Here is a 57,671-nt window from a genome sequence, read left to right as displayed (position 1 = left end):
CCGCCGGAATGAACGCCTGTCCGCCAAACCCTGGATTGACCGTCATCAACAAGACGAGATCGACATCACCGATCACATGGCGGATCATCTCGACCGGTGTATGCGGATTGAGCACCACCCCGGCTTTGACGCCTTGTTCTTTGATAAAATGAATCGTCCGATGCAAATGCACGCACGCCTCAACATGGACGGAAATCACATCCGCGCCCGCTTTCGCAAACGCCGGAATGTATCGGTCCGGGTCGGCGATCATCAAATGGACGTCAAGCGGCAGCTTCGTCACCGGTCGAATGGCGGCCACGACCGGCGGACCGAACGTCAAATTCGGCACGAAATGCCCGTCCATGATATCGACATGAATCCAATCCGCCCCGCCTTCCTCGACCGAACGAATTTCCTCAGCCAGGCGGGCGAAATCGGCTGATAAAATCGATGGCGCAATTCGAATCATGTTCAATACCTCGGCTTTCGTTCTTTCATTTCGGCAACAAAACTAACGTAGTGGTCATAGCGGTACGATGGAATCTCCCCGGCCTCGACCGCCTCACGCACAGCGCATTTCGGCTCGGCGATATGAAGGCAGCCGCGGAACTTGCACCCTTCCCCGTACATCCGGAATTCCGGAAAATAATGCGGCAATTCATCAAGCTCGATCTGGTCGAACTCAAGCGCGCCAAACCCTGGGGTGTCGGCGACAAGTCCACCGGCGACCTCAAGCAGTTCGACATGGCGGGTCGTATGCTTGCCGCGCCCTAAATGGGTGGAAATGTCGCCCGTTTTCAACCGCAAATCCGGACGGAGCGCGTTTAATAAGGACGATTTGCCGACGCCGGACTGCCCGGCGACGACGGAGACGCGGCCGCGAAGGCGCAACGCCAGTTCATCGAGGCCGCCCTTGGTCACGGCTGACGTTTCAATCACGTCGTAGCCGATGCGCCGGTAATCATGCACGTAGCGGGCGATCTCTTCTTTCGATTCGCCATCTAACAAATCGATTTTGCTGATGACAATGATCGGCGCGATGCGTTTCGATTCAACCAAGACAAGAAAGCGGTCGAGCAGCTTGGCGCTGAAGTCCGGGCTTACAGCCGAAAAGACTAAAATCGCCTGTTCGACGTTGGCAATCGGCGGCCGCACAAGCTCATTTTGCCGCTCGCCAATCTCCAAAATATAGCCTTCCGTTTCGCTCGTCGCCTGAAAAACGACGCGGTCGCCGACGAGCGGCGTCACGTTTTTCTTGCGGAACACACCGCGCCCGCGGCATTGGAACACGCGGCCTTCGGACAAGACGTAATAAAATCCGCTTAATGCTTTAATGATTTGTCCTTCCGCCATAGCCTCACCCCTTTTTTTCGTTATGTTCTGGGTACGGGATCGATCCTTCCTCTTTGACGACATTGTTGACAATGACGCGGTAATAAGCGGTCTCCCCATATGGAATTTCAAACTCGACCATCTCGGTCGCTGGCGCCGTCAGCCGGTATGTTTTGTATGGCGTTGACATATTGTGGTTGGCATCTTGGATGTAAAGCTGAGCTTCAACCATTTGCCCCGGCATCGCCGGTTCATACGGGATCATAATCTCTTTCACTACCGTTTTGGACGGCTTCGGCTCGGGCCCGCGGGAAATGACGACCGTGATGGTTTCCCCTTTTTTTACCTGCTCGTTCGCCGCTGGAGTTTGCGAAATGACAAGCCCTTCTGGCACCTCGTCCGAATACTCGTACTTCACGTCAATGCGCAACCCTTGATCCGCGCCGTAGTCGCGCACGCTTTTTTCCGTATAGCCAGTCAAATCTTTAACGGTGACCTTCTCCGGCCCGAGGCTGACGGTAAAGATAACTTCCGTTTCATCAGGCGCCACTCGATCGCCGGCGTACGGGTATTGATCCAAAATCGTCCCTTCCGGCTTGTCGCTGTGGCGGCCATTGCGCGTAATGCGGGTGAATCCTTCAGCGCGCAGCTCCTCCTCCGCCGCAGCAATATCATCGCCAATGAAGCTTGGAAATTCGATTTTCTTTTTTCCAATGCTTTTATAAATGATGACGCCGGCCCCTTTCTTCACCGTCATGCCGGCTTCCGGATCGGTGCGCACGACTTTTCCTTCTTCGATTTGATCATCTTCCACATCAATCGTATCTTTGATTTCCAAACCGAGCGACGACAGCTGTTCAACAGCGTCATCATAGTTTTTGTTGACCACGTTCGGCATCGTCACTTCTTTTGGAAAAATGAGGTCCGGAATCCATGTGACCGCGCTGACGCCGGCAGCTCCAATGAACAGCAAGGCAGCCACAAGCCAGGCAATCCATACCCGTTTCCGCTTTGGTTTCGGTTCGCCCGTCGTATGAACCGGTTCGCTCGTTTTTTCCTCGTACACAAGCGTCTCTTGCTCCAACGCCGCGCTTTCCGCATGTTTGATCATCGGAATGGCTTTCGTCGCTTCCTCATCGTCATCGGGTATGGTAAATTTCGGCTCGTTGCGCCGCCTTGGATCCAGCGCTGTCCGAATGTCCTCGTTCATTTCGCGCGCGGATTGGTAGCGGTAAAACGGGTCTTTCGCCGTCGCTTTTAAAATAATATTTTCGACGCTTTGCGGAATGTCGGGGTTCCACGCCTTGGGCGACGGCGTTTCCGCCTGCAAATGCTTCAGCACGATCGAAACGGCCGATTCGCCGGAAAACGGCAGCCGACCGGTGACAAGTTCAAACATGACGATGCCAAGCGAATAAATGTCCGACTTTTCGGTGGCAATGCCGCCGCGCGCCTGCTCCGGCGACAAATAATGGACCGAACCGAGCACCGAGTTGGTCTGCGTGATCGTCGTGCCGCTCATCGCCACAGCGATGCCGAAGTCGGTCACTTTCACATTGCCGTGCTCATCAAGCAAAATGTTTTGCGGTTTAATGTCGCGATGGATGATGCCGTTCTCATGGGCATGGGCGATCGCTGATGTCAGCTGGTCCATAATGCCAAGCGCCCGTTCGACCGGAAGCGGAGCGTGCTGCTGGATGTATTGCTTCAGCGTCGCGCCGCGCACATATTCCATGACGATGTAATAGACGCCTTCCTCTTCGCCGACGTCATAAATGGAGACGATATGTTCATGGTTTAAGCTCGTCGCCGCTTGCGCCTCGCGGCGGAACCGTTTGATGAACTGATCATCATTGGCAAAATCAAGGCGGAGCACTTTCACGGCGACATCGCGCTCCAAAATGATGTCGCGGGCCAAATAGACATTCGCCATGCCGCCGCCGCCGATAAGGCTGATGATTTTATAGCGGTCATTCAATCGCTTTCCAATGAGCACGCCGATCACCCACCTTCACGTTCCGCTGAAACATCGATGACCGCCAGCGAAATGTTGTCTTCTCCGCCCCGCCCGTTGGCGAGCTCAATAAGCGCCTCCGCCTTCTCTTCCAGCGTGCCGGCACCCGTCAAAATATGTATCATGTCCGCTTCCGGCACTTTATTGGACAACCCGTCCGAACATAACAACAACATGTCGCCCTCGTCGAGCGCCACTGTTTTCACGTCGATTTTCACCGCCGGTTCCGTGCCGAGCGCCCGCAACAGCACGTTTTTGCGCGGATGATGCTCAGCCGCTTCTTTCGAAAGCTGCCCGCTTTTGACGAGCTCATTGACCAACGAATGGTCGTCGGTCAGCTGCTGAATTCCGCTTTTGTTGAGCACGTAGCAGCGGCTGTCGCCGATATGGGCAACCGTCGCAAACGAATTAGCGCAAACGGCGGCGACGACCGTCGTCCCCATTCCTTGACATTCCGGGTGGGAAAGGGCATGGCGAAACAGTTGTTCGTTCGCCGACGCAATTTGCGTCTTGAGCCATTGCTCCGCCTCAGCCGGTGAAGCAAGGCCACTCTCTTTCTCCCATCGCTCCTGCAAATACGCCACCGCCATGGAACTGGCTACATCACCGGCGCGATGACCGCCCATCCCGTCAGCGACAACCGCTAAATATTGGCCGCTTTGATTGACAAATACGCCGCCATTGTCTTCGTTATGTTCGCGAATTTGGCCGATGTCAGTTCGGAAAACGGCTCGCATCCGATTCACCTCGTCTCCTCTTTTCGCTCCTTCGCGCGAAGCTGTCCGCAGGCGGCATCGATGTCGTGTCCATGTTCGCGGCGAATGGTGACATTGATCCCATGTTTTTTCAACGCCCGTTCAAAGGCGAAAATTTGGCTGCGCGGCGTGCGCACATAGTTGCGCTCCGGCACGTAGTTAACCGGAATCAAATTCACATGGCATTTCAGCCCTTTAATCAGCTCGGCCAACTGCTCGGCGTGCTCAAGCTGGTCGTTCACCCCGCCGAACAATCCGTACTCGAACGTCACGCGCCGGCCGGTTTTTTCAATGTAATACCGAACCGCCTCCATGAGCTTCGGCAGCGGGTACGCTTTATTGATCGGCATGAGTTTCGTCCGCAGCTCATTCGTCGGTGCATGCAACGAAATGGCGAAGTTGATTTGCATTCCTTCATCGGCAAACTGGTAAATTTTTGGGATGATGCCGCTGGTGGAAACGGTGATATGGCGGGCGCCAATGTTCAACCCTTTTGGGTGATTGACGATGCGCAAAAACTTGATGAGCGCATCGTAGTTGTCGAACGGCTCGCCGATGCCCATGACGACGATGCTGCTGACGCGTTCATTCGTGTCATCGAGCGCCTTTTGCACTTGCACGACTTGGGCGACGATCTCGCCCGCCTCTAAATGACGCTTCAGTCCGCCGAGCGTCGAAGCGCAAAACGTGCAGCCGATGCGGCAGCCGACTTGCGTCGTGACGCACACCGAATTGCCGTAGTTATGACGCATGAGCACCGTCTCAATCGAATAGCCGTCATGGAGCTCAAACAAAAATTTGATCGTTCCGTCTTTAGAAGTTTGTTTGACCACGGTTTTCAACGTCGTGATCGAAAACGATGACGCTAGCTGTTCGCGCAGCCGCTTCGGCAAATTCGTCATGTCGGCAAAATCGGTGACGCGGTTTTGATACAGCCACTCGTAAATTTGTGTGGCCCGAAACGGCTTTTCGCCTTGAGCGACAAGCCATTCCTTCAATTCGTCTAGCGTGAGCGAATAAATCGATGGCAACGGAGGCTGCGTTTCGCCGACAGAGCGGCGGGCAGCCGGACGAACCATTTCCATGCTTTTACACCCTCTTTCGCAGTCGGGCGATAAAAAACCCGTCAGAGTCAAAATGATGCGGCAAAAGCTGCAACATGCCGCCTTTCACATGCGGCCGCACCGGTTTCGGCATCCGCTCGGCAAGGCTGGCGTCGAGGAAAAAGTCCGGATGATCCGCTAAAAAGCGGGCGATGGCTTCTTCATTTTCCTCGCGCTCCACCGTGCATGTGCTGTAGACAAGCGTACCGCCTTTTTTCAAAAGCGGGGCGGCCGCCCGCAAAATGGCTTGCTGAATCTCGACAAGCGCGGCGATGGCGTCTTTCCCTTTCGTATATTTGATCTCCGGTTTGCGGCGAATGACGCCGAATCCAGTGCACGGCGCATCGACCAAAACGCGGTCAAACGATTCCGGGGCAAACCGCTCGCCGAGCCGGCGGCTGTCAAGGGCGAGCGTCGCAACGTTGTCAAGCCCGAGCCGCTTGGCCTGCTGTTCGATCAGCATTACCTTATGTTCGTGGATATCAACAGCAACGACCTCGCCGCGCCCGCCCATCCGTTCGGCGATATGGGTCGTTTTCCCGCCCGGCGCCGCGCAGCAGTCAAGCACCCGCTCGCCGGGGGCTGGGTCAAGCGCTCGAGCGACAAGCATTGAGCTTTCATCTTGAATCGTCAGCCAACCGGCGCGAAACGTCTCCGTATGAGCCAAATTCCCTTTTTCCGCCCGGATGGCCTCCGGAGCGACATGGCCAGGGATTGCCTGCATCCCTTCAGCGCGCAGCCGCTCAAGCGCTTCTTCGACAGTCGCACGCAGCCGGTTGACGCGGGCCGTTGATTGCGGCGGGCGCAAATTCGTCTCGCACATGCGCGCCGCTTCTTCATAACCATATTGCTGGATCCAGCGCCGAACGAGCCACTCGGGATGGCTGGTGGCAAGGGCGAGCCGCTTGCCCGCGTCATCAACCGCCTCGATCGACGGCAGCCCCTCGCGGCCGATGGCCCGCAATACGCCGTTGACAAGTGAAGCAATGCCGCGATGGCCGCGCCGTTTGGCGATTTCAACCGCTTCAAAGACGGCGGCGCGGTCGGGAACACGATCCAAATACACCATTTGATACAGCGTCAACCGAAGAAGCACGCGCACCCACGGCTCAAGCCGGCGCGCCTTGCGCAAAAACGGCGCCAAATAATAATCGAGCGTGTCGCGCCGTTGCACCGTGCCGTAGACAATCTCGGTCAACAGCGCCGCATCGCGCCCGTCAAGGCGTCCTTTTTGAATGGCTTCGTTTAATTGCAAATGACTGTACGCTCCTTTTTGTTCAATGGCTAACAGCGTATCTAAAGCAAGTTCACGTACGTCCATGATCCTCTCCTAGCTTCATGCCGACCGAAAGACGGCTGCCGGCGCCGCGCAAAAATTCGCCCGCCGCCATCCGTTTTTTTCCGGCCGGCTGCAATTCGGTGATGCGAATGGCTGTCTCATTGCCGGTGGCCACGACAATGCCGTTTTCCTCAAGCGCCAAAATCGTGCCCGGCGGCGCCGAACGGGGCGCCGGCACTTTTTCACCCCACCAAACCTTCCAAATGTGCCCATCCTGCGTTGTATACGTGACCGGCCACGGATGGAAGGCGCGAATATGGTTGTAAATGGCTTCGCCGGGCTGCGTCCAATTGATCCGCTCCTGCTCGCGGCGAATGTTCGGCGCATACGTCGCTTTCTCCTCATCTTGCGGAACGGGCGTAATGTTTCCTTCCAATAAAAGTGGAAGCGTTTCTGATAGTAGTTTAGCCCCGGCGGCGCTCAATTTATCATGGAGCGTGCCGACCGTATCCGTTTCGGCAATCGGCACTTCGACTTGCGCTAACATGTCGCCGGCGTCCAACCGCTCCACCATATACATGATCGTGACACCCGTTTTCGTTTTCCCTTGCCAAATGGCGTAATGGATCGGCGCCCCGCCGCGCAGCTCGGGCAGAAGCGAGGCATGGACATTGATGCAGCCGTATTTTGGTGCATCAAGCAGCGCTTTCGGCAAAATTTGCCCAAACGCCGCCGTGACAATCAAATCGGGCGCAAACGCCAACACTTGTTCGTATTGCTCCGGCTCGCGAATTTTTGTCGGCTGCAGCACCGGGATGCCGCGGCGCTCCGCTTCCACTTTCACCGGGGGCGGAACGGGCTCGCGCTTCCGCCCTTTTGGCTTATCCGGCTGGGTGACGACCGCTGCAACGCGGTAGCCGTCATGAAGAAGCTGGCGCAAAATCGGCACGGCAAAGTCAGGTGTTCCCATAAACACAATGTTCGTCATTGGCATCTATCCTTCCAATTCTTCAAGATCGCAATACCGAATCACTTTCGACGTAAACAGCACACCGTGCAAATGGTCGATTTCATGTTGCAACGCGCGCGCCAAAAAACCGGTCGCGGAAAGCGTAAACGGGCGGCCGCGCCGGTTTTGCGCCCGCACTTTCACAAATTTCGCGCGCGGCACTTCGCCAAACAAGCCGGGAAAGCTCAAACAGCCTTCCACATCCACTTGTTCGCCGCGCGCCTCGATCACGACCGGGTTGATGAGCTCGATCCGACCGTGTTCATCACCGACATCGATGACGGCGATCTGCTTGGCGACGCCGATTTGCGGGGCAGCTAGGCCCACCCCGTCAGCGGCAAGCATCGTTTCATACATATCGTCAAGCAGCCGCCCGAGCCGACGGTCAAACGCCGTCACCGGCGCGCACGGCTGTTCCAAAATCGGGTCAGGATACGTGACAATCGACAAAACAGACAACGTCATTCCCCCAAGTTCACATCATCATGTATGGGTTTGTATCAATGGTGACCATCACTCCGCCATGGGCGGCATCGGCTTGGTAGCGGTCGATGACCGCCTTGAGCGCCGCGGTCAAATTCGGCTCCCGTTTGTATTTTATCATGCATTGGTAACGATATCTATCGTGAAGACGGGCGATTGGCGAGGCAACGGGGCCGAGAACGACCGCTTCGTGCGACAAATGCTTGCGCAAATAGGCGGCGATTTTCTCCGCCGCTTTGGCTGCAGCCGGCGCTTCCTGGTGGGCGACCGTGATGAGCGTCAAGTAGTAGTACGGCGGATAGCCGTGCGCTTTGCGCAGCGCCATCTCCCGCTGGTAAAAGGCGCGGTAGTCGTGGCGGGCGGCCAGTTCAATGCTGTAGTGCTCAGGCGTATACGTCTGAATGATCACTTCGCCGGGCAGCTCGTGCCGTCCGGCGCGCCCGCTCACTTGCGTCAACAGCTGGAACGTTTTTTCCGCGGCGCGAAAATCGGGCAAATGAAGCATCGTGTCGGCCGCGAGCACACCAACAAGCGTGACATCCGGAAAATCAAGCCCTTTGGCGATCATTTGCGTGCCGAGCAAAATATCGGCTTCCTTGGCGGCAAAACGGGAAAGCAGCTCTTCATGCGCCCCTTTGCGGCCGGTCGTATCGACATCCATGCGGATGACGCGCGCTTTCGGCAGCAACCTCGTCAGTTCTTCTTCCACTTTTTGCGTGCCGGTCCCGAAAAAGCGGATATGTTCGCTGCCGCATGACGGACAGCGAGGGGCAAGCGGCTCTTCATGCCCGCAATAGTGGCATTTCATCCGTTCCCCGGCACGATGGTACGTCAGCGAAATGTCGCAGTGCGGACAGCGGATGACATAGCCGCAGCTGCGGCACATGACAAACGTCGAATAACCGCGTCGATTCAACAGCAACACTGCCTGCTCGCCGCGCTCAAGCCGGCGGCGCAATTCGTCAAGCAATCGGCGTGAAAACATCGAACGGTTGCCGCTTCGCAGCTCCTCGCGCATATCGACGACATGAACGTCCGGCAGGCCGCGGTCGCTGATGCGCTCCGGCAGCTCGAGCAGCTCGTACACCCCTTTGGCGGCGCGGGCGAACGTCTCAAGCGAGGGGGTGGCGCTGCCAAGCACGACCGGGCAGCTGTGGCGGCGAGCGCGGTAAATGGCGACATCGCGCGCATGATAGCGCGGCATTTCTTCTTGCTTGTAGCTCGTCTCATGCTCCTCATCGATGATGATCATTCCCAAGTTTTCAAACGGGGCAAACACCGCCGATCGCGCCCCGACGACAAGCTGCACTTCTTTCCGGTGAATTTTCCGCCATTCGTCATATTTTTCGCCGACCGACAGCCCGCTGTGAAGCACCGCTACTTTCGAGCCGAACCGGCTTTTGAAGCGCTCGACCATTTGCGGCGTCAGCGAAATTTCCGGCACGAGAACGATCGCTTCCTTTCCTTGGCGCAACGCTTCATCAATCGCCTGCATATACACTTCCGTCTTCCCGCTGCCGGTGACGCCATACAGCAAAAACGTGCGATGCTCCCCGGCGCGCACCGAAGCGGCGATCTTCGCCAATGCCGCCTCTTGCGCCCGAGTGAGCGCCGGCGGCTCACTCGGCTGAAACGTGCGATGCTCGTACGGGTCGCGGTACACCTCGACATCGTTCAGCACCACAAATCCTTTGTCGACGAGCGCTTTCAGCGGCGCTGAGGAGACGCCAAGCACCGCTTGCAGCTCGGCAACCGGCGCCGCTTCCTCTTTTTCCAGCAAAAAGGAAAGCACCTCTTTTTGCCTTGCCGGCAGCGACCCGAGCTCCTGTTTCGCTTGTTCCGATGGAATGGCCAAAGCGGCGTGCTTCACCGTTTTCTTGCCCGCTTTTTCTTTCACCTTGTAGACCGCCTCGAGCACACCTTGCTGCACCGCTTTTTGCGCCGCCCGCCATAAACCGGCCGCCTCAACCTCTTTCCAAGGCGCTTCCGTCCGCCCGGCAAACAGCGGCTTTACCTCATCCGGCAACCTCCCTCTCTTCTCTTCATCCGTCAAGCGGAGCGTTTTTTCATATTTCGCCCGCATCGCCGCCGGCAGCATCGCCTGGTACGCCGAAATGGCAAAACAAAGCGTCGTTTCCGTTAAATAGCGGCCAAGATCAAGCAGCTCTTCGTTTAACACCGGCACGACATCAATCACATGCTCAATCGGTTTCAGTTGTTTGATGTCGGAATGGTCTTTCACATCAACGACAAACCCTTGCAAACGCCGCGCCCCAAACGGCACCGTCACCCGCATGCCCGGCTGGATGACGCCTTGCCAGCGCTCCGGAATCCAATAATCGAACGGGCGGTCCGTCTGCCGGGACGGGACATCGACAATCACGGATGCTACTTTCATCGAATCGCCTCGATATACGCGTGAATTTCTTTTAAAATTTCCTCGGCCGCCTCGCGTTTCGTCATGAGCGGCAGCGGCCGAACGACGCCGTCGCGGCGGAAGATGGTGATGATGTTCGTATCGCCGGCAAACCCTGCCCCTTCTTCGGTGACATTGTTGGCGACGACCATATCCAACCGCTTTTCTTCAAGTTTTTTTAACGCATACTGCTCGAGGTTGTCCGTCTCAGCGGCAAATCCAACCAAAATCTGTCCCGTTTTCCGCTCGCCAAGCGCTTTCAAGATGTCCACCGTCCGCTCCATCTCGACGACATAACCGCCCGGCTGCTTTTTAATTTTGGAAGCCGCGACATATTTCGGCCGATAATCGGCGACCGCCGCCGCCTTGATCACGATGTCCGTTTCCGCAAACCGAGACAAAACCGCTTCATACATCTCTTCCGCCGATTCAACCGCCACCGTCTCGACGCCATCGGGTGAAGAAAGCGCCGTCGGTCCGGAGACAAGCGTCACCGAAGCGCCGAAGCGGGCCGCCGCTTCGGCGATGGCGTAGCCCATTTTGCCGCTCGAATAGTTGGAGAAATAACGGACTGGATCAAGCCTCTCCCGCGTCGGCCCAGCGGTGACAAGCACACGCTTCCCGCGAAACAGCGGCGGATCACCGGCAAAAAAGCGCTCGATATGGGCGATGATGTTCTCCGGCTCCTCGAGCCGCCCTTTGCCGATGTAGCCGCACGCCAAATAGCCTTCCGACGGCTCGATGAACCGGTAGCCGAACTTACAGAGCCGCTCCATGTTCGCCTGGACGGCCGGATGCTCGTACATATGAACGTTCATCGCCGGAGCAATCCAGACGGGCGCTTTCGTCGCCAAAATCGTCGTCGTCACCATATTGTCGGCGATGCCGGCGGCCAGCTTCGCCATCGTATTGGCCGTCGCCGGTGCGACCAAAACGAGATCCGCCCAGTCCGCCAAATCGATATGGGCGATGACAGCCGGATCGTTTTCGGCAAACGTATCGACATACACTTCCTGGCGCGACAATGCTTGAAACGTGAGCGGTGTAATGAACTGGCACGCCCCTTCTGTCATGATCACTTTTACTTCAGCGCCGCGCTGGACGAGCTGGCTGGTGAGCGCCGCCGCCTTGTACGCCGCCACCCCCCCGGTCACACAAAGCAAAATATGTTTTCCCTTGATCATGTTGGCCACCCCCCGACATTGAAAAAAATAACAACCTAAAGCTAGGTTGTTATTTTTCCTCCTCCACTAATTCGACCTTGTCACCGGCAATTTCCTCGAGCGCCTGGCCGACAAATTTTTTCGACACCGGCTTTTTCACCATCAGCTCCGCACCGTCCTGCAGCTCGCGCGCCCGTTTGGCCACCACCGTGACGAGCTTGTATTTCGAATCGACTTTTTGCATCAGCAAATCGATGGAAGGATACAGCATCGTCATTCCACCCCCAACATCCGTTTATATCGCTCGGCGACGCGTTCGCGCCGGCAATGTTCGGCGATGACGATCGCCTTGATCCGCTCGCAGGCGAGCTCCACTTCATCATTTTCCACGACATAGTCGTACTCGTCCATCATTTCAAGCTCCTCTTTCGCCGCCCGCAACCGATTTTCAATCAGCTCTTTCGACTCGGTGCCGCGTCCCATGATCCGCTTTTCAAGCTCCGTGAGGCTTGGCGGAGCAAGGAAAATGAAGAGCGCCTCTGGAAACGCCCGCCGTACTTTCATCGCTCCCTGCACTTCGATCTCTAAAAACACATCTTTCCCTTCGGCAAGCGTCTTCTCCACGTAGTCGATCGGCGTGCCATAGTAGTTGCCGACGTATTCCGCCCACTCGAGCAGCTTGTTTTCCCGAATCATTTGTTCAAACTGCTCGCGCGTGCGGAAGAAGTAGTCGACGCCTTCCACTTCGCCTTCGCGCGGCTTGCGCGTCGTGACCGACACCGAATAATGAAGATTGATGTCCGGCTGCGAAAACAGCGCCTTGCGCACCGTTCCTTTGCCAACGCCAGACGGACCCGACATGACGATCAACAACCCACGTTCGTTCTTCAACGCCCAAAACCCTACCCTTCCTCGGAGAAATCGTCGCTTCCATATAAGCGGTTCGCCACCGTTTCCGGCTGCACGGACGACAAAATGACGTGATCGCTGTCCATGATGATGACGGCGCGCGTCCTCCGCCCGTGCGTCGCGTCAACGAGCTTGCCGCTTTCGCGCGCATCTTGAATGATTCGTTTGATCGGCGCCGAATCAGGGCTGACAATCGTAATGATGCGGGCGGCTGACACCATGTTTCCGTACCCGATATTGATAAATTTCATCATCATGACACGCCCACCTGCCATATCCGATATTGTTGCCGCCAACAAGTCGTTTTAAACCGTTATTCCACGTTTTGCACTTGCTCGCGCATTTTCTCAAGCACGCTTTTCATCTCAACGACTTGCGCGGCAATCAGGCTGTCGTTTGCCTTGGCGCCGATCGTGTTGACTTCCCGGTTCAACTCTTGCACCAAAAAGTCCAGTTTCCTCCCGATCGGTTCGTCCATTTCTAAGGCGTCTGCCATTTGCGCCAAATGGCTGCGGATGCGTTTCAATTCCTCATGAATGTCCGCCTTTTCGGCAAACACCGCCACTTCTGTGAGCAGGCGCGCCTCATCGACCGGAGCGGGCGCCCATTCGCGCAGGCGGCGCGCAAGCCGCTCGCGGTATTGTTCAATCACAAGCGGCGCCCGCTGTTCAATAGCTTCCACCCCGGCTTCGACTTCATGAAGACGGGCGCGCAAATCCGCGGCAAGCGCCTCCCCTTCGCGCCGGCGCATGGCAACAAGTGCCTTTGCCGCTTCATCGACAGCGGCCAAAAGCAGCGGCTCGACCTCCTCGTTCGCTCCTTCCTCTTCCACAACTTCGACCGCCCCATCAAGCCGAAGCAGCTCGGCCGCCGTCACGCTGCCGTCAACGGCAAATCGCTTTGCTGCCTCCTGCAACCCGGCCCAATATTGGCCGAGCAAATCCCAATCAATATGTACGTTCCGCTTTACAAGTCCTTCGCCGGCGATCGTGACGAACACTTCCACTTTTCCGCGCCGCACGTACGGCAAAATTGCTTTCTTTATTTTATCCTCAAACACGAGCCATTGTCTAGGGAGGCGAATGGAAATTTCGCAAAACCGGTGGTTGACCGATTTCATTTCCACCGCCACCATCAAACGATCCGTTTTTTTCGTGCTTGCGCCAAAACCAGTCATGCTGTAAACCATATCATCACATCCGTTGTTGCCTTGATGAAAAAGAAAAGGTCATAGAGCGTTGCTCTATCACCTTTTTTATTATAACATATCCATCCTTTTATTTTCTCGTAAAAAGCGAGCCAGCAAACAAAAATGTCGGCAGGGCGGACAAGCCAATGATGAGCAGCCAATCGACCGCTGCGAGCGGCTTCGTATGGAACACTGCGGCAAGCGGTGGGTAATAGATGACGACAACGAGCAAAAGCAGCGACACGATCACCGCCGCGACAAGGTATATGTTCCCGAACGGACTGCGGTCAAAAACCGAACGATCGCAGCGGCAGTCGAACACATGGATCAATTGGGCCAACACAAGCGTCGCAAACGCCGCCGTCTGGGCGTAAACGAGATCCTCGCCGCTCCGTTCATAGGCGGTCAGAAACGCAGCCAGCGTAACAACGCCGATCAAAAAGCCGCGGCTTACGATTTTCCAGCCGAGCCCGCGGGCGAACACCCCTTCATCGGGACGGCGCGGCGGCCGCTTCATCACGTTTTCTTCTGGTTGGTCGAGCCCGAGCGCCATGGCTGGCAAACCGTCGGTGACAAGATTGACCCATAAAATTTGAATCGGCACGAGCGGCAGCGGCAAGGCAAGCAGCATCGCAAACAACATGACGAGAATTTCCCCGACGTTCGAGGCGAGCAAGTAGCGGATAAACTTGCGAATGTTTTCGTAAATGTTGCGCCCCTCTTCGATCGCGGCCTCAATCGTCGCAAAGTTGTCATCCAACAAAACGAGCGACGCCGCCTCTTTCGCCACTTCCGTCCCCGACCGGCCCATCGCGACGCCGATATCCGCCGCTTTCAACGCCGGCGCGTCGTTCACCCCGTCGCCGGTCATGGCGACAATATGACCGCGGCGCTTAAAGGCGTTGACAATTTTCAGCTTATGCTCCGGGGAGACGCGGGCAAACACGTAAATATTATCGACCTCGCGTTCGAGCTCATCGACCGACAGCTTCGACAACGTCGCCCCATCCATCACTTTTCCGCCAGGCGGCAGCACGCCAAGCTGTTTGGCGATGGCGGTGGCTGTCAACACATGGTCGCCGGTGATCATCACCGTTTTCATGCCTGCCTCTTTGCATCGCGCCACTGCTTGCTTCACCTCAGGGCGCGGCGGATCGATCATGCCGGCGACGCCGAGAAACCGAAGCTTTGTCTCCGCATCCTTCTCCGACTCGATCCGTTCCGTTTCCGCAAGCGGCCGATACGCGACGGCGATCGTGCGCAAGGCGGAAGACGCCATGTGGCGAATCGCCTTCTCGATCGTTTCTTTCCACGCCGGGGTCAGCATCTGCTCGCGGCCGTTCCATTCAAGGCGGTCCGCCCGCTCAAGCAGCACATCGGGCGCCCCTTTCGTCACGACAAACCGACGGCCGTTTCGGTCGCGGACGATCACCGTCATCATTTTCCGCTCGGAATCAAACGGAAACTCCCGCTCGATCGCATACTCACCTAGCAGACTTCGTTTTGTAATCCCCGCCTTCGCTGCCGCGACCAGCAGCGCTCCTTCCGTCGGATCGCCGTCGATGTAGCGCCGGCCGTTTTCCTCTTTCAACTCCGAACTATTGCAAAGCACCCCCATTGTCAATAGGCGAGCGAGCTCGGGAACGCGGTTCGGATCAACCGTCCGGCCGCGTTCAGAAAACTCGCCATCCGTTTCAAGACCAACGCCGCTTACCGCAAATGTCCGCCCGCCTGCCCATACTTGCGTGACGGTCATCATGTTTTCCGTCATCGTCCCCGTTTTGTCGGAACAAATGACCGAAGCGCAGCCGAGCGTTTCCACCGCCGGAAGCTTGCGGACGATGGCGTTCCGTTTGATCATCCGCTGCACGCCAAGCGCCAAGACGACCGTCACAATGGCCGGCAAGCCTTCCGGAATCGCCGCCACTGCCAGCGATACGCCAGCCAAAAACATTTCGTACAGATCGTGCCCTTGCATAACCCCAACCGCCACCACGGCAGCCGTCAGCGCCAAGGCGACGACAAGCAAAATTTTCCCAAGCTGCTCGAGTCGGCGCTGGAGCGGGGTTGCCCCCGCATCCGCCTCTTCGAGCATCGTCGCGATTTGTCCCATCGCTGTTTTCATCCCAGTGGCGATGACAATCCCGACCCCATTCCCTCTTGTCACGAGCGTCCCCATAAACGCCATATTGTGCAAATCGCCGAGCGACGCCTGTTTCGTATGAAGCGGGGCGGCGGATTTGGCCACCGGCACTGATTCGCCCGTCAAGGCTGATTCCTCGATTTCCAGCCCGGCCGCCTCAATCAAGCGGACGTCGGCCCCAACCCGGTCGCCGCTTGCAAGCCTCACCACATCGCCGACAACAAGCTCGCGCGTGGGGACTTTCACCCACTCCCCGCCGCGCAACACAACCGCTTGCGGAGCGGACAGCCGTTTTAAGGCGGCAAGCGACTTTTCCGCCCGCCGCTCCTGGATAAACCCCAGGATGGCGTTCATGATCACGATGACAACAATCGCCGCCGCATCCACATACTCGCCTAAAAACGCGGAAATCACCGTCGCCGCAAGCAGCACCAACACCATAAAATCTTGAAACTGGCGGAAAAAGGCGCCGATGGCCGACTCCTTCTTCCCTTCCGCCAGCTCGTTGTACCCGAACTGCCGCAGCCGTTTTTCCGCCTCCGCCGCCGTAAGTCCGGTCTTGACATTCGTCTTCGTCTCGTGCGCGACATCGCTTGCCGCGAGCGTATGCCATTGCATCTGTCTCCCTCCGTCCTTTCATTTTTTCGCACGCCGTTCCTGCTTCTCTATGCTTATTCATACATGTCCCAAAAAATGATAGTCCCCGCCATGATGTTTCGCGACACAAACATAAGGAGTCGTGGACCCTTTGCCACGCCATCCCCCCATAAGGGAAAAAATCGTGTCAAAAAAGCGGGCCTCCCCATTTTATGCAACATGTTCGTCGGGCATCTTCGTCCGTCTTCAGATCATATTCAAAGAAATGTTCAAAACGGCGGGTCGTATGGTAAGATCGAAATAGCAAACAACCAAAATAGAAAGGTGTTTTCCATGTCCTTTGACGGAGTGTTTACGTACGCCATTGTCAGCGAACTCGAAGAGACGCTTGCGGGCGGGCGGATCACGAAAATCCACCAGCCGTCGGCGTATGAGATCGTCATGCTCGTGCGCGCCCGCGGCCATAATCATAAAGTGATGCTGTCGGCGCATCCGACGTACGCCCGCGTCCATTTGACAAACGAAACGTACAACAACCCATCCGAGCCGCCGATGTTTTGCATGCGGCTGCGCAAACAGTTGGAAGGAAGCATCATCGAGTCGGTCCGTCAAGTCGATTTCGACCGCATCATCGTCATGGACACAAAAGGCCGCGATGAACTCGGCGATCTGCAGACGAAGCGGCTCATCATTGAAGTGATGGGCCGCCATAGCAACATCATCCTCGTTGATGCATCGACCAACACGATCATCGACAGCCTGAAGCATTTGCCGCCGTCGGTCAACCGCTACCGGACGGTGCTTCCCGGGCATCCGTACGTCGCCCCGCCGACGCACGGCAAGCTGAATCCGCTTGAAGCGACGGAAGAAACGGTGCTGAAAAAACTTGATTTTCACGCCGGCAAGCTCGCCCATCAGCTTGTTTCCGCCTTCAGCGGCCTTTCGCCGCTATTTGCCAATGAGGCGGTGTTCCGCGCTGGGCTCGCCAACCGGGCGACGCTGCCAAAAAGCTTTCTTTCGCTCATCGATGACGTGCGCGGCCGCCGCTTTGCCCCGATGATGTACACGAACGGGGAAAAAGAATGGTTTTACGTGTTGCCGCTTAAGCACTTACAAATCGAAGGCCAACCGTTTGCGAGCGCAAGCGAGCTACTCGACCGCTTTTATTTCGGCAAGGCCGAGCGCGACCGCGTCAAGCAGCAAGCCCATGACATCGAGCGGCTCATGGCGAACGAAAAGGCGAAAAACGAGAAAAAGCTCCTAAAGCTCGAACAGACGCTCGAAGAAGCAAAGAAAGCCGACGTTTATCGACTGTACGGCGAACTGCTCACCGCCCATTTGTACGCCATAAAGCGCGGCATGACGGAAATCGAGGTCGCAAACTACTACGACGAAAACGGAGGCACGGTCACCATTCCGCTCGACCCGCAAAAATCGCCGTCCGAGAACGCGCAACAGTACTTTCAAAAATACCAAAAAGCGAAAAACTCGCTCGCCGTCGTACAAGAACAAATCGAGCGGACAAAAGAAGACATCGCCTATTGCGACACGATTTTAAGCCAGCTCGAAACCGCCTCGCCGAAAGACATCGAGGAAATCCGCGACGAGCTCATCGAACAAGGCTACTTGCGCCCGCGCGCCGCGAAAGGAGCAAAAAAGCGGAAAACCACCGTCCCTGAGCTCGACCGCTACGTCGCAAGCGACGGCACGGAAATACTCGTTGGCAAAAACAACAAACAAAACGATTATCTCACAACAAAGCTGGCCCATAAGGACGATGTTTGGCTGCATGTGAAAAACATTCCCGGCTCGCACGTCGTCATCCGGAACAAGCAGCCGTCTGACGAGACGCTCTTGGAAGCGGCGAATCTCGCCGCCTACTTCAGCAAAGCCCGCCACTCCGGATCCGTGCCTGTCGACTACACGCGCATCCGCTATGTAAAAAAACCGAGCGGCGCCAAGCCGGGATTTGTCATTTACGAACACGAGCAAACGCTCTACGTCACACCGGATGAAGAACTCGTCCGCATCATGAAACAGCGGCAAAAACAACAAGCGGCGAAACCATCGTAAACCCGCCCCAATGACCGCCCAACACGGCATCGGGCGATTCGCGCGAACTCCCGCAAACCGAAACAGTCTAGTGCCGCATAAAAGACAGCGGGCTGTCTGTAAGACCAGCTGCATTGGCCTTACGGACAGCCCGCTTTGCAAACTTGTCGAGTCAACCACAAGCCGCCATCGCGAATGCAATTTGTTATCTTCAATCATCGTTGCCGTTTTGGATATGGTATAATAATGAAAAAAGCGAGGGAGATCCGATGAATCCAGAACCATCCAAACTGTATACGTATGCCGATTATATTCAATGGGATGGGCGTTGGGAGCTTATTGATGGAAAAGCTTACAACATGAGCCCTTCACCAACGTGGGAGCATCAGTTTACCGTTATGGAACTATCGTTCGCATTTCGTTCGTACTTTCAAAATAAAGATTGCTACGTTGCCATTGCTCCGTTTGATGTTCGTCTCTCCGAAAACGATGACTACACATATGCAAAACATGTCGTTCAACCCGATATTTCTGTCATTTGCAATCGAAACAACTTAACACCAAACGGCTGTTTAGGCGCACCAACACTCATTGTCGAGGTTCTTTCTCCGTCTACAGCATTAAAAGATCGAAATGAAAAATTTAAACTATACGAACAATTTGGTGTAAAAGAATATTGGATTGTTGACCCTTTGTATAAAACGATTGAAGTATTTGGGTTAGAAGATGGATTTTTTAAAAAAAGAGAAGCGTTTGGGGAAAATGAAACCATCATCTCTTTTCTATTTACCGATTTTTCTCTCGAGGCGAGGCGATTATTTTTTCAATAAAAATATCCGTATGACTTACACGTCAATGCTCTCATCCATGCCCAATCCCTGCAGAATCCTTCGCTGATCAGGGGTGGTCTCCCTAGCCTGCGTTGGATTTGCCCATCCGGCAGTTCCAACAGAACGATTCTCACATACCAAAACCATTGAAAAATCGCTTGTCCGGTTGGTCGGGTCCGTTTCCGGCCGCCGTACCGACCGAAACGCTTTCCACGAGGCCGCGGTCATCATACGTAAAAGTAGCGCCGGCTCCGTTTCCTGTCGTGAAGTTTTGATTTTATTTCCGTTGGCATCATAGTCATTCGTGGTCACATCATGGAGCGGACCGACGGTTTTGATGAGTTTGCCGGTCGCATCATAAGAGTAGGTAAACTCTTGTGACTGGCCATCGCTTGTACGAATGACTTTCGAAGTCATATTGTCATTCGCGTCATATTCATAGTTGACGGAAGTGCCGTTTGCTAACAACAGCTGTTTGAAGCGATCCGATAAATCATTGTTCCACTCCAATTCGCTGTGGTTCCTTCAAAGCTGCTATTTACAACTGGGGTGTAGGTGGAAGAAACCTGTGATTGGCTGCTTCATTAAAGATACACTGAATTTTATGGCCATTCGGAACAGACAAAGTTCGACATGGTTTTTCATTTTCTTGTAGAAGCTTGCATGAGTAAAAGATTTGTCGTCAAAATGGAGAAAGAATCCTAGTACTTCGGTGAAATTTCATCAAAAAGGGGCTTTTGCGTCAGCCCCTTTTCCCTTGCGTTGATGTTAGTTCCCCCACTCCTCCGGATTCTCCCGCCATTTTCGCAATGTCGCCAGATCGTGTTCGCTGACGGCGCCAAGGCGGACGGCCGTTTCGATGAGGGTGTTGTAGTCCGTAAGCGTGTAGGCAGGCAAATTCTCTGCGGCAAACGCCTGTTTCGCTTTTTCGAGCCCGTATGTGAAAATGGCGGCGACGCCCAGCACCTCGCAGCCTGCCTCTTTCAAGGCGCGGACGGCCGCAAGCGAGCTGCCGCCCGTCGAGATCAAGTCTTCGATGACGACGACGCGCTGGCCCGGTTCGGCTTGGCCTTCGATTTGTTTTCCTTTGCCGTGTGCTTTCGCCTGGCTGCGGACGTAGCACATCGGCAGCTCAAGCCGCTCGCTCACCCAGGCGGCGTGCGGGATGCCGGCGGTCGCCGTGCCGGCGATGAGGTCCGCTTTAGGGAAATGGGTGCGGATGAGTTCGGCGAGGCCGTCGGCGATCAGGCGGCGCACGCCGGGGTAAGCGAGCGTCAGGCGGTTGTCGCAATAAATCGGCGATTTCAAGCCCGAGGACCAGGTAAACGGTTCGTTCGGCTGCAGGGCGACCGCCCCGATTTCAAGCAATTTGGCGGCGATGTCGTGTTTCATTCTCTCTCTCCTCCGTTCCATTCGTGCTGCAGGCGGGCATACGTCCTGAGCGGATCGGCGGCGCGGGTGAGGCTGCGGCCGATGACGATGTAGTCAGAACCAAGCGCACGCGCTTTCCTTGGGGTGACGACGCGCACTTGGTCGTGCGCCGCATCATCAGCAAAGCGGATACCCGGGGTGACGGCAAGGAACGAGGCGCCGCACCGTTCTTTGATGAGCGGCGCTTCGTTCGCTGAACAGACGACGCCGTCAAGGCCGCTTTCGTTCGCCAAGGCGGCGTAATGGGCGACTGTTTCCACAAGCGGGCGGGAAATCCACAGCTCCTCATGAAGCATTCGCTCGTCCGTGCTTGTCAGCTGGGTGACAGCGATGCAGCGCGGCCGCATTCTTCCGCTTGGCGTGCCGGCGTCAAGCCCCTCGATCGCCGCTTCCATCATGCGCCGGCCGCCGGCGGCGTGGACGTTCACCAAATCGGCGCCGACACGGGCGAGCCCTTTCATCGCCTGTTTCACCGTATTCGGAATGTCGTGCAGTTTTAAGTCTAAAAAGACGGCATGTCCTTGTTCTTTGAGAAACGCGACGATGGCTGGACCTTCCTGATAGTACAGCTCCATGCCGACTTTGACGAACAGCGGCGTTCCGGCAAACGGCCGCAAAAACCGCTCCACCTCTTGTTTTGATGGGAAATCAAGCGCGACAATGAACGGCGTGTGCACCGGTCTTCCAGCTCCTTCCTATGCATTCGGAAATGTGGCCGATCCCGAGGTCGTCCAACAGCGCCGGCAGGTCGGCGATGATCGTCGGGCAGACGAACGGATCGACGAAGTTGGCCGTGCCGACCGCAACCGCGCTCGCGCCGGCGTAGAAAAACTCGAGCACGTCTTCCGCCGTTTGAATGCCGCCCATGCCGATGATCGGAATCGACACCGCCTGGCTCACTTCATAAATCATGCGAATGGCGATTGGTTTGACCGCCGGGCCGGATAAGCCCCCGGTGCCGTTGGCCAAAATCGGCCGGCCTGTTTTCACGTCGATGCGCATGCCAACGAGCGTGTTGATCATCGTCAAGCCATCGGCGCCCGCTTGTTCAATGGCCTTCGCCATCGCGACGATGTCGGTGACGTTCGGAGACAGCTTCACGTAAACCGGCACGGCGGACACTTCTTTGACAAGCCGCGTCAGTTCCGCGGCCACGTCCGGCACGGTGCCGAACGCAATCCCGCCTTTTTTCACGTTTGGGCAGGAAATGTTGAGCTCTAACGCATGGACATTGGGCGCTTTGGAAATCGCTTCGGCTACCTCGACGTACTCTTCCACCGTCGAGCCAGCGATGTTGGCGATGATCGGTACGTCAAACTGTTCAAGCCACGGCAGTTCTTCTTCGAGCACTTTGTCAAGGCCGGGGTTTTGCAGGCCGATGGCGTTTAACATCCCGCCCGGCGTTTCTGCCACCCTTGGTGTCGGGTTGCCAAAGCGCGGCTCTTTTGTCGTCGCCTTGATCATAATGGCGCCTAACACGCTTAAATCGTAAAACCGGGCGTACTCGCGGCCAAATCCAAAACAGCCGGACGCCGGCATGATCGGGTTTTTGAGCGAAAGACCCGGCAGTTCGACCGCAAGCCGGTTCATAGCACCACCTCCCCGGCCCGAAACACCGGGCCGTCGCTGCATACTTTTTTATACGCCGTCTCGCTCCCTGGCACATGGCAGACGCAGGCGAAACACGCCCCGACGCCGCAGCCCATCCGCTCCTCGAGCGACAAGTACACCGGCCGGTTCGGAAACCGTTCCGCAAGCGCCCGAAGCATCGGCTTCGGACCGCAGGCGTACAAGACGTCAAACTCGAGCGAGCGCGCTTCGATCACATCGGTGACGCGCCCGGCCGTTCCGTGCGAGCCGTCATCGGTCGCGACATGCGTCTCGCCGAACGCGGCAAATTCCTCTTCGTAAAAGACCGCCGCTTTCGTTTGAAACCCGAGCACGCTCACCACTTTGACGCCGCGCTTTGTGAGCTGTTTCGCCAGTTCATAGAGCGGCGGGACGCCGATGCCGCCGCCGACTAGCAGCGCCCGGCTGCCCGCCGGCGCGGCCTCGAGCGGAAAGCCGTTGCCGAGCGGGCCGAGCACATCGACCGTGTCGCCCGGCTGTTTTTGCGCCAACAGCGCCGTGCCTTTCCCTTCCTGGCGGTAAATGATCGTGCATTGCCCCTGCTTGTGGTCGATATGGCAAAGGCTGAGCGGGCGGCGCAGGAGCGGATCGGCGGATGCGGCCACTTTCACATGAACGAACTGGCCCGGTTGGCGCATCTCTTGCACGAGGCGGCCTGAAAGCGTCAATTCATACGTCCGCTCGGCGATCAACCGCTGGCTTGCGACCGTCATTCGTTCGCGGCCGATCATGACCGCACCAGCCCTTCCGTCATCGCCGTCGTTGAAAACGTCATCGATTCGAGCACTTGCAGCATCGCCCGGGCCGTATCGAGCGACGTCAAGCACGGGATGCCGTTTTCGACCGCTTCGCGGCGGATGCGGAAGCCGTCGCTTTCCGGCTGCTTTCCTTTCGTCAGCGTATTGATGACGACTTGCGCCCTCCCTTGGCGGATGACATCCAAAATGTTCGGTGACGCCGAGTGGATTTTATTGACGACCGTCACCGGAATGCCGGCCGCTTTCAACGTTTCCGCCGTGCCGTTCGTCGCCAACAGCTGGTAGCCGATGTCGGCAAAGCGGCGCGCCAGCTCGACCGCTTCTTCTTTGTCTTTGTCGGCCACCGTCAACAGCACCGCCCCATGCGGCTGGATCTGGATGCCCGAGGCGACAAGCCCCTTATAGAGCGCTTTTTCAAACGTCACGTCCTTGCCGATCACTTCGCCGGTCGATTTCATTTCCGGGCCGAGCGAAATGTCGACGTTGCGCAATTTCGCAAACGAGAACACCGGCACTTTCACGTACACGCCAGGGCGCACCGGGCAGACGCCCGTCTCATAGCCCATCTCGGCGAGCTTCGTCCCTAAAATGGCTTTCGTGGCGAGATTCGCCATCGGCACGCCGGTGATTTTGCTTAAAAACGGCACCGTGCGGCTTGAGCGCGGGTTCACTTCCAAGACGTAGACATCGCTTCCCGAGACGACAAACTGAATGTTCAACAGCCCGACAATATGCAGCCCGCGCGCCAGTCGGATCGTGTAATCCGCGATCTTGTCGATCACTTCCGCGCTTAATGTCTGGGGCGGGTAGACGGCAATCGAATCGCCGGAATGGACGCCGGCCCGCTCGATATGTTCCATGATCCCGGGGATGACGACCGTCTCGCCGTCGGCGATGGCATCGACTTCGACTTCCTTGCCAGTGATGTAGCGGTCGACAAGCACTGGGTGCTGTGGATTGACGCGCACGGCATGTTCCATGTAATGAAGCAGCTCGCCGCGATTGTACACGATTTCCATCGCCCGGCCGCCGAGCACGTACGAAGGACGGACGAGCACCGGGTAGCCGATTTCTTCGGCGATGGCGACCGCTTCTTCGACCGAAACGGCGGTTTTGCCGGCCGGTTTGGGAATGCCGAGTTCCGAGAGCGCCTGTTCAAATTTGTCGCGGTCTTCGGCGCGGTCCAAATCCTCAAGCGTTGTCCCAAGCAAGCGGACGCCGCGCGCCTCGAGTTCCGCCGCCAAGTTGATGGCCGTCTGACCGCCGAATTGGACGATGACGCCGATCGGCTGCTCGAGGTCGATGACATGCATCACGTCTTCGGCCGTCAGCGGCTCGAAATACAGTTTGTCCGACGTGCTGAAGTCGGTCGAGACCGTTTCCGGGTTGTTGTTGATGATGATCGCCTCATAGCCGGCCTGCTTAATGGCCCAGACGCAATGGACGGTCGCATAGTCAAATTCGATCCCTTGGCCGATGCGGATCGGGCCGGAGCCAAGCACGATGACGCTCGGTTTTTCCGTCACGATCGATTCGTTTTCTTCCTCGTACGTGCTGTAGTAGTACGGCGTTTCCGACGTGAATTCGGCTGCGCACGTATCGACCATTTTGTACACCGGCATGATGCCTCGTTGGCGGCGCAGCGCGTAAATGTCGCGCTCCGTTTTGTTCCATAACGCCGCTATCGCCGCATCGGAGAAGCCGAGCCCCTTCGCTTTTTTTAACACGTCAAGGTCGCCCGGGTGGTTTTTCAAGACCGTTTCCATCTCAATAATGTTTTGAATCTTATGCAGGAAAAAGCGGTCGATTTGGCTCCATTCATGCAGCGTCTCCACCGTCACCCCGCGGCGGAGCGCCTCGGCGATGTAAAAGAGCCGTTCATCGCCCGCCTTGCGGATCCGTTTTTCCATCACGTCGTCGGCGGCCGTTTTCGCCTCGTTCAATTCCAGATGATGCACCCCGATCTCGAGCGAACGAACGGCTTTTAACAGTGATTCTTCGAACGTCCGGCCGATCGCCATCACTTCGCCGGTCGCTTTCATTTGCGTGCCCAACCGGCGGTTCGCCGATTCAAATTTGTCAAACGGAAAGCGCGGAATTTTCGTCACCACATAGTCGAGCGCCGGCTCGAAGCAGGCGTACGTTTTCCCGGTGACCGGGTTGATCATTTCGTCAAGCGTCAGCCCGACGGCGATTTTCGCCGCCAGTTTCGCGATCGGATACCCCGTCGCTTTTGACGCCAGCGCCGACGAGCGGCTGACGCGCGGGTTCACTTCAATGACGTAATAGCGGAAGCTGTCCGGGTCGAGCGCGAGCTGGACGTTGCAACCGCCTTCGATGCCAAGGGCGCGGATGATTTTCAAGGACGCGTTCCGCAAAAGCTGATATTCGCGGTCGCTTAACGTCTGGCTCGGGGCGACGACGATTGAGTCACCCGTATGAATGCCGACCGGGTCGATGTTTTCCATGTTGCAGACGACGATCGCGTTGTCGTTGGCGTCGCGCATCACTTCATATTCAATCTCCTTGTAGCCGGCGATGCTCCGCTCGAGCAAGCATTGGTGCACCGGGCTCATCTTCAAGCCGGTTGACACAATCTCGACAAGCTCTTCTTCGTTCGTGCAAATGCCGCCGCCCGTGCCGCCGAGCGTGAACGCGGGGCGGACGATGACCGGATAGCCGATTTGTTCGACAAACGCATACGCCTCTTCCAGGCTGTGAATAATCGCGCTTTCCGGCACCGGCTCGCCAAGCTCGTTCATGAGGGCGCGGAACTGTTCGCGGTCTTCCGCCTTTTCGATCGCCTCGAGCTTCGTGCCGAGAATTTCCACGCCGCACTCTTCAAGCACGCCGGCCTTGGCGAGCTCAACCGCCAAGTTGAGGCCCGTTTGGCCGCCAAGCGTCGGCAAAATCGCGTCCGGCCGCTCTTTGCGGATGATGCGGGCGACAAAATCGAGCGTCAGCGGCTCCATATAGACTTTATCGGCGATTTCCGTATCGGTCATGATCGTCGCCGGGTTTGAGTTCACCAGAATGACTTTGTATCCTTCTTCTTTTAGGGCTAAGCACGCTTGCGTCCCTGCGTAGTCGAACTCGGCCGCCTGGCCGATGACGATCGGCCCCGAGCCGATGACTAAAATCGTTTCAATGTCGCGGCGCTTAGGCATGGATGACTTCTCCTTTCTTGTTGAACTCGCGGATGAGCGCCAAAAACTCGTCAAACAGCGGATTGGCATCTTCTGGCCCCGGCGACGCTTCCGGATGATACTGCACCGTAAACGCCGGAACGTCCAAATGACGGAGCCCTTCGACCGTGCCGTCATTTAAGGCGATATGCGTCACCTCAAGCCGGGTGCCAGAAAGCGACTCGTGCGTGACGGTATAGCCATGGTTTTGCGACGTGATGGCGACTTTGCCGGTGCGCAAGTCTTTGACCGGATGGTTCGAGCCGCGATGGCCGAATTTCATTTTCTCGGTATTCGCGCCGCACGCCAACGCGAACAGCTGATGGCCGAGGCAGATGCCAAAGAGCGGCACTTTGCCGAGAATCCCGCGGATCATCTCGATCGCTTCCGGCACGTCTTTCGGGTCGCCCGGTCCATTGGAAAGCATGACCCCATCCGGATGCCAGCCGAGCACCTCTTCAGCGGTGGCGTTGTACGGCAAGACGATCACATCGCAATTTCGCTTGTTCAGTTCGCGCAAAATGCCGTGTTTCATCCCGAAATCAATCAAGACGATGCGCTCACCGCGCCCCGGGCTTGGGTAGGCGCTTTTCGTTGAGACGCGCCGCACTTGGTCGCGCGGCCACTCCATCGCCCGCAGCTTGGCTGCTGCTTCCACCGGATCGACATCTAGCCCACAGATCATCCCTTTTAACGTTCCGTATTGGCGGATAAGGCGCGTCAGTTTGCGCGTGTCGATGCCGGAAAGGCCAGGGATGCCTTTTTCTTTCAAATACTCGTCCAACGTCAGTTCTCCGCGCCAGTTGGACGGCTTCACGCACGCTTCTTTGACGATGAACCCGTGCACATGCGGGCGGATCGCTTCAAAGTCGTCGCGGTTGATGCCGTAGTTGCCGATCAATGGATATGTCATCGTCACGATTTGCCCGCAATACGATGGATCGGTCAAAATTTCTTGGTATCCGGTCATGCCGGTGTTAAAGACGACTTCCCCGGTCGTCTCTTTCAAGCTGCCAAACGCTTCGCCGACAAAAAACGAACCATCTTCTAAAATCAGCTGCCGTTTCATCTTTACGCCCTTCCTTTCTCCCATACGAGTGTACCGCCGACAAACGTCATCACCGGCCAGCCTTGGCACACCCAGCCGGCAAACGGCGTATTTTTCCCTTTGGACGCAAACGTCTCGGGATCAATCGCTTCTTCTGTTTCCAAATCAATGACCGCAATATCCGCCGGCGCCCCGACGGCAAGCCGCCCGGCCTTGAGGCCGAAACATTGCGCCGGCTTGATCGTCAGCCAATCGACAAGCTGCTTTAATGTAAACACGCCTGTTTTGACGAAATGGGTATATAAGAGCGGAAACGCCGTTTCGAGCCCAACGATGCCAAACGGCGCCGCCTCGATGCCTTTCGCTTTTTCCGCAGCCGTATGCGGCGCGTGGTCCGTGGCGATAAAGTCGATCGTGCCGTCGAGCAGTCCTTCAATTAATGCGTCACGGTCCTCTCGGCTGCGCAGCGGCGGGTTCATTTTGTAGTTCGCATCAAGCCCCGGAATGTCTTCATCGCACAAGAGCAGATGGTGCGGCGTCACTTCGGCGGTGACGCGGATGCCGGCCCGCTTCGCGTCGCGGACGACGCGCACCGATTCTTTCGTGCTGATATGGCAGACGTGATAATGGCATCCGGCTGCCTCGGCAAGCAAGACGTCGCGGGCGATGTGCACCGCCTCGCAGACGGATGGAATGCCGCGAAGTCCATAGCGCCGGGCGAACTCGCCGTCATGCACCGCTCCGCCGTTTGTCAGCGTGTCGTCCTCGCAATGGGCGACGATCGGCATATCGAGCGCCGCCGCCTGTTTCATCGCTTCAAACATCATCCCGGCCGACTGGACGCCGACGCCGTCATCCGTGAATGCGAACGCTCCCGCTTCTTTGAGCGCCGCAAAATCGGTCAGCTCCTCCCCTTTTTGCCCAATCGTGATCGCCGCATACGGAAGCACGTTGACGCGCGCCGTTTCGCGGATGCGGGCTTGCAGCCGTTCCATCTGTTCTTCCCGGTCCGGCACCGGATTTGTGTTCGGCATGGCAGCAACCGTCGTAAATCCGCCTTTCGCCGCGGCGAGCGTGCCCGTTTCAATCGTTTCTTTCGCCTCGCCGCCTGGTTCGCGCAAATGAACGTGCAAGTCGATCAAGCCGGGAGCGATGAGACGACCGCCGACGTCGATCACGTCCTCCCCATCCGCTTCGAGCGGCTGTTCATACAGGATCGCCGCAATGGTTCCGTGTTCCATTTTGAGATGTGTCCGCACCAATTTCCCATCTTCATTGAACGACATGCCATTTTTCAGCCATACGTCCATGCTCCATTCTCCCTTCCATTGCCCGTTTTAAGACCGCCATCCGCACGTAGACGCCGTTTTCCATTTGTTTAAAAATGCGCGATGCCTTCGCTTCGACGAGTTCGCTGGCGATTTCGACCCCGCGGTTGACCGGCGCTGGATGCAAAATGACAGCCCCTGGTTTCATCCGCCGCGCCCGCTCAAGCGTCAGCCCGTACCGCGCATGGTACTCTTCTTTCGTCAGCCCCATCGTTTCCGCATGGCGTTCATGTTGGATGCGCAACAGCATCACGACATCGGCGCAGGCGATGGCCTCATCGAGTTCGACGTACGTCCCGTGCGGATTCGTTTCGTCTTTCCACTCTTCCGGTCCGGAAAACAGGACGTTCGCGCCCAATCGTGTCAACACTTCCGCATTGGAGCGAGCGACGCGGCTGTGGCGGATGTCGCCGATGATCGCCACCGTCAAGCCAGTGAAGGCGCCAAACTCTTGGCGGATCGTCAATAAATCCAAGAGCGACTGGGTCGGATGGTGCCCGCAGCCGTCACCGGCGTTGATGATCGGAATGCCGACCGCATGGCGGAGCGCTTCGAAATACGCATCTTCGTGATGGCGGATGACAACCGCATCGACGCCGATCGCCTCAAGCGTCCGTACGGTATCGTACAGCGTCTCCCCTTTTTGCACGCTTGACCGTTCCGGGTCAAACGGGATGACATGAAGCCCAAGCTTCCGTTCCGCCATCTCGAAGCTGCATTTCGTGCGCGTGCTCGGTTCGAAAAACAAGTTGGCGACGTACATCGGCGCCGCCGGGCGCCAGATGCGCCCGCTGCGGAACGCTTCCGCTTCATCGAGCAAACGGTGGATTTCATCAAGCGGCAGTTCACTTAATGCGAAAAGATGGGTCATCGGTCTCGCTCCTTTTCGTTTTTTCGCGAAAAAAAACACCTTGCCGGCCAGGCAAGGTGTGACGATCGGCGCATGGCAGAGCCGAAGAAGGTGCACTCCGGCCCTGGATGCGCCTGTTTTCACACCTTTTTAAGCCTCGCGGGACTTAATTAAAAGGTGCTTTCTCCTATTAGGCGACATGGTCGCTCTGGTTTTCTTCAAATAGGTTTTCCGCGGCTTGCGGACGCCCCGGCAAAATCAAGTTGAGGAGGACGCCGACAATGGCCGAGAGCGCCATCCCGGTAATTTGGAAGCTGTCGCTGATTTTCAGCACCGCTCCGCCGATGCCGATGACCAAGATGACCGAGGCGATGACTAAATTGCGCGTCTGGCCGAAATCGACGCGGCTGTCGATCAACATGCGCAGTCCGGACGAGGCGATGATGCCAAACAGCAAGATCGACACACCGCCCATGACCGGCGTCGGAATCGAGCTGATCAGCGCCGTGATTTTGCCGACGAAGCCGAAAGCGATCGCGATGACCGCCGCGCCGGCCAGCACGTAGACACTGTAGACGCGGGTGATCGCGAGCACGCCGATGTTTTCCCCGTACGTCGTTTTCGGCGGACCGCCAAGCAAGGCGGAGATCATCGTCGCCGTTCCGTCCCCTAAAATCGAGCGGTGCAGCCCCGGTTTTTGAATGAGGTCGCGGCCGACGACTTTGCTTAACACAAGCTGGTGGCCGATATGCTCGGACAAGGTGACGATCGCCACCGGCACCATGAGCATCACGATCTCCCATGTGACGCGCACCGGATAATCGGCAAACGGGATCAAGAAATCCGGCCATTCGAACCATTTCGCCGCCGCCACTTTCGACAAATCGACGAGCCCGACCGCCAACGCGTAGAGATAGCCGACGACAATGCCGACAAGCACCGGAATCAAGCTCAACATGCCGCGCGCGAGCACGGAGCAGACGATCGTGGCCGCGAGCGTCACGAGCGCCACCGAGAAATGGAGCAAGCTGTATTTGCCGTCCGGGCCGTTCATCGCCATCCCGACCGCCGTCCCGGCCAAGCCGAGGCCGATGACGATGATGACCGGGCCGACCACAACCGGCGGCAACAGTTTCATCACCCAGCGGTAGCCGGCTTTTTTAATGATGAGGGCGACAACCCCGTACACCAATCCGGCGAGGAAGCTGCCGATCATGGCCGCTCCCGGGCCGCCAGCCGTTTTCGCCGCGATGATCGGCGCAATGTAGGCGAACGACGAGCCAAGATACGCCGGCACTTGCCATTTCGTAATGAGCAAAAACGCCAATGTTCCGAGCCCGCTTGTCAGCAAGGCGATCGACGGATCTAAGCCGACTAAGTACGGCACTAAAATCGTCGCCCCGAACATGGCGAATAAATGCTGAAGGCTTAAGGTGATCCATTGCCCAACAGTCGGGCGGTCTTGAATGTCCAACACCGGTTTGTTCATCTTTCGTCACTCCTTTGATCAAATGAGCGAGGCTTGCTTTCTAGTGTGCACAAAAAAATCCCTCTTTGCCCGCGAAGACGCAAAGAGGGTGCAGAAACAGCCGAAACGATTCCGCCCCTTTTGCAGCCTCACGGGACTGCGCTTAAAAGGGTGCTTCGCTATTTTTCATGAATGGAGACTTGATCGATGCCGTCCACTTCGGAAAGCTCGACGACAATCAGCTCCGAACGGGAGGTCGGCACGTTTTTGCCGACGAAATCAGCGCGGATCGGGAGTTCCCGATGGCCGCGGTCGACAAGCACGGCGAGCTGGATGCGCGACGGGCGGCCCAAATCCATGACCGCATCCATCGCCGCCCGCACCGTCCGGCCGGTAAACAGCACATCATCGACTAAAATGACATTCCGCTCGCTCACCGGAAACGGCACGTTCGTTCCTTTCACAAGCGGTTCATGGTCGTCCGTCTTCACCGTCAAATCGTCGCGGTACAACGTAATGTCCAACTCGCCGACGGGAACGGACGCCCCTTCGATGTGCTCGATCCGCTCCGCCAAGCGGCGCGCCAAGTAAATGCCGCGCGTTTTAATTCCGACAAGCACGCAGCCGTCAATGCCTTTGTTCCTCTCGATGATTTCGTGGGCGATGCGCGTCAAGGCGCGGCGAATCGCCTGTTCATCCATCACGACCGCCTTTTGCATTCCGTCCACCTCCTAAAAGCGCATGCACGCCGCGGCCAGCGTGTTTCCGCAGGCGGCGCGCCAACCAGGCCGTTCCCGCCTGTTTTCATAAAAAAATCCCCCGCCTGTGAAGCGGGGGATGGCGCGCTTATCGCCAAACAAGATGGGCATACATCGCCCTTCTTTGTCATTCCGACCCCTTTTCAGCCTCACAGGACTGAACTTAAAGGTTCCTGTTCACCTGTTTTCATTGTAAAGGGGGCGTGTTCGTTTGTCAATCGTTTTTTCGCAGCCAGTCAAGCAGCTCGGCAAACTCCGGCGGCAACGGCGCTTCGAATTCCAAATACTCGCCGCTTCTTGGATGACGGAAGCCGAGCACCCCGGCGTGCAGCGCCTGGCCGTCGATGGCGAGCGTTTTTTTCGGCCCGTATTGCGGGTCGCCAGCGAGCGGGTAGCCGATGTATTTCATATGGACGCGAATTTGGTGCGTCCGCCCCGTTTCCAGCTGGCACTCCACATACGTATAATGGCGAAACCGCTCGAGCACGCGGAAATGGGTGACCGCTTCCTTCCCGTTTTCTTCGGTGACCGCCATTTTCTTTCGATCGCGCTTGTCGCGGCCGATCGGGGCATCGATCGTGCCATAATCGTGCGGAATGACGCCGTGGACGATCGCCTTGTAGCGGCGCGTCACCGTTTTGTTCACTAGCTGCTCGACGAGCGAGCGGTGGGCGGCGTCGTTTTTCGCCACCATCAACAGTCCTGATGTGTCTTTGTCAATGCGATGGACGATGCCGGGGCGAAGCACGCCGTTGATCCCGGACAAGTCGCGGCAATGGGCGAGAAGCGCATTCACAAGCGTGCCGCGCATATGCCCGGGCGCCGGGTGGACGACCATGCCGCGCGGTTTGTTGACGACAAGGACATCCTCATCCTCATAATAAATGTCAAGCGGAATCGGCTCCGGCTCGACCTCGAGCGGCTCCGGCTCCGGCGGTGAAACGGCGACCGCGTCGCCTGCCTCGCATTTGTAGTTCGCCTTGACCGTCTTGCCATTGACGGTCACAAGCCCGCTTTTGATCCATTGCTGCACTTGCGAACGCGACCATTCCTCATTGAGCGCCGCGATCACTTTATCAATTCGTTCGCCGTCATATTCGTCTTCGATGTGAAACGTGATCGTGTCCATCTACTCATTCCCTTTCTCTGGTGTCGCGAAAAAAAACATATGGACAAACAGCAAGATGACGCCGACCGTCAACGCCGAATCGGCGACATTGAACACCGGAAAACTGTACGTGCCAATATACGTATGGATAAAGTCAACCACTTCTTTCCGGAACACACGGTCGATAAAGTTGCCGACCGCCCCGCCGAGCATCAGCCCAAGCCCTACGCCCGCCAAACGCTCGGAAGGGTTCAAACGGCGGATATAGATGATGATACCTGCCACAACAACGACTGTAATCAAATAAAAGAGCCAAAACTGCCCTTCGAGCATCCCCCACGCCGCGCCGCGGTTGCGGTGCGACGTAATGTAAAGCACATTGTCAATGATCGGGATGCTTTCCCCAAGCCGCATATAGCGGACGACAAGCCATTTCGTCCATTGGTCGAGGATGACGACCGCCGCTGCAATCCAATAGTATGCCACCGTGCCAAGTCCCCCTGTCCTTCTCATTCATCCTTTTTGCATTGTAGCATAATTCGCCATGGCAAACAAATGAAGCGGCAAGGCCGCCCCAAGGCAGCCTTGCCGCTTTTTGTTACGCGGAATAATGTTCGTTCACAATGTGCGCGCAGCGCGGACAAAGCGTTGGATGCGACGGATCGGCGCCGACTTCTTTCGTCACCGTCCAGCACCGCTCGCACGTCTCGCCTTCCGCCGGGCGGACGAGGACGGCTACGTGTTCGAGCCGCTCGGCTTCGGCCGGTGCGGCGTCATACGGCTCATCGGCAACGGAAAACGCGGAAACGATGAGAAGCTGGCGCAAGTCGGCATCAAGCGACGCCAACAGCTTCCGCGCCTCGTCTTTCGGGTAGACCGTGACGCTCGCGGTCAGCGATTTGCCGATCACTTTTTCGTTGCGCGCGTTCTCGAGCGCTTTTAACATGTCATCGCGCACGTCCATAAACGCATCCCATTTCGAAAGCAGCGCTTCTTCGCCGTCGATCGCGATCGGCTCTGGCATATCGGTGAGCTGGATGCTTTCGACGTTTTCTCTTCGATTCGGGATATGCTCCCACACTTCATCGGCGGTATGCGGCAAAATCGGCGCGATGAGCTTCGCCAACGCGACGACCGTTTCATACAGCACCGTCTGCACGGCGCGGCGGGCGCGCGAGTCGGCCGCTTCGATGTACAAAATGTCTTTCGCCATATCCAAGTAAAACGCGCTCAGCTCGACGGTGCAGAAATGGTTCATCTCATGGTAAACCGCGGCGAAATCGTAGCGGTCATAGGCCTTTTTCACTTTGGCGATCAGCTTGTTCAACTTCGCCAGCATATAGCGGTCGACTTCGCCAAGCTCCCCAATCGGCACGGCGTTTTGGTTCGGATCGAAATCGAACAAGTTGCCGAGCATAAACCGGAACGTGTTGCGGATTTTCCGGTACACTTCCGACACTTGTTTTAAAATATGGTCGGAGATGCGCACGTCCGCTTGGTAGTCAACCGAAGCGACCCAAAGGCGCAAAATGTCGGCGCCAAACTGTTCCATCACTTTCGCCGGCACGACGACGTTGCCGAGCGACTTGCTCATTTTCCGCCCTTCGCCGTCCAAGACAAAGCCGTGGCTCAACACGCCTTTATACGGCGCTTTGCCGGTGACGGCAACGGCGGTGGACAGCGATGAGTTGAACCAGCCGCGGTATTGGTCGGAGCCTTCCAAGTACAAATCAGCCGGACGCACGAGATCGTCGCGTTCGACCAACACGGCTTGGTGCGACGAACCGGAGTCAAACCAGACATCCATAATGTCCGTTTCTTTCGTAAAGATGCCGTTCGGGCTCGACGGATGGGTGAATCCTTCCGGCAGCAAGTCTTTCGCCTCGCGTTCAAACCAGACGTTCGACCCGTATTGGCGGAACAGGTTCGACACATGCTCAATCGTCTCATCGGTGATGATCGGTTCACCGTTTTCGCCGTAAAAGACCGGAATCGGCACCCCCCAGGCGCGTTGGCGGGAAATGCACCAGTCGCCGCGGTCGCGCACCATGTTGTGGATGCGGATTTCCCCCCACTCCGGAATCCATTTCGTTTCCTTAATCGCTTGAAGCAGCTCGTTGCGGATTTTATCGATCGATGCAAACCATTGCGTTGTCGCCCGGAAAATCGTCGGCTGCTTTGTCCGCCAGTCGTGCGGATACGAGTGGGTGATAAACCCAAGCTTCAACAAAGCGCCGACTTCCTCAAGCTTCTGTGTAATCGCCTTGTTGGCGTCTTCGTAAAACATCCCGGCAAATCCCGGCGCTTCCTCGGTCATGTAGCCGCGTTCATCAACCGGACAAAGGACCGGAAGCCCATATTTTTGCCCAACGAGAAAGTCGTCTTCCCCGTGGCCCGGCGCCGTATGGACGCAGCCCGTGCCGGCGTCGGTCGTGACGTGTTCGCCGCACACAACAAGCGAGTCGCGCTCATAAAACGGATGTCTCGCCACGACGTATTCAAGCTCTTTTCCTTTGACCGTTTTGACGACCGACCATGCGTCCCAACCGATTTCTTTCGCCACCGATTCCGCCAAGGCGGCGGCGACGACATACCGTTTTCCGCTGACATCGACAACATGGTAATCCAAATCCGGATGAACCGCGATCGCCAAGTTCGCCGGAATCGTCCACGGCGTCGTCGTCCAAATGACGATTCGCTCATCGCCCTCAAGCACGCCTTTGCCGTTTTTCACCGGGAAGGCGACATAAATCGACGGCGAACGCTTGTCTTTATATTCGATTTCCGCTTCGGCGAGCGCCGATTCGCTTGACGGGGACCAATAGACCGGCTTCAACCCTTTGTAGATGAGCCCTTTTTTCGCCATTTCGCCAAACACTTTAATTTGCTGGGCTTCGTACTCCGGTTTGAGCGTAATGTATGGGTTGTCCCAGTCGCCGCGCACGCCGAGCCGCTTGAATTGCCGGCGCTGGTTGTCGATTTGTTCATACGCATATTGCTCGCACCGCTTGCGGAACTCGGCGACGCTCATCGATTTGCGGTCAACTCCTTGCTTGGCAAGGGCCGTTTCGATCGGCAAGCCGTGCGTATCCCAGCCCGGCACGTATGGGGCGCAATAGCCGCTCATCGATTTGTAGCGGACGATGATGTCTTTTAAAATTTTGTTCAGCGCATGGCCCATATGAATATCCCCGTTGGCATACGGCGGGCCGTCATGCAGCACGAACAACGGACGCCCTTTCGTCCGCTCTTGCACTTTCCGGTAAATGTCCATTTCCTCCCATTTTTTTTGCATTTCCGGCTCCCGCTTCGGCAAGTTGCCGCGCATCGGGAAGTCGGTCTTCGGCATGAGCAGCGTTTCTTTGTAATCCATCCTTGCTCCTCCTTCGAACGATAGATTCCAAATAAAAAACCGTTCTCCCCCCGGCAAGGGACGAGAACGGTCTCGCGGTACCACCCTTCTTGGCCATGCAAACGACGCACAGCCCACTTTTCATTCGTAACGGGAATGACGCGCCATGGCCTACTTGATGTTCGGCATGGAACTCCAGGGTGATGTTCACTCTTGCGCCGATGCCAGGCTTCCACCATCCCCGGCTCGCTGCGACCGGTCGTACAAGAGCTACTGTCCCTTTCATCGTCGATGGCTATTTCGCTATTCATCCTGAAAAAAGCCAACCGCCTCCCACGGCGGCTGATGCGGCGATTTTTGCCAATTATTATAACCGAAACGTCTTCGGTTCGTCAAGGCTGTGACAGCAGTTCTCTCGCCCCTTCTTCCAAATCCGGCGCCTCATACTCCATCAACTCGTCCCAATCGCGGCTGTTGATCATATCAAGCTGGGCCTCGACAAGCATGCGGAAACGGGCGCGGAACACTTTCGACTGCCGCTTCAGCTCCTCGATCTCGAGGGCGATTTTCCGCGATTTCGCCAATGCATCGCTGATGATGCGCTCGGCGTTTTTTTCCGCCTCTTTAATGATCAGCTTCGCCTCTTTTTGCGCATTCCGCTTCACTTCTTCCGCTGCTTCTTGAGCAACAAGAATCGACTTGTTGAGCGTCTCCTCAATGTTCGCAAAGTAGTTCAGCTTTTCCGTCAGTTCGGCCACTTTCTCTTCCAGCTGCTTTTTTTCACGGATGAGCATTTCATAGTCTTTAATGACTTGATCGAGGAACTCGTTCACTTCGTCTTCATCGTACCCGCGAAACCCGCGGCTGAATTCCTTGTTGTGAATATCCAATGGCGTCAACGGCACAACGGCCACCTCCGTCTCCATCATTCCTTTTCTTCACTTTCATTCGACACGGTTTGCCGATTTCCTGCCGTCATTTGCTTATTTTTGTCGGCCGATCTGAACGAGCCAGCGCTCTTTTTTCGTCGGCCCTTCCACCGAAAACAGCTTGCAGCGGCCAAAACCGCGCGCCGACAGGACATCGCCCGGTCCGCAGAGGAAATCCGGCTTGTCCACCACCTTCCAGTTCACTTTGACGAGCCCGCTTTCAACAAGCGCACGCGCTTTCTCGCGCGCAAGGCGAAACGCCTGAGCGAGCACAGCATCGAGCCTTAGAGAAGACACCGTGACCGTTCCTTCCTCCCACGTTTCGGCAAGCGGCATGGCAGCCGACAGCGGCAGCGGCTCCAACGCCACCCGGGCTTTGCCGATCATTTCGATATGCAAGCGGACGTAGTCGGCGACCTCAGCAGCAACAAAAAACTGAATTTCCCCATCCCGAACGAGAATATCGCCAAACTTGCCGCGCCGCAAGCCAAGCGACATCAGCGCCCCCAACACGTCGCGATGTTCAAGGGAAACGAATTTCGCCGGATAGCGGACGGCAAACAGCACAATGCCATAATCCTCTTCCTCAGGGTCGATATACGGCGGAGCGAGAAACGCCCGCTTCCGCTCGACAAACGGGGCGCCTCCGAAAAAAAACACGCGCACGTCTCCATCGCCGCCCGTGATGCTTTGCACGATTTGCTGCTCGCGCGGATCGAGAAAATCGGTCAGCTTCGGAGCGTACTGACGGCTCACCATCTCCTTCCACTCGAGCACTTGATCAATGAACGGATGTTCCTCTTTGCGAAAATGCTGATACAGCTCCACTCGACGTCACCTTGCTTTCATGGAAGAAAGGAACCCACAACGGATTCCTCTCTGCGAGTTTCGCCCTTCCGCCTTTTTGCCTGCCGGACGGAGAGCGGCGGCGCCGTGCGCGCAAAACGAAGTTAAAACTGCGACTGAAGAATGTCGAACAGGGCGTGAAGCCCTCTCGTCGCGAATTCAAGAACGATAAACGCGACGATTGGGGAGACGTCAATGATGCCAAGCGGCGGAATGACGCGCCGAAACGGCTCCAAATACGGCTCGCAAATAGCGGCCAACATCTGTCCGAACCGCGTTTCGCGCGCATTGGGAAACCATGACATTAAAATATAAATGATCAGCGCATACGAGTACACTTGAATCACTGTCGTCAAAAACGTGAGTACATAATCCAACAGCTACCACCTCTTCATCGGTCTGTCATCCTCGCCGTCGAGCGAAATCGAGCCGCTGACGTCGACGTTTTCCGGGGTGCATAAAAAAATTTTTGTGCCGACTTGCTGAATGTCGCCGCCAATGGCGTACACCGTGCCGCTTAAAAAGTCGACGATCCGCTTCGCCTGCTCATGCTGGATGCGCTGCAAGTTGACGATGACCGCGCGCCGGCTTTTCAAATGGTCGGCGATCTCCTGCGCCTCCGCATACACCCTCGGCTCAGCAAGCACGACTTTCGCCGATTTTTGCACGCTTTGCAGGCTGACGACGTTCGCCTTGCCTGCCGTCTTCGGCAGCGCCTCTTCTTCCGGCTGTGGCGCCTCATATTCTTCTTCATAGTCTTCGTAGTCTTCTTCTAAAAAATAATCACGGAATTTTTTCATCAATCCCATCCGGTTTCACCTCCTACAATGATCCAACAAGCGCGCTGCCTATGCGCACAAACGTCGCTCCTTCCTCGATGGCGATCGTGTAATCGTTTGACATGCCCATTGACAGTTCGGTGCATGGGGCATGGGCCATTCCCAACGCCTGAACGCGTTCCTTCAGCATCCGCAATTGGCGAAAGCAAGCGCGCAATACCGCTTCGTCGTCCGTGTGCGGCGCCATCGTCATCAATCCGACGACTTCGATGCGCGAAAAGGCGCGAAGTTGTTCAATAAACGGAATCGTTTCTTCGGGGGCGAGCCCGTGTTTGGTCACTTCCCCCGACACGTTCACTTGCACAAAACATTTTACTGGCCGCACCGCCCGTTTTTCAATTTCTTTCGCGAGCGACAAGCGGTCGAGTGAATGAATGTAATCGACTTTATCAATAATGTCTTTGACTTTGCGCGACTGAAGCGTCCCAATGAAATGCCACGTCGCTTGATTTCCGATCCGTGCATGCTTTTCAATCAATTGGTCGGAGCGGTTTTCGCCGAGGTCGGCAATGCCGGCGTCAAGCACCTCCATCGCCCGCTCGGCATCGACATATTTAGTGACCGCCACGATGCGCACGCCGGCCGGATCGCGGCCGACGCGAGCGCAGGCCGCCTCGATTTCTCGGCGAATGGCCGCCAAGTTGTCGCGCACCGTCATGCCGTCTCCTCCCTTCGGCCGATAAACGCCAACATCCTTCCAGTCGTTCCGCGGTCGCGGCGGTGGGAAAAAAACAACGCTTCCTCACAGCTTGTACAGCGTTCTGACACATAAATATGGCTGTTCGGAACGCCAGCCGCGATCAACTGAAGCCGATTGGCTTCCTTTAAGTCGAGCGCATATTGCCCTGGGCTTGTTTCCCGCCATGGCAACGGGCTTTCCGGAGGAAGCGTCGGGCGCAGACTGTCCACGACACGGTCGTCAACCGTATAACAGCACGGACCGATGGCAGGTCCGATGGCAACATAGATGTCGCTCGGCGCGATGTGTTCGCGCGTTTGCCAAAGCCGCACCATGTGACCAGCGATGCCGCCCGCCGTTCCCCGCCACCCGGCATGAGCAAGGCCGACTAACCCAGCAGATGGCGCCACAAAATAAATGGGCACACAATCGGCAAAACAAAGCGCGAGCAACACCTCCGCTTCGTCTGTATACAACCCGTCGACCCCTGGAACCGCCGTGGCGAAATCTTGCGCTCCGTTCCCCCGTTCGTTTTTCGTCACCTTCCGAATGTCGGCGCCATGCACTTGTTCACAACATACCCATCGCTCAAGCGGGAATGAGAGCCATTGCGCCAAACGCCCGCGGTTGGCGACAACAACCGTGCGATCGTCGCCGACGTGCAGCCCCATATTCAGCGAAGCGAACGGCCCTTTGCTCTCCCCGCCATGTTTCGTCGTCAATCCAGCGACGGCTCCAGCAAACGGAGGCGCACCGCAGCGGAGCCAGCCGCGGGCTTCTTGTTGAAAAATGTCCGGCATTCGCGTCAACCTCACGCTGTTTTTTGTAGTTTTTTATCACTTTTTTTCCTATTTTATCATAGTTTGTTTGTCCATGATAACCTTTATTTGCGATTTTGTCGAAACATTGCTGTCAACCCTAGGCCATCCTCGGGATTCAATCCGTATCATGAAGGCGGACTAAAATCACATCGGCTCCGATTTTGACGATGTTCTGCCATGGAATGACGACCGCCTCTTCGCGGCCGAACAGCCCGAGCATCTTTCCGGCGCCTAAAATAATGAGTGAGCGGATTTTTCCAGTATCTAAATCAATATCAATGTCCCCAATATTGCCAAGCTTCTTCCCATTGGCTACATTGACGACATCTTTCGTCTGAAATTCGGAAATTCTCATCACGGTTTTTCTCCCCGCCTTTCCTCTCTCCCTCTTTTTCATCTATATGAAGCCAAATGTGCAGTTATGTGCCAAAGAAAAAGGCTGCACCTGCAGCCTGTCACACTTGGATGTTTTTATTCATTTGCCGGATCGCCGCTTTTTCGAGCCTCGACACTTGCGCTTGGGAAATGCCGATTTCCTCGGCCACTTCCATTTGCGTCTTTCCTTGGAAAAAGCGTTTGCGGATGATCATTTTTTCCCGCTCATTCAACCGCCGAAGCCCTTCCTTCAAGGCGATTTCTTCGATCCATTGGCTGTCGCGGTTGCGCTCATCGCTCAGCTGGTCCATCACATAAATCGGGTCGCCGCCGTCGTTGTAAATCGGCTCAAACAACGAAACAGGATCTTGAATGGCATCGAGGGCAAAAACCACTTCCTCATGGGCGACGCCGAGTTCTTTGGCAATTTCCTCGGTTGACGGTTCTTTCGCCGTCTCGCTCATGAGCCGCTCTCGCACTTGCAACGCTTTGTAGGCGATGTCGCGCAGCGAGCGCGAAACGCGGATCGGGTTGTTGTCGCGCAAATAGCGGCGGATTTCGCCGATGATCATCGGCACTGCGTAAGTGGAAAACTTCACGTTTTGATTGAGGTCAAAATTATCAATCGATTTCATAAGTCCGATGCAGCCGACTTGAAACAAATCATCGACAAATTCGCCTCGGTTGTTGAAGCGCTGAATGACGCTCAACACGAGGCGCAAGTTGCCGTTTACTAATTTCTCTCTCGCCTCCAAATCCCCCTCATGCATCCGTCGAAACAGTTCACGCATTTCCTCATTTTTGAGGACGGGAAGCTTCGAAGTGTCTACGCCGCAAATCTCGACTTTGTTCCTCGTCAAGTTGTTCCCTCCCATCAGGAGATGCTAAGTCGTCAGTTTTCAGTATCTCCTTGGAAGGGAAAAATATGCACAGCCTGTCCGACGCGGAAAAAGCGGCGGAATTTCGCTCCCGCCGCCCGCTACATCATTTTATTGAATTCTTTGCGCAACCGTTTAATGATCCGCTTCTCGAGCCGCGATATGTACGATTGCGAAATGCCGAGCAAATCAGCGACGTCTTTTTGCGTCTTTTCTTCGCCGCCGGAGAGGCCAAAACGCAATTCCATAATTTGCTTCTCGCGGTCGCTCAGCTGGCGCAAGGCGTTTAAGAGCAAGCGCCGGTCGACATCCGCTTCCAAATCTTTCGTAATCACGTCGTCTTCCGTTCCCAATACGTCGGAAAGCAACAGCTCGTTGCCATCCCAGTCGATATTGAGCGGTTCATCAAACGACACTTCCGCCCGCACTTTGTTGTTGCGGCGCAAATACATTAAAATTTCGTTTTCAATGCAGCGCGACGCGTATGTCGCCAGCTTGATCTTCTTCTCTGGGTTGAACGTGTTGACCGCCTTAATGAGGCCGATCGTTCCAATGCTGATCAAATCTTCAATGTGAATGCCGGTGTTTTCAAACTTGCGCGCAATGTAGACGACAAGACGCAAATTGCGTTCGATCAAAAGCGATCTCGCCGTGTCATCGCCGGCGGCGAGCCTGGCGATCAGCTGCTCCTCTTCTTCTTTTGTCAGCGGCGGCGGGAGGGCTTCGCTGCCTCCGATATAATAAATTTCATCCGCCTTCAAGCCGAGCTTGGCCAAAAACTTATACAGCCAGTACATGAAACGAAGTTTCCACTTTTTCATGAAAATCCCCCTTCTAAACGGATCAAAAGCGAGTATGATATACTAACAAAACCTACGAAGCGGTCAGCTTTCTTCCCGCCTGCACCATTTTCGGATGGACGATGCAGTCGTACTCCCCATCCGTCGATAGCGGATCAGCGCTTAGCGCCACAAGCCCTTGCGCTACTTCCAACCATTCGTTTTCATACCGAAGCATAATGCGGTCTGGCTTGACCGCCGCCATGATTTGTGGACCGCTGCCGACCGCGCGGTACGGAATGAGACGTAGGCGATGGACCCACCGCTCCGGCGGGGAAGCCAGCATCATGGGAGAGCTGAGGCAACCCAATAGCTCTTCAGGAAGCACGGCCTTCGCTTTTTCCTGTTCGACTACCATCACCGGCGTTTTTGTCAACGGATCGACGAGCTGGTTGCCGCTGTCAATCAAGCCGCGCAGCATAAGCGGCCGCCCGTCCCATACGATCTTGACCTCAATGATATGTTCAAACCGCAGTTTTTTTTCGCGAATCGCCTCCACCCTTCGGCGGGAAAAAAGCCATAAAACCGGAAACCCGATGACAACAAACAGCCAGCTGACCGGATCGCCCGCCCCGGGATGATGCATGAGAAGCATTCCTTGGCGGACGGACAGTTGGTGCGCGAAAACATAATGAACCGCCAGCATGCCGCCGCCGACAGCGAACGTAGCAAAGTAAAACGCCAGCATATTTTCAAGCAAATAGCGCGGGCGCTTAAAGCCGAAGGCGGCCCACACGATCAACACGGAAACGGCTGCTTTTATCAACGGGTGCTGGGCGATGGCGGAAAACGGGGTAAACAGCAGCACAACGAGCAGCGAACCGATCAACGCCCCGGCCAACAGGCGCCACCAGACGATCGGCCGCTTGAGCATGAGCGCCGTCAGCCAAAGAAGCAACGCGTCAAAACAGACGTTCAACAGCCAAATGACATCGAGATAGACAACCAACCGTCAAGCCCCTCCCCCCCGCCCACATCGGCTTTATCTGAAACAAGTATATAGCATCTCTTCGGGGAAAGTCTGTCAATCGGTGGCGGTGAAAAAGGGGATGTTTTGTCAAAACAGGGGGAACCACGGCGGATCAAATCGGCCGGCACGAAAGCCTAACCCGCCTTCTCTTTTTCGCCCTTTCGTTGCGAGAGAGCGGGCGGCCAACGCGAGAAGTTTTTGGTCCTAATCGGAAAAGCGAGGCTGTCTCAAAAGATCGTCTTTCTTTAAGAGAGATACAATATATGTTTCACCGAAGTGCTTCGTGCACGTTCGTGCATGCATCTTGTGATGAAGAAAGGGTGTCCCGTTGCTTTTGGGACACCCTCGTTTCGCCATCTAGCGGCGGCGGTTGCGGTTGCGCAAGAAAGCGGGAATGTCAAGCGGATCTTCTGCTTGCCCCGAGCGGAGCGCCGCATAGTCTTGTATCGGCTCTTCGCGCTTTTCCCGCTTTGACGCCGGCGCCGCTTTCGGCACAGTGCCGATGCCAATGCGCGGCGGCCGCGGCTGCGAAGCGACGTTTTCGTTGAATCCGGTCGCAATGACCGTCACGACGATCTCGTCCTTTAAGTCCTCATTAATAACGGAGCCGAAGATCATGTTCACTTCTTGGTCGGCCGCCGAAGCGACGATGTCGGCAGCCTCCTGCACTTCGTACAAACTTAAGTTCATGCCGCCGGTGATGTTCATGAGCACCCCTTGCGCGCCGTCGATCGACGTCTCCAACAGCGGGCTGGAAATGGCTTTTTTTGCTGCCTCAGCCGCTCGGTTTTCGCCGCTGGCGATGCCAATCCCCATCAATGCCGAACCTTTATTCGACATGATCGTCTTCACATCAGCGAAGTCAAGGTTGATCAACCCCGGCACGGCGATCAAATCGGAAATGCCTTGCACCCCTTGGCGCAGCACATTGTCCGCTTCGCGGAACGCCTCAAGCATCGGCGTATTTTTGTCGACAATCTCAAGCAACCGGTCGTTCGGAATGACGATGAGCGTATCGACCGCCTCTTTCATGGCGGCGATGCCGCTTGCGGCCTGCGTCGCCCGCTTCCGCCCCTCAAACGTAAACGGGCGTGTAACAACGCCGACCGTAAGCGCCCCTAACTCGCGCGCAATTTGGGCGATGACAGGCGCCGCCCCAGTTCCCGTGCCGCCGCCCATGCCAGCGGTGACAAACACCATATCGGCGCCGCGAAGCGCTTCTTCAATTTGCTCTTTGCTCTCCTCAGCTGCTTTTTTTCCAACTTCTGGGTTCGCCCCCGCGCCCAAGCCGCGTGTCAGCTTCGCCCCGATTTGCAGCTTGATCGGCGCCTTCGACAAGTTGAGCGCCTGTGCATCCGTATTGACTGCAATAAACTCTACACCTTGCACCCCATGCTCAATCATCCGATTGACGGCGTTGTTGCCGCCGCCCCCGACTCCAATCACCTTGATCGTTGCCAACTGATCGACTGTTGTCTCAAACTCCAACATGGCCAAATCCTCCTAAAATTTCAATCTCTATTCAAAGAAAGAACCGAAAAATTTCTTGACCTTCTTCCCAAAATGGTCTTCTTTCTTTTTCGATTTCGACTGCTGTTTTGGCGAGGAGCGCTCGACCGGCTCCACTGCAGCGGCAGCCGGGACCGTTTTCCCTTGCAGCTGCGCCTGCCGGTAGGCGAACTTGAGCAAGCCAACGCCGATCGTATACTGCGGGTCGCGCACACCGATATAATCCGGCATGGCAATGCGGACGCTCGTCCCTAAAACGACGTGGGCCAGCTCAAGCAACCCTGGCATATTGGCGACGCCGCCGGTCAGCACATAGCCGCCGGGGAGATCGCGAAACCCGAGACGACGCACTTCCTGCTGAACCATTTGCAAAATTTCTTCCAGTCTCGCCTCAATAATATCGGCGATCTCCAGCTGGCTGAACTGCTGGTGTTGATCGGTGCCCATGATCGGCACGCTGAACACTTCTTCCTCCGAAGCGTAGTCGTAAAATGCATGTCCGTGCTTCAGTTTGATTTTTTCGGCATCGTCCGTTGTCGTCCGCAATCCGATGGCCAAGTCTTTCGTAATGTGCTCCCCGCCGACCGGCAGCGAAGAGACAGCTTGCAACGTCCCTTGCTCAAAGACAGCGACCGTTGTCGAGCCGCCTCCCAGGTCAACGAGCGCCGCCCCCAAATGCCGTTCGTCATCGGACAGCACGAGCGAACCGGCCGCCAGCGGCTGAAGACAAATATCGCTGATTTCCAAGCCTGCCCGCTCCACACAGCGAAGAAGATTATGTAATACCGTCTTCGCACCCGTCACCATAGTGCCTTCCATTTCCAAGCGGACGCCGAGCATGCCGCGCGGATCATGAATGCCGTCCAACCCGTCGACGATAAACTGGCGCGGAACGACGCCGATGATTTCCCGATCGGGAGGAATAGAGACGACTTGCGCGGCATCGATGACGCGGGCGACATCTTCATCGCTGATTTCCCGGTTTTCGCTCGCGACGGCGACAATGCCGTGGCAGTCATGGAGCTGAATATGGCTGCCGGCCACCCCGACGATCACACGGCGGATCGATAAACCGACCATCCGCTCCGCTTGCTCGACGGCCCGTCTGATCGACTGCACCGTTTTATCTATATCAACAATCGCCCCTTTTTTGAGCCCTTCCGCTTTGACATTGCCCACCCCGATAATATTGATGGAGCTGCCTAGCATTTCCCCGATGATGACTTTCACGCTCGATGTTCCGACATCCAGGCTAACGACGATCTCATTGCTGCTCATTTTTTGGCATCTGCCTACTAAAAACGCGCCGGTGCCGGCCGGCGTTTCAGTAAGCAGCGACACCTCCTTTTTCGGCTGAAATTTCCCATCTCTTTGTCTATTGGTCTATGTCTAGTTTGCGAGTTTCGCAACAACACGATATTTTGTTTTACCCCATATAATTCAACACGCGAAAACACTTTCCCTGTCTTTTTCCTAACTTTTTTCGCGGTTGTACCACCGCTTGGCCCACTCAGCAAGCCAAAGGCGGCGGATGATGGCAATGTTTTGAAACAAGCGGACGCCGAAGGCGAACACAGCCGCTAAATACAAGTCTACACCAAGATGCACCCCAAGAAAAGTTAAAGTTGCGGCCAGAACAATGTTGAAAAAAAACCCGGTTATAAATACGGTTTCGTCGTACGTCCGCTGCAGGTAGGCGCGCCACCCTCCGATTAATGTATCAAAGGCGGCCAAAATGGCAATCGACAAATAATGGGAATATTCATCGGGAACTTCCCAGCCGGCGAGAACGCCGATGGCAAACCCAAGAAGCAATCCGAGAAGCGGAAGCCACATGCTATTTCTCCTCCTTGCCGCCGTTTTCTGTCTCCATGTATTTCACATCAGGGCGGCTAGCCGCGGGCGGAATGACAACGAGCGGCTGGGGCTTGGATATGGACAGCTCCAAGTTTTCCACGGCGAAATCATCGCGGATCGGCGAAACGGCGAGCCCGCTGTACAGCTTGTCCGCATCATCGGCGATTGCTCTCACTTCGACTGGCAGCCTCACTGAGCGGCTCCCGACTTTCGTTGCGCCATTGACATCGCGAATGGCCGTCCGGTTCGTCAGTCGCTCACCGTCGATGGCGATTTCTTTCGCCCCGTATTTGTTCAACTCATTCACTAACCGTTGCAATAGCTCGGGCGATACGGCGGCAACGGCCGGACCAACGTAGCCGGCCGCCGAAAGCGGCGCGATCGTCAACACGAGACCGCTTCCTCTCACTTCTGTCAGCCCGGCTTCTTCCCTCAGCTTCGCGACTGTCGCTTCAAGCTCTGTCGCGCCGCCCGCCTCGTGTTCCCGCCGGTAGCGGCGCAATGTTTCCTCGTAACTCTCTAGCTCCTCAAGCAGCCGTTGTTCAAGCTTCTGCTCTTTTGTCAAATCGGCGCGCAACTCCCAAATGTCGCGCGTGTCGCGTCCTTCCGGATGCAGCGTCGTCCGAAGCCCAACGGCCAGCATCACACCGAATATGGCAGCTACGCCGGCAAAATAGAATCGATTTTTCCGTTCCAATGCGCTTTATCGCCCCTTTCCGCCCGTTTTACGGCTCGGGCGCAAACACCGGATCCAACACGATCGCTCCTTGCTTTTCCACTTTTACGTCGATATGGTCTTCGACAAGTTCGTCGACGATGCCGCCGGGAAGCTCTAGAGCGGACATGAGCACGTCCGGATTGCCAATGGCCGAAATGACAAACGGAGCGGCATGCTGCGTTCCATCGACCTCAATGACTGGGCCGTTGCAGACGATGTATGAACGGTGGGAAATGCGCTGCCCATTAATCGCGACCGCTTCGGCGCCGGAAATGAGCAACTCGTGAACAACTTTCCATACGTGCTGTTCATGAACGATATAATTGGTAGCGCTCGCTTCAGAGGGGATATAAGAGGAATCGGAAAGGGTGACTGCTACACCTTTCCCTTTCACCCTCGCTTTTCCGACATGCATGCGCAGCTGTTCCGCTTCTTTTGCCAATCCGGCCTCGTTCTCCTGCTCCGCGGCCAGCTTCTTCTCCCATGCAGCCAGCTCCTCCTGCTTTTTGACAAGCTGCTGCTTGAGCGACCGGTTTTCTTTTTGCAAAGCAAGAAGCGCCGAGCGATATTCGTACTCTTTTTTCCACTCGCTGTCGCTCCATTCGCGGCGGGATGCTTCGTTTTTCGCATGTTGGTACGAGAACCCGAGCATGACGCCGAAGATCAAGCAGATCAACGTCAGCAGGAGGCGGCTACGGGCTTGTCGTTTCATCGCCATCCTCCTTTTTCGGGGGGGAGTAAGGAACAAAATAGCTGCCGACTTCCAAATGAATGACTCCTTTGACGTTTCGGTCAAGCGCGGCGGCAATCGCAGGATAATGCGACAGCTTGTCCGCAAATTGCCGGATTGTCGCGCTTACTTCATAACCGTCATTCATGTAGACGATGACGCGGTCTTCATATTCCCTCGTCGGCTTGTAGTGAATTTCCGACATGGCGCCCAGCACGGCCGCGGGCAGTTCGGCGAGCTGCCCCGTCATTTCAGCAATGGCGTCGCCGTCTTTCCAGCCGACAAGCACCGGCGCATCGCTTGGCGCCGTCTTCGTCCCTTCTTGCTTTAACAGCCGCCCGTTTTCAAGCAATGGAAAAAACGTTTGCCGGTCATACACATAAGCGATTCGCCGCCATTCGCGGACGTGGATGGCGATCGTGTTCGGCAGCTGTTTTTCCACTGTGGCCTCCTTAATTTCTGGATGGCGAGTGAGCTTTTTTTCCACGTTTTGTTCATTCACTTTCCAAAAGCTTGTCCGCTTCGTAATGCCGCTTAAGCTGATGATGCGCTCCGCTGTGAGATGACGGTTGCCGCTCACTTCCACATGCCCGACAGCGCCAAGCGGCGACTGGAAGTAAAGGACGCACAAAATAAATAGAAAAAAGAAAGATAAGTACGCAATGAGCCGGCGGTTCGCTTTCTGGCGGCGCCGCTCCTTCAGTTTCGGCACGCGGTCCTCCAAGACGACGACTTTTCCCTTTTCCATCGCATTCCCCGCTTTCTTCTTCAACGCCCGCGCTGAAACGACCGGTATAAAAACAAACGGCATCCGCTGCCGTTTCTTTGTTTTTGCACTTATTTTCATTATATCACAAATGAATGCAAGAGAGAGCCTGTTTTTATCGCATTTGCCGGCACCGTTCGACGATGGGCTGCGTTCGAGAGACGCCAAAAAAACGGCGGACATCCGCCGCTTGCCTAATACCGGGCATGCCTGCTGATATTAAGCAGCACGCCGATGGCCATCAACATCAACGTCAGCGACGATCCGCCGTAGCTTAAAAACGGGAGCGTGATGCCGGTAACGGGCATCAGTCCCGTCACAACGCCGATATTGATCATCACTTGAATCGCGATCATCGAAATAATGCCAAGCGCCAAAAAACTTCCGTACAAGTCAGGGGCGCCAAGGGCAATGCGCACACCGCGCCAAAGAAGAAGAGCAAAGAGCAGGAGAACGAGTGAACCACCGATAAAGCCGAGCTCTTCAGCTAAAATGGCGAAAATAAAGTCGGTTTGCGGCTCCGGCAAGTAAAAAAACTTTTGTCTGCTCTGCCCGAGCCCAAGGCCGAACAAGCCGCCCGGCCCAATGGCGTACAGCGACTGGATGATTTGAAATCCGCTTCCAAGTGGATCTTCCCATGGGTTTAAAAACGATGTAATCCGCTTGATTCGATATGGAGCCGACAGGATGAGGGCGGCAAGCCCAGCGAGCCCCAAAACGCCAAGCCCGGCAAAATGGCTGAGACGGGCGCCGGCGACGAAAATCATCGTCACGCACGTACCAACCATAACGGTGCCCGTTCCTAAGTCCGGCTGCAGCATAATCATGCCGAACGCGGCAAACACAAGCAAAAGCGCCGGCAACAGTCCTTGTTTAAATGACGTAATTTTTTTTTGGTTTTCCGATAAATATTTGGCCAAAAACGCGATCATAGCCAGCTTCATAAACTCGGACGGCTGGATCGAAAACGCCCCGACGCCGATCCAGCTGCGCGACCCGTTGCGAACCATGCCGATGCCGGGAATGAGCACAAGAACGAGCAGCACAAAACAGACGCCAAGCAGCACTTTCGACCAGTCGCGCCACACCCAATAATCGATGTTCATGACAAAAAACATAGCGATAATGCCGACGCCCGCAAACAATAGCTGGCGCTTGGCGAAGAAAAACGAATCGTTGAATTTGTATTCCGCCCAAATGGCGCTCGCGCTGTACACCATAATAAGTCCGATGGCCAAGAGCGAAAACGTCAAAAGAATGAGCAAAAAATCCGGCGCAGACTTTTTCCGCGGCAATGCCCAACACCTCTATTTTTGTAAACTAGAGGGGAAGGGCTGTCCCTTTCCCTCTATTTCAACTTATGCACGGCATTGATAAAAATGTCCCCTCTCTCCTCGAAAGTTTTGTATTGATCCCAGCTGGCGCATGCTGGAGAGAGCAAAATGACGTCGCCCGGTTCGGAAAGCTCGAAAGCAACCGGGACGGCTTTTTCCACATTATCGACATATCGGATCGTTTCTATTCCCGCTTTTTGGGCGATGCGGCCGATTTTATCCGCCGTCTGGCCGAACAGTACGACCGCCTTCACCTGTTGCAAATACGGGAGAAGATCATCAAACTCATTGCCGCGGTCAAGCCCGCCAGCGAGCAAAATGACCGGCTCGCCGGCAAACGCTGAAAGCGCCTTTTGCGTCGCTAAGATGTTCGTCGCTTTCGAGTCGTTGTAAAACCGCCGGCCGTCAATTTCCGCCACATACTGAAGCCGATGTTTCACGCCGGAAAACGTCGCCAGCACCTGGCGGATCGCCTCATCACTGGCGCCGGCCAGCTTGGCGGCCGCCACCGCCGCTAAAATGTTTTCCAAATTGTGCTGTCCAGGAAGAACGATGTCAGCGATTCTGATAACTGGATCACCGTTCCAATAGATGGCGCCATCTTGAACGTACGCCCCTTCGCCAAGAAGCTTCGTCGCCGAAAACAGCACTTTTTGCGATCGAACCGAGGAGGCAATGTTCATCACGAGCGGATCGTCGGCATTGACGACGGCATAATCGCGCTCCGTTTGATTGCGGAAAATGTTCGCCTTTGCCGCTGCATACGCCTCTTTCGTTCCGTGGTAGTCCAAGTGGGCGTCGAAAATATTGAGCAAAACCGCAATGGCTGGGCGAAACTTGTCAATGCCGGCAAGCTGGAACGAAGACAGTTCCGTGACAAGCCATTGCCCCGGCTTCGCTTCCCTCGCCACCTCGCAGGCGACAAGGCCGATGTTGCCGGCAAGCAGCGGATCTTGGCCGTCCGCTTTTAACATTTCGTAAATGAGCGTCGTCGTCGTCGTTTTTCCGTTGGACCCGGTGATGCCGATAAACGGCCCTTCGGAAATGTGATAAGCAAGCTCCACTTCGGTCACAACCGGAAGCCCCTTCTCAAGCGCCTTTTTCACCATCGGGTTCGTGTACGGAATGCCCGGGTTTTTCACGACAAGGTCAAACGGCTCATCAAGCAGTTCAAGCGGATGACCGCCGCAAACGACGCGAATGCCCAGCGGTTCAAGCTGCTTGGCCTCCATGTTTTCCGAAAGCGGCTTTTGATCATTGACGACGACCTTAGCGCCTAACTCCGCAAGAAGCCGAGCTGCCGCCGCTCCGCTTTTCGCCAATCCAATGACAAGCACACGACGATGTTGATAAAAACGAGTCGGTTTCAATTACATCCACACCTCGATATAAATTGCTAGCATCGCAAATAAAAGGCCGACGGCCCAAAACGTCACAACGATCCGCCATTCTGACCAGCCGACAAGCTCATAATGATGATGAAGCGGACTCATGCGGAACACGCGCCGTCCCGTCGTTTTGAACGAAGCCACTTGAATGATGACCGACAGCGTCTCGATGACAAACACACCGCCGATGATGACAAGCAACAGCTCAAGCTTCGTCAGGACAGCGACAGCGGCGATCGCCCCGCCAAGTGCGAGCGAGCCGGTGTCGCCCATAAACACTTTCGCTGGGTGGGCGTTAAACACTAAAAAGCCAAGCACGGCGCCAACAACAGCGACGCAAAATACAGCGACATCGTACTGGCCTTGATTCCAAGCCAAGACGGCATAAGCGCCAAAGGCGATCGCCGCCGTTCCGGCAAGCAGCCCGTCAAGCCCGTCGGTCAAGTTGACAGCGTTCGAACCGCCGACAAGCATGAACAACAAGAGCACGCCGTACGCCCATCCGAGGTCGACCGACCAATCGGCGCCGGGAATATGTAACACCGTCGAAAAGCCGCTTTGGCGGTAGACGGCAAAAAAGATGGCTGCGATAAGGAGCTGGCCGATAAATTTTTGCCGGCTCGTCAAGCCAAGATTTCGCTTCATCACGACTTTGATCATATCGTCGAGGAAGCCGAGCACCCCATAGCCGACGGTGACCAACAACAGCAAATACGTCCTCGTCGACAAGCCGGCGATTTTTGGTGTGATCCATAAGGTCGTTGCCACAATCGCCAACAAAATCATGATGCCGCCCATCGTCGGCGTGCCTGATTTTTTTTGATGCGACTTCGGCCCTTCCTCGCGGATGCTTTGTCCGAATTTCAACCGCCGCAAAAACGGGATGAACAGCGGCGACAAAACGACAGTGATGAGAAAGGAAACCGCCATGGCAATCACGATCGCTTGTTCTGGCATGCATCGTCACATCCTTTAAACGGCCGAGCGTCCAGCCATCGCTTCTCCAATTCCGCCAGTCGGCGGCGCACAGCCTCGCCAGCAAGGGGGCTGTCTTCAGGAAGAGCGAAGAAAAACTGCACACCCTCTGCACGGTCTTGCTCCAAGTATCGCTCGAACAATGCCGCTGCCGCCTCGAGCGGCGACGGAACGAAAAAGATCGGAAATTGATTTGGAATGTAGCGCGGCAACGGCTCTCCCAGACGCCAAAATGAAGCGATCGCTCCGTGTTCAATCGCCGTTTTCAATGTTTCCGCCCCGTTTTCGAGCGGAACGAACAACCCTTTTTTCACTTGTTTGGCTGGGTTGACGAACACGGCGTGAAAGCGGATCGTTTCATCAACAATGCCGCGCGCCTCCACCGCCATCGATTGCACCGTCCTGTATGCGATCATGGTCATCCTCTCTCCTTCACTGCCGCTCGGGCAACAGCGCGATCGTCAAACTCAATCACATCGTTGCCAATGATTTGATACGTTTCATGCCCTTTGCCGGCAATCAACACAACATCGCCTTCCTGCGCCTGGCCAATGGCGTAGCGGATCGCCTCTTCACGGTCAGGAATCGTCACATGCTTTCCGATCTCAGCGCTTACTCCCGCTTCCATGTCGCGCAAAATTTGCTTCGGGTCTTCCGAACGCGGATTGTCGGAGGTAAAAATAGCGACATCCGCATACCGCACCGCCACCTGCGCCATGAGCGGCCGTTTCGACCGGTCGCGGTCGCCGCCGCAGCCGATGACGACATACACGTTTCGCTTCGCCAATTGGCGCACCGTTTTTAAGGCATTTTCTAAACTGTCCGGCGTGTGGGCGTAATCGACGATGATCGTAAAGTTTTGCCCTTCATCAACCGTTTCAAACCGCCCCGGCACCGGCTCGACATCCGCAAGCGCCGCGGCGATCGTTTCAAGCGAAAAGCCAGAGGCAAGGCAGGCAGCGGCAGCGGCGAGAATGTTATAGACATTGAACGAGCCGACAAGTTTCGTTTCGACCGCCGCCGATCCGTGCGGCGTGCAAAGCCGAAACGCCATGCCGCCTGCGGTCATGCGGATCTGTTCCGCCATCACATCGCTTTTTTCCCTCATCCCGTATGTGACGATCGGCGCGGCCGTCATATGTTTATAATACTGCGAAACCGGATCGTCATGATTGAGAACGGCAAATTTCGGCCGCCGTTCGTCGTAGCGGTTGCCGAGCTGGGCAAACAAAAGCCCTTTGGCGTTCCGATATTCTTCCATTGTCCCGTGATAATCCAAATGGTCTTGCGTTAAGTTCGTAAAGACGGCCACATCGTAATCGCAGCCATGCACCCGCCCTTGGTGCAGCGCGTGCGACGACACTTCCATGGCGACAAACTCCACTCCTTCATCGACCATCTGTTTAAACGTGCGCTGCAAAATGAGCGACTCCGGCGTCGTATTGGCCGCCGGATAGGAGCGGTCGCCGACCTTGATGTGAACCGTGCCAATGAGCCCTGTTTTCTTGCCGGCTTTTCTCGCGATTTGTTCGATGATCGACGTTGTCGTCGTCTTGCCGTTTGTGCCTGTCACTCCGATTAAATGAAGGCGGTGGGTCGGCCGCCCGTAAAACGCGTCCGCTAAAATCGCCATCGCCCGCCGGCTGTCCGACACAAGAACGACGGGAACATCAACGGAAAGCGGCCGCTCGGCCACGATCGCCGCCGCTTTGCGCGCCACCGCTTCCTCGGCAAAGTCGTGTCCGTCTACTGTAAACCCTTTAAGGCAAAAAAAGAGAGAACCGGAGGCAACGCGGCGCGAGTCCATTTCGAGCGCCACGATATCGGGATTGCCTCCATGGTGCACCCAAAAACCGGGCAAGTGTGACAGCAGCGTCAGCAGTTTCATATTTCGTTCATCCCTTTCGCTTCGAAATCGTCCGCTCCGTTAGGCAGACAGCGGAAAAAGGGGCACAACCAACCCGATGTGTCATCGCATCGGTCGCCCCTTGCACGTTCGTCTTACCGTGTCTTACCGTTCTTCCGCCGCTTCGCGTTTCGCCAAATAAATGCGGACCGTTGAGCCTTCTTTCACTTTCGCCCCTGGCTTCGGGGATTGTTCCACAACGACATCTCCCTCGCCACTAACATCTAATTTTAAGTCAAAAAGCTGCTCTTGCAAATCATTTTTTGTCATTCCGATCAAGTTTGGCACTTCAATGACTTTCGGCTCGTTCCAGTCGCGCTCCTTCTCGAGCTGGTCTTTGCGGGGCTTCACGCCCAACGTGCGCAAACTATCTTCCATAATTTTTCCTACAATCGGGGCAGCGACCGTGCCGCCGAACTGAACCGTTCCTTTCGGGTTGTCGACGGCGACGTACACGACAAGCTTCGGGTCATCTGCCGGAGCGAAGCCGATGAACGAAACGATATGGTTGTTTTGCAAATAGCGGCCGCCTTGCGCCTTTTGCGCCGTTCCCGTTTTGCCGCCGACGCGGTACCCTTCGACATACGCCTTTTTCCCTGTTCCTTGAGCGACGACGCTCTCAAGTGCGTAACGGACTTGTTTCGATGTTTCCTCGGAAATGACGCGCCGTTTCGCTTTTGGCGTGTTGCGGCGGACGATCTCTCCTGTTTCCGGGTCGACCCACTGCTTGGCAATGTACGGAGTGTACAAAATGCCGCCATTGATTGCCGCCGACACGGCAGCGACTTGCTGGATCGGCGTCACCGACACTCCTTGGCCAAACGCCGTCGTTGCCAGTTCCACCGGCCCGACCCGTTTCAAATCAAACAAAATGCCTGTTCCTTCGCCTTGCAAGTCGATGCCCGTTTTCTCACCAAAACCGAATTGCTTAATGTAACGAAACAACGTCTCCTTTCCAAGCCGCTCGCCAAGCTCGACAAACCCCGGGTTGCACGAGTTTTGCACGACTTCCAAAAACGTCTGATCTCCGTGGCCGCCTTTTTTCCAGCAGCGAAGCGTAGCGCCGGCTACTTTGGCGTAGCCCGGGTCAAAGAAATGGTCTTTCAGCAAATTCACCTTATGTTCCTCAAGCGCTGCGGCCAGCGTAATGATTTTAAACGTCGATCCCGGTTCGTACGTGCTCCAAATCGGCAAGTTGCGGTTGTAAATTTCCGGAGGAACGCTCCGGTAATCCGCTGGATTGAACGTCGGCCGGCTCGCCATCGCCAAAATTTCACCGGTGTTCGGGTCCATGGCGATCGCGATGATGCCGTCCGGATTGTATTTCGCCTCCGCGATGTCAAGTTCGCGCTCAATGATCGTCTGAATGCGCGAATCGATCGTCAACACCAAATTCAAGCCGTCAGTCGGCGGCGTATAGTCATCAGCGATATCGGGCATGCGCCGCCCTTTCGCATCGGAATAAAACTGCACGGAGCCGCGCTCGCCCCTCAGTTCCTTGTCATAATACAGCTCCAACCCGGTGAGCCCTTGGTTGTCAATGCCGGTGAAGCCGAGCACGTGCGACAAATAGCTGCCAAACGGATAGTAGCGCTTCGTATCTTCCGCGATATACACCCCATCCAAGTCGAGGGAGCGCACATTCGCCGCTTTTTCATCGGAAATTTTCCGCCCTTCTTTCAGGCGGACGATCGACGTTTTTTGCGTGATTTGTTTATAGATGGATTCGATCGAACCGCCCAGCACCCCGGCCAGCTTTTTCGCCGCCTCTGCCGGGTTTTTGACTTGCCGCGGAATGACATACACCGTCGGCGCGCTCATGTTCGTCGCCAGCGGGACGCCGTTGCGGTCCAAAATTTCGCCTCGCTTCGGCTCAAACGGAATGTTCCGGCCCCATAGCCCTTTCGCCCGTTCCGCTAATAGATCGCCGAGCCAAAATTGGACGTAGCCGAGACGGAGATCGATAATGGCAAAGATCAAAATCCCGATCAAAAACACGATCGTCAACCGCTTGCGCACGGTAACGTACGATACGCGCATATGGCGGAACCTCCTTCATGGTGGGCTCGTTCCACTATATGCTTGTACGCCCCGTTATAGAACGGCAAAAATCATTCATGCGGCTCGGCTTCTTTCCGTAAAGCCGCCTCTTTCTCCTTCTCCGCCGCCTCTTTCTCCCATTGGCGCGGCGGAGCCAATTCAACAATTAAATAATCGCCTTTGCGCACCTCCGATCCCGGACGAATGTTTTGGCTGACGACATAGCCGGTCCCTTTCGTGCTCGGCCGCAAGCCGAGTATATGAGCCACTTTCATAGCGTCGCGCAGCGAGAAGCCGCGCAAATCCGGCATCGTTGCCGCCCCGTCCGTTTTCAACACGACCCGTTCGCCCAAAAGAACGTGATCGCCGCCTTGCGGAAGCTGCTGCTCAACATATTTGCCGCGGCCGATCACGACCGGCACATATCCCTTTTCCTTCAGCTGCTTGGCTGCCGAAGCCGCCGGCTGGCCGATCCATGAATCAAGCGCCTGCGGTTGGGCAGTCTTTGCTTTCATTCGTTTTTCCCCGTTCGGTTCAATATGCAAATATTGCAAACTGCTTTTCATCACCGTCGTAAAAATTTGCGACACCGGCGCCGCTCCGGTTTCAGTCACATCGAGGTGCGGCTGTTGGACCGCGACATACATGAGAAGCTTCGGATCATCCGTCGGCGCCATGCCTAAAAACGAAAAAATGTAGTTTTCCCGTCCGGTCAAATAGCCCCCGGAAGCCGACGGAATTTGCGCCGTCCCCGTTTTGCCGGCGACGCGGTAGCCGTTGATTTGGTACGGACGGCCGGTGCCGTGCTCGGACGTGACGACCGTCTCTAAAATGGCGCGCACTTTGCGCGCGGTTTCCGCCGTAATCGGCTCGCCGACCACGGTCGGCCCATGATCGAGCACGACTTTGCCGCTGTCTGGGTCGACGACTTTCTCGATGACATACGGCTTCATCATTTTCCCATCGTTGGCGATCGCCGTCGCCGCTTGGATTTGCTGGATTGGCGTCACCGATGTCCCTTGGCCGAATCCGGTCGTAATTCGTTCAATCGGGTAGCGATAGCGGATTTGTCCGACCGCTTCGTTCGGCAAATCGATGCCC

Annotated in this window: 53 protein-coding genes, 2 pseudogenes and 1 other annotated feature (2 of these 56 running past the window's edge); of the genes and pseudogenes, 2 read left to right on the top strand and 53 right to left on the bottom strand. The window is 56.0% G+C overall.

Translation table 11 applies throughout. From position 1 onward, the window contains the following. The 15 genes from rpe to GHH_RS05385 all read right to left on the bottom strand — a co-directional run. On the bottom strand, window positions 1–451 hold the 5' portion of the coding sequence (gene rpe / locus GHH_RS05455) for a ribulose-phosphate 3-epimerase (protein WP_013145788.1). 206 nt of this gene lie to the left of the window's left edge; 451 of the gene's 657 nt are visible here — the first part of the coding sequence; its start codon is at window positions 449–451; its stop codon lies off the left edge, out of view. Window positions 452–453: 2 nt separating this feature from the next. Then, window positions 454–1,335, bottom strand: coding sequence for a ribosome small subunit-dependent GTPase A (gene rsgA / locus GHH_RS05450; protein WP_015374391.1), 882 nt, complete (start codon window positions 1,333–1,335; stop codon window positions 454–456). 4 nt (window positions 1,336–1,339) lie between these two features. Then, window positions 1,340–3,310, bottom strand: coding sequence for a Stk1 family PASTA domain-containing Ser/Thr kinase (gene pknB, locus GHH_RS05445; protein WP_015374390.1), 1,971 nt, complete (start codon window positions 3,308–3,310; stop codon window positions 1,340–1,342). Window positions 3,311–3,315: 5 nt separating this feature from the next. Beyond that, the gene (locus GHH_RS05440; RefSeq protein ID WP_033006246.1) at window positions 3,316–4,065 is read right to left on the bottom strand and encodes a Stp1/IreP family PP2C-type Ser/Thr phosphatase; all 750 of its coding nucleotides are present in this window, start codon (window positions 4,063–4,065) and stop codon (window positions 3,316–3,318) included. Window positions 4,066–4,070: 5 nt separating this feature from the next. Beyond that, complete coding sequence (gene rlmN, locus GHH_RS05435) at window positions 4,071–5,168, bottom strand: 23S rRNA (adenine(2503)-C(2))-methyltransferase RlmN (protein ID WP_011230674.1); 1,098 nt, start codon at window positions 5,166–5,168, stop codon at window positions 4,071–4,073. A 4-nt stretch (window positions 5,169–5,172) separates the two neighbouring features. Next, the gene (rsmB, locus tag GHH_RS05430; RefSeq protein WP_015374388.1) at window positions 5,173–6,507 is read right to left on the bottom strand and encodes a 16S rRNA (cytosine(967)-C(5))-methyltransferase RsmB; all 1,335 of its coding nucleotides are present in this window, start codon (window positions 6,505–6,507) and stop codon (window positions 5,173–5,175) included. After that, window positions 6,494–7,453 (bottom strand): methionyl-tRNA formyltransferase, encoded by a 960-nt coding sequence (gene fmt, locus GHH_RS05425; RefSeq protein ID WP_015374387.1) that lies wholly within the window; start codon window positions 7,451–7,453, stop codon window positions 6,494–6,496. Before fmt ends, rsmB begins: the two co-directional genes overlap by 14 nt. A 6-nt stretch (window positions 7,454–7,459) precedes the next feature. Next, the gene (gene def, locus GHH_RS05420; RefSeq protein WP_015374386.1) at window positions 7,460–7,933 is read right to left on the bottom strand and encodes a peptide deformylase; all 474 of its coding nucleotides are present in this window, start codon (window positions 7,931–7,933) and stop codon (window positions 7,460–7,462) included. 16 nt (window positions 7,934–7,949) lie between these two features. Beyond that, window positions 7,950–10,355, bottom strand: coding sequence for a primosomal protein N' (priA, locus tag GHH_RS05415; protein ID WP_015374385.1), 2,406 nt, complete (start codon window positions 10,353–10,355; stop codon window positions 7,950–7,952). Continuing rightward, window positions 10,352–11,557 (bottom strand): bifunctional phosphopantothenoylcysteine decarboxylase/phosphopantothenate--cysteine ligase CoaBC, encoded by a 1,206-nt coding sequence (coaBC, locus tag GHH_RS05410; protein ID WP_015374384.1) that lies wholly within the window; start codon window positions 11,555–11,557, stop codon window positions 10,352–10,354. The genes priA and coaBC overlap by 4 nt, the downstream gene beginning before the upstream one ends. Before the next feature lie 49 nt (window positions 11,558–11,606). Next, complete coding sequence (gene rpoZ / locus GHH_RS05405) at window positions 11,607–11,807, bottom strand: DNA-directed RNA polymerase subunit omega (protein WP_011230668.1); 201 nt, start codon at window positions 11,805–11,807, stop codon at window positions 11,607–11,609. 2 nt (window positions 11,808–11,809) lie between these two features. Continuing rightward, a complete protein-coding gene (gene gmk / locus GHH_RS05400) occupies window positions 11,810–12,427 on the bottom strand; it encodes a guanylate kinase (protein WP_011230667.1) in 618 nt (205 codons plus the stop codon). A gap of 11 nt (window positions 12,428–12,438) precedes the next feature. Continuing rightward, entirely contained in the window at window positions 12,439–12,702 is a 264-nt protein-coding gene (gene remA, locus GHH_RS05395; protein ID WP_011230666.1) for an extracellular matrix/biofilm regulator RemA, read from the bottom strand. A gap of 56 nt (window positions 12,703–12,758) precedes the next feature. Beyond that, window positions 12,759–13,634, bottom strand: coding sequence for a YicC/YloC family endoribonuclease (locus tag GHH_RS05390; RefSeq protein WP_013523365.1), 876 nt, complete (start codon window positions 13,632–13,634; stop codon window positions 12,759–12,761). Between the two features lie 88 nt (window positions 13,635–13,722). Further along, on the bottom strand, window positions 13,723–16,395 hold the full coding sequence (locus GHH_RS05385; protein ID WP_015374383.1) for a cation-translocating P-type ATPase: 2,673 nt from the start codon (window positions 16,393–16,395) through the stop codon (window positions 13,723–13,725). Between the two features lie 312 nt (window positions 16,396–16,707). On the opposite strand from GHH_RS05385, the gene GHH_RS05380 reads away from it, so the two are divergent. Both GHH_RS05380 and GHH_RS05375 read left to right on the top strand, forming a co-directional pair. Further along, window positions 16,708–18,447 carry an NFACT RNA binding domain-containing protein gene (locus tag GHH_RS05380; protein WP_015374382.1) on the top strand — a complete coding sequence of 580 codons (1,740 nt, stop codon included), beginning with the start codon at window positions 16,708–16,710 and terminating at the stop codon, window positions 18,445–18,447. Between the two features lie 248 nt (window positions 18,448–18,695). Continuing rightward, complete coding sequence (locus GHH_RS05375) at window positions 18,696–19,256, top strand: Uma2 family endonuclease (protein ID WP_015374381.1); 561 nt, start codon at window positions 18,696–18,698, stop codon at window positions 19,254–19,256. Between the two features lie 15 nt (window positions 19,257–19,271). Here the strand turns inward: GHH_RS05375 and GHH_RS18790 are convergent. From GHH_RS18790 to GHH_RS05190, 38 genes and pseudogenes are all read right to left on the bottom strand, one after another. Beyond that, window positions 19,272–19,447, bottom strand: a pseudogene (locus GHH_RS18790) (transposase); the annotation flags it as partial. Between the two features lie 76 nt (window positions 19,448–19,523). Continuing rightward, window positions 19,524–19,763 (bottom strand): annotated as a pseudogene (locus GHH_RS19705) (Wall-associated protein precursor); the annotation flags it as partial. A 261-nt stretch (window positions 19,764–20,024) separates the two neighbouring features. Further along, window positions 20,025–20,648 carry an orotate phosphoribosyltransferase gene (pyrE, locus tag GHH_RS05365; RefSeq protein ID WP_015374379.1) on the bottom strand — a complete coding sequence of 208 codons (624 nt, stop codon included), beginning with the start codon at window positions 20,646–20,648 and terminating at the stop codon, window positions 20,025–20,027. Continuing rightward, window positions 20,645–21,364 carry an orotidine-5'-phosphate decarboxylase gene (gene pyrF / locus GHH_RS05360; RefSeq protein WP_015374378.1) on the bottom strand — a complete coding sequence of 240 codons (720 nt, stop codon included), beginning with the start codon at window positions 21,362–21,364 and terminating at the stop codon, window positions 20,645–20,647. The genes pyrE and pyrF overlap by 4 nt, the downstream gene beginning before the upstream one ends. Then, entirely contained in the window at window positions 21,336–22,277 is a 942-nt protein-coding gene (locus GHH_RS05355; protein WP_013523351.1) for a dihydroorotate dehydrogenase, read from the bottom strand. The genes pyrF and GHH_RS05355 overlap by 29 nt, the downstream gene beginning before the upstream one ends. Beyond that, window positions 22,274–23,047, bottom strand: a complete 774-nt coding sequence (locus GHH_RS05350) for a dihydroorotate dehydrogenase electron transfer subunit (RefSeq protein ID WP_014195402.1) — start codon at window positions 23,045–23,047, stop codon at window positions 22,274–22,276. Before GHH_RS05350 ends, GHH_RS05355 begins: the two co-directional genes overlap by 4 nt. Then, window positions 23,044–26,241, bottom strand: a complete 3,198-nt coding sequence (carB, locus tag GHH_RS05345; RefSeq protein WP_015374377.1) for a carbamoyl-phosphate synthase large subunit — start codon at window positions 26,239–26,241, stop codon at window positions 23,044–23,046. Before carB ends, GHH_RS05350 begins: the two co-directional genes overlap by 4 nt. Continuing rightward, window positions 26,234–27,328 (bottom strand): carbamoyl phosphate synthase small subunit, encoded by a 1,095-nt coding sequence (locus GHH_RS05340; protein ID WP_015374376.1) that lies wholly within the window; start codon window positions 27,326–27,328, stop codon window positions 26,234–26,236. The genes carB and GHH_RS05340 overlap by 8 nt, the downstream gene beginning before the upstream one ends. A gap of 2 nt (window positions 27,329–27,330) precedes the next feature. Then, window positions 27,331–28,617 carry a dihydroorotase gene (locus GHH_RS05335; protein WP_015374375.1) on the bottom strand — a complete coding sequence of 429 codons (1,287 nt, stop codon included), beginning with the start codon at window positions 28,615–28,617 and terminating at the stop codon, window positions 27,331–27,333. Then, on the bottom strand, window positions 28,580–29,506 hold the full coding sequence (locus GHH_RS05330) for an aspartate carbamoyltransferase catalytic subunit (RefSeq protein ID WP_015374374.1): 927 nt from the start codon (window positions 29,504–29,506) through the stop codon (window positions 28,580–28,582). Before GHH_RS05330 ends, GHH_RS05335 begins: the two co-directional genes overlap by 38 nt. 169 nt (window positions 29,507–29,675) lie before the next feature. Then, window positions 29,676–30,974 (bottom strand): solute carrier family 23 protein, encoded by a 1,299-nt coding sequence (locus GHH_RS05325; protein ID WP_011230648.1) that lies wholly within the window; start codon window positions 30,972–30,974, stop codon window positions 29,676–29,678. A gap of 158 nt (window positions 30,975–31,132) precedes the next feature. Continuing rightward, window positions 31,133–31,672: a bifunctional pyr operon transcriptional regulator/uracil phosphoribosyltransferase PyrR gene (gene pyrR / locus GHH_RS05320; protein ID WP_015374373.1), complete on the bottom strand. Its 540-nt coding sequence runs from the start codon at window positions 31,670–31,672 to the stop codon at window positions 31,133–31,135. 253 nt (window positions 31,673–31,925) lie between these two features. Continuing rightward, window positions 31,926–32,840 (bottom strand): RluA family pseudouridine synthase, encoded by a 915-nt coding sequence (locus tag GHH_RS05315; RefSeq protein ID WP_015374371.1) that lies wholly within the window; start codon window positions 32,838–32,840, stop codon window positions 31,926–31,928. Beyond that, window positions 32,841–33,332: a signal peptidase II gene (gene lspA / locus GHH_RS05310; RefSeq protein ID WP_020755729.1), complete on the bottom strand. Its 492-nt coding sequence runs from the start codon at window positions 33,330–33,332 to the stop codon at window positions 32,841–32,843. 85 nt (window positions 33,333–33,417) lie between these two features. Further along, a complete protein-coding gene (gene ileS / locus GHH_RS05305; protein WP_015374369.1) occupies window positions 33,418–36,192 on the bottom strand; it encodes an isoleucine--tRNA ligase in 2,775 nt (924 codons plus the stop codon). Window positions 36,193–36,245: 53 nt separating this feature from the next. Next, window positions 36,246–36,466 (bottom strand) — a binding site (T-box leader). Window positions 36,467–36,563: 97 nt separating this feature from the next. After that, window positions 36,564–37,076, bottom strand: a complete 513-nt coding sequence (locus GHH_RS05300; RefSeq protein ID WP_015374368.1) for a DivIVA domain-containing protein — start codon at window positions 37,074–37,076, stop codon at window positions 36,564–36,566. Between the two features lie 78 nt (window positions 37,077–37,154). Continuing rightward, on the bottom strand, window positions 37,155–37,928 hold the full coding sequence (locus tag GHH_RS05295; RefSeq protein WP_015374367.1) for an RNA-binding protein: 774 nt from the start codon (window positions 37,926–37,928) through the stop codon (window positions 37,155–37,157). Between the two features lie 122 nt (window positions 37,929–38,050). Further along, window positions 38,051–38,323, bottom strand: a complete 273-nt coding sequence (locus GHH_RS05290; protein ID WP_011230633.1) for a YggT family protein — start codon at window positions 38,321–38,323, stop codon at window positions 38,051–38,053. 3 nt (window positions 38,324–38,326) lie between these two features. After that, window positions 38,327–38,755, bottom strand: a complete 429-nt coding sequence (locus GHH_RS05285; protein ID WP_011230632.1) for a cell division protein SepF — start codon at window positions 38,753–38,755, stop codon at window positions 38,327–38,329. A 13-nt stretch (window positions 38,756–38,768) separates the two neighbouring features. Next, window positions 38,769–39,443 (bottom strand): YggS family pyridoxal phosphate-dependent enzyme, encoded by a 675-nt coding sequence (locus tag GHH_RS05280; RefSeq protein WP_015374366.1) that lies wholly within the window; start codon window positions 39,441–39,443, stop codon window positions 38,769–38,771. Then, window positions 39,440–40,264, bottom strand: a complete 825-nt coding sequence (gene pgeF / locus GHH_RS05275) for a peptidoglycan editing factor PgeF (RefSeq protein WP_011230630.1) — start codon at window positions 40,262–40,264, stop codon at window positions 39,440–39,442. Before pgeF ends, GHH_RS05280 begins: the two co-directional genes overlap by 4 nt. 136 nt (window positions 40,265–40,400) lie before the next feature. After that, the gene (locus GHH_RS05270; protein WP_013145837.1) at window positions 40,401–40,643 is read right to left on the bottom strand and encodes a YlmC/YmxH family sporulation protein; all 243 of its coding nucleotides are present in this window, start codon (window positions 40,641–40,643) and stop codon (window positions 40,401–40,403) included. Between the two features lie 97 nt (window positions 40,644–40,740). After that, the gene (sigG, locus tag GHH_RS05265; protein WP_011230628.1) at window positions 40,741–41,520 is read right to left on the bottom strand and encodes an RNA polymerase sporulation sigma factor SigG; all 780 of its coding nucleotides are present in this window, start codon (window positions 41,518–41,520) and stop codon (window positions 40,741–40,743) included. Between the two features lie 119 nt (window positions 41,521–41,639). Beyond that, window positions 41,640–42,359, bottom strand: coding sequence for an RNA polymerase sporulation sigma factor SigE (gene sigE / locus GHH_RS05260; protein ID WP_013145838.1), 720 nt, complete (start codon window positions 42,357–42,359; stop codon window positions 41,640–41,642). A 52-nt stretch (window positions 42,360–42,411) separates the two neighbouring features. Continuing rightward, window positions 42,412–43,326 (bottom strand): sigma-E processing peptidase SpoIIGA, encoded by a 915-nt coding sequence (gene spoIIGA, locus GHH_RS05255; RefSeq protein WP_015374364.1) that lies wholly within the window; start codon window positions 43,324–43,326, stop codon window positions 42,412–42,414. A 378-nt stretch (window positions 43,327–43,704) separates the two neighbouring features. After that, on the bottom strand, window positions 43,705–44,838 hold the full coding sequence (gene ftsZ / locus GHH_RS05250) for a cell division protein FtsZ (RefSeq protein ID WP_015374363.1): 1,134 nt from the start codon (window positions 44,836–44,838) through the stop codon (window positions 43,705–43,707). Window positions 44,839–44,865: 27 nt separating this feature from the next. Beyond that, window positions 44,866–46,134, bottom strand: a complete 1,269-nt coding sequence (ftsA, locus tag GHH_RS05245; protein WP_041470656.1) for a cell division protein FtsA — start codon at window positions 46,132–46,134, stop codon at window positions 44,866–44,868. Between the two features lie 195 nt (window positions 46,135–46,329). After that, a complete protein-coding gene (locus GHH_RS05240; RefSeq protein ID WP_015374361.1) occupies window positions 46,330–46,692 on the bottom strand; it encodes a small basic family protein in 363 nt (120 codons plus the stop codon). Window position 46,693: 1 nt separating this feature from the next. Next, on the bottom strand, window positions 46,694–47,410 hold the full coding sequence (locus tag GHH_RS05235) for a DUF881 domain-containing protein (RefSeq protein ID WP_015374360.1): 717 nt from the start codon (window positions 47,408–47,410) through the stop codon (window positions 46,694–46,696). A gap of 28 nt (window positions 47,411–47,438) precedes the next feature. Beyond that, window positions 47,439–48,143: a DUF881 domain-containing protein gene (locus tag GHH_RS05230; protein ID WP_015374359.1), complete on the bottom strand. Its 705-nt coding sequence runs from the start codon at window positions 48,141–48,143 to the stop codon at window positions 47,439–47,441. Then, on the bottom strand, window positions 48,124–48,909 hold the full coding sequence (divIB, locus tag GHH_RS05225; RefSeq protein WP_011230620.1) for a cell division protein DivIB: 786 nt from the start codon (window positions 48,907–48,909) through the stop codon (window positions 48,124–48,126). The genes GHH_RS05230 and divIB overlap by 20 nt, the downstream gene beginning before the upstream one ends. A gap of 212 nt (window positions 48,910–49,121) precedes the next feature. After that, entirely contained in the window at window positions 49,122–50,222 is a 1,101-nt protein-coding gene (gene spoVE / locus GHH_RS05220; RefSeq protein ID WP_011230619.1) for a stage V sporulation protein E, read from the bottom strand. 53 nt (window positions 50,223–50,275) lie between these two features. Beyond that, window positions 50,276–51,631: a UDP-N-acetylmuramoyl-L-alanine--D-glutamate ligase gene (gene murD, locus GHH_RS05215; protein WP_013145847.1), complete on the bottom strand. Its 1,356-nt coding sequence runs from the start codon at window positions 51,629–51,631 to the stop codon at window positions 50,276–50,278. Next, the gene (gene mraY / locus GHH_RS05210; RefSeq protein ID WP_015374357.1) at window positions 51,632–52,606 is read right to left on the bottom strand and encodes a phospho-N-acetylmuramoyl-pentapeptide-transferase; all 975 of its coding nucleotides are present in this window, start codon (window positions 52,604–52,606) and stop codon (window positions 51,632–51,634) included. After that, window positions 52,585–53,046 carry a hypothetical protein gene (locus GHH_RS05205; RefSeq protein ID WP_011230616.1) on the bottom strand — a complete coding sequence of 154 codons (462 nt, stop codon included), beginning with the start codon at window positions 53,044–53,046 and terminating at the stop codon, window positions 52,585–52,587. The genes mraY and GHH_RS05205 overlap by 22 nt, the downstream gene beginning before the upstream one ends. Beyond that, window positions 53,043–54,512 (bottom strand): UDP-N-acetylmuramoyl-L-alanyl-D-glutamate--2,6-diaminopimelate ligase, encoded by a 1,470-nt coding sequence (locus GHH_RS05200; RefSeq protein WP_015374356.1) that lies wholly within the window; start codon window positions 54,510–54,512, stop codon window positions 53,043–53,045. Before GHH_RS05200 ends, GHH_RS05205 begins: the two co-directional genes overlap by 4 nt. A gap of 123 nt (window positions 54,513–54,635) precedes the next feature. Further along, entirely contained in the window at window positions 54,636–56,570 is a 1,935-nt protein-coding gene (locus tag GHH_RS05195) for a stage V sporulation protein D (protein WP_015374355.1), read from the bottom strand. A 71-nt stretch (window positions 56,571–56,641) separates the two neighbouring features. Next, window positions 56,642–57,671, bottom strand: the 3' portion of a protein-coding gene (locus GHH_RS05190; RefSeq protein ID WP_015374354.1) for a penicillin-binding protein. The gene runs 1,181 nt beyond the window's last position; 1,030 of the gene's 2,211 nt are visible here — the last part of the coding sequence; its start codon lies beyond the right edge, outside the window; the stop codon is at window positions 56,642–56,644.

The organism is Geobacillus sp. GHH01 (assembly GCF_000336445.1).
Classification (GTDB): Bacteria; Bacillota; Bacilli; order Bacillales; family Anoxybacillaceae; genus Geobacillus; species Geobacillus zalihae.
The sequence above is the reverse complement of the archived record's forward strand: the minus strand, read 5'-3'. Positions and strand labels throughout refer to the sequence as shown.

What these genes read in the sequence shown, in the direction of transcription:
- GHH_RS05355 (WP_013523351.1), bottom strand. Translation starts at nt 22,277, where the DNA reads ATGAACCGGCTTGCGGTCGAACTGCCGGGTCTTTCGCTCAAAAACCCG.
- mraY (WP_015374357.1), bottom strand. Translation starts at nt 52,606, where the DNA reads ATGCCAGAACAAGCGATCGTGATTGCCATGGCGGTTTCCTTTCTCATC.
- sigE (WP_013145838.1), bottom strand. Translation starts at nt 42,359, where the DNA reads ATGAAAAAGTGGAAACTTCGTTTCATGTACTGGCTGTATAAGTTTTTG.
- carB (WP_015374377.1), bottom strand. Translation starts at nt 26,241, where the DNA reads ATGCCTAAGCGCCGCGACATTGAAACGATTTTAGTCATCGGCTCGGGG.
- rlmN (WP_011230674.1), bottom strand. Translation starts at nt 5,168, where the DNA reads ATGGAAATGGTTCGTCCGGCTGCCCGCCGCTCTGTCGGCGAAACGCAG.
- ileS (WP_015374369.1), bottom strand. Translation starts at nt 36,192, where the DNA reads ATGGATTACAAAGAAACGCTGCTCATGCCGAAGACCGACTTCCCGATG.
- GHH_RS05205 (WP_011230616.1), bottom strand. Translation starts at nt 53,046, where the DNA reads ATGACCATGATCGCATACAGGACGGTGCAATCGATGGCGGTGGAGGCG.
- GHH_RS05340 (WP_015374376.1), bottom strand. Translation starts at nt 27,328, where the DNA reads ATGAAACGGCAGCTGATTTTAGAAGATGGTTCGTTTTTTGTCGGCGAA.
- priA (WP_015374385.1), bottom strand. Translation starts at nt 10,355, where the DNA reads ATGAAAGTAGCATCCGTGATTGTCGATGTCCCGTCCCGGCAGACGGAC.
- lspA (WP_020755729.1), bottom strand. Translation starts at nt 33,332, where the DNA reads ATGAGAAGGACAGGGGGACTTGGCACGGTGGCATACTATTGGATTGCA.
- pyrR (WP_015374373.1), bottom strand. Translation starts at nt 31,672, where the DNA reads ATGCAAAAGGCGGTCGTGATGGATGAACAGGCGATTCGCCGCGCCTTG.
- fmt (WP_015374387.1), bottom strand. Translation starts at nt 7,453, where the DNA reads ATGACGAACATTGTGTTTATGGGAACACCTGACTTTGCCGTGCCGATT.
- GHH_RS05375 (WP_015374381.1), top strand. Translation starts at nt 18,696, where the DNA reads ATGAATCCAGAACCATCCAAACTGTATACGTATGCCGATTATATTCAA.
- pyrE (WP_015374379.1), bottom strand. Translation starts at nt 20,648, where the DNA reads ATGAAACACGACATCGCCGCCAAATTGCTTGAAATCGGGGCGGTCGCC.
- GHH_RS05195 (WP_015374355.1), bottom strand. Translation starts at nt 56,570, where the DNA reads ATGCGCGTATCGTACGTTACCGTGCGCAAGCGGTTGACGATCGTGTTT.
- GHH_RS05330 (WP_015374374.1), bottom strand. Translation starts at nt 29,506, where the DNA reads ATGACCCATCTTTTCGCATTAAGTGAACTGCCGCTTGATGAAATCCAC.
- GHH_RS05315 (WP_015374371.1), bottom strand. Translation starts at nt 32,840, where the DNA reads ATGGACACGATCACGTTTCACATCGAAGACGAATATGACGGCGAACGA.
- divIB (WP_011230620.1), bottom strand. Translation starts at nt 48,909, where the DNA reads ATGGAAAAGGGAAAAGTCGTCGTCTTGGAGGACCGCGTGCCGAAACTG.
- GHH_RS05325 (WP_011230648.1), bottom strand. Translation starts at nt 30,974, where the DNA reads ATGAACAAACCGGTGTTGGACATTCAAGACCGCCCGACTGTTGGGCAA.
- ftsZ (WP_015374363.1), bottom strand. Translation starts at nt 44,838, where the DNA reads ATGTTGGAGTTTGAGACAACAGTCGATCAGTTGGCAACGATCAAGGTG.
- coaBC (WP_015374384.1), bottom strand. Translation starts at nt 11,557, where the DNA reads ATGATCAAGGGAAAACATATTTTGCTTTGTGTGACCGGGGGGGTGGCG.
- GHH_RS05200 (WP_015374356.1), bottom strand. Translation starts at nt 54,512, where the DNA reads ATGAAACTGCTGACGCTGCTGTCACACTTGCCCGGTTTTTGGGTGCAC.
- GHH_RS05350 (WP_014195402.1), bottom strand. Translation starts at nt 23,047, where the DNA reads ATGATCGGCCGCGAACGAATGACGGTCGCAAGCCAGCGGTTGATCGCC.
- rsgA (WP_015374391.1), bottom strand. Translation starts at nt 1,335, where the DNA reads ATGGCGGAAGGACAAATCATTAAAGCATTAAGCGGATTTTATTACGTC.
- GHH_RS05335 (WP_015374375.1), bottom strand. Translation starts at nt 28,617, where the DNA reads ATGGACGTATGGCTGAAAAATGGCATGTCGTTCAATGAAGATGGGAAA.
- GHH_RS05280 (WP_015374366.1), bottom strand. Translation starts at nt 39,443, where the DNA reads ATGACGGTGCGCGACAACTTGGCGGCCATTCGCCGAGAAATCGAGGCG.
- GHH_RS05230 (WP_015374359.1), bottom strand. Translation starts at nt 48,143, where the DNA reads ATGAAACGACAAGCCCGTAGCCGCCTCCTGCTGACGTTGATCTGCTTG.
- pgeF (WP_011230630.1), bottom strand. Translation starts at nt 40,264, where the DNA reads ATGCCGGACATTTTTCAACAAGAAGCCCGCGGCTGGCTCCGCTGCGGT.
- GHH_RS05285 (WP_011230632.1), bottom strand. Translation starts at nt 38,755, where the DNA reads ATGGGATTGATGAAAAAATTCCGTGATTATTTTTTAGAAGAAGACTAC.
- remA (WP_011230666.1), bottom strand. Translation starts at nt 12,702, where the DNA reads ATGATGATGAAATTTATCAATATCGGGTACGGAAACATGGTGTCAGCC.
- rpoZ (WP_011230668.1), bottom strand. Translation starts at nt 11,807, where the DNA reads ATGCTGTATCCTTCCATCGATTTGCTGATGCAAAAAGTCGATTCGAAA.
- GHH_RS05385 (WP_015374383.1), bottom strand. Translation starts at nt 16,395, where the DNA reads ATGCAATGGCATACGCTCGCGGCAAGCGATGTCGCGCACGAGACGAAG.
- GHH_RS05240 (WP_015374361.1), bottom strand. Translation starts at nt 46,692, where the DNA reads ATGTGGCTTCCGCTTCTCGGATTGCTTCTTGGGTTTGCCATCGGCGTT.
- GHH_RS05380 (WP_015374382.1), top strand. Translation starts at nt 16,708, where the DNA reads ATGTCCTTTGACGGAGTGTTTACGTACGCCATTGTCAGCGAACTCGAA.
- ftsA (WP_041470656.1), bottom strand. Translation starts at nt 46,134, where the DNA reads ATGAGCAGCAATGAGATCGTCGTTAGCCTGGATGTCGGAACATCGAGC.
- GHH_RS05390 (WP_013523365.1), bottom strand. Translation starts at nt 13,634, where the DNA reads ATGGTTTACAGCATGACTGGTTTTGGCGCAAGCACGAAAAAAACGGAT.
- GHH_RS05440 (WP_033006246.1), bottom strand. Translation starts at nt 4,065, where the DNA reads ATGCGAGCCGTTTTCCGAACTGACATCGGCCAAATTCGCGAACATAAC.
- rsmB (WP_015374388.1), bottom strand. Translation starts at nt 6,507, where the DNA reads ATGGACGTACGTGAACTTGCTTTAGATACGCTGTTAGCCATTGAACAA.